This window comes from Bradyrhizobium sp. Ses1 (assembly GCF_059512365.1).
This window is the reverse complement of the sequence record NZ_JCAMOQ010000047.1, coordinates 1-56,305: the sequence shown is the minus strand read 5'-3', so window position 1 is coordinate 56,305 and position 56,305 is coordinate 1. Positions and strand designations below refer to the sequence as shown.

Genomic DNA, 56,305 nt, shown 5'->3' with positions numbered 1-56,305 from the left:
TCGCAATCCGTCTCTTGCAAGACATCGTTGCAGAAATGGAAGCGGACCTATGGAGTCCCGAGGAGTAGTTCAAATCGTCGGCAGCCATCGGGCGTGACTGGGCTTTTTCAAGGACGCCGTTTCCTACCGCGGCGCCGAGTGTTCGTGATCTAGCCTTAGGGCTGCTGGCATTTTGTGCGCAATGCTGGCGACCTCGCCAGAGCTCCAACAGCCCGGTCGTCAAAACCGGGCACACGGACACGGGCACACCAACGGAGCCCCGGGGCTAATCGACGGCGCAGGCCTTATCCTTGCCATCGGCTACGGCGTGTAGTGGCTGGTAAGGCGCCGCCGTAAGCCGACGGACGTTTGATAGTCATCCCTCTGGAAGAGAACACGCGGGTTGGGGCTTGCCAGCGCCGCGTGCTCGTCCGAGCCGCCAAGATTTTTCACAAGCCCAGATATTCACAAGCCCGAAAGATCGACTGGACGGGCCAAGCCGACTGTGCAGGCCGGCCTTAGATGCATGAGAGCGTCACCTAGGTGGGCTGACTGCCGCCCAAGTCCTCACGTGAGCCAATCGCCCTTGCTATTCAATTTCCTTTTCACGAGCTGCTCCAGCTCAAGCGCCTCGATAGCAAGCTCATCACCTAAACGCTTGAATAGCTCGCGTTGACTTGGATCTGTCGCCGACACACTCAAGATGGCAAAGTGCTTTGCATCAGCGCGGAGTCGGCGCCACTTTCCTGTGAGGTCCTTCATGGCTCACTTCCTTGGTTTGAGTGGGACGGAACTCCACCCAGCGTTCGGCCGGCGCCCAGGGACTGGCATGTGTGTGCCGCGTCAGATACCTTTTTTCGAAGAGCAAGCAGCTGAGCCCTCTCCTGTTCCAGCCGATCAACCACGATAATCACAACTTGAGAGTCCTTTTTAGGATCAGCCTCGATCGGAAAAGCCATCTCCGTCTCCCTCGGAAAAAATAGCATGACCCGCTACGAGCAGCCGTCCACCTAACTGGGTTAAGCGGAGGCGCGATTTCCAGGCTATGGCGGCAGACATTCCACAGCCTAGCGTACAAGAAAATTCGGATGGGTGCGACAGGTTGCAGAGGCGGAACGATTTCTTTTGTGCCAATTGATCAGCTCATAGCGTCGGGGATTCCTTGGCGTGGCGTTTCAGCGTAAGAAACCGGTGCCGATCGGCGTCAAGGCTGCCTACCCCCGCTTCATCGAGCCGGCACTAGTCACGTCCGCCGACGGGCAACATCGGGACGGTCCTGCTCGGCAGCAATCAGCGTCTTTTTTTGTGACTGAGCTTCTCGGCGTGGACGAAGTCCCACACCGTCCGGTCATCGACCTTCAGACCACGCTCGGCAAGCTCGGCCACCAGCCCGCGCAAGGTGAAATCCGCCGTCCGGCAGCGTTGCACCAGCCAATCACGATGCTTTCCCGAAATCTTCTTCGGCTTGTAGCCGCCGATCTGGTCCGGCTCGACGCTGCCGGTCTCGCGAAAGCGCTGCACCCAGAGAATGGCCGTGCTGATGCCTATACCAAATTGCGCCGCCGCCTGATGGCACGACAGGCCACCCTTGCAAACGGCGTCAACCACGCGCTCACGCAGGTCAGTCGAATACGCTCGCCCCATCCATGCTGGCCTCCTTCCCAGCCAGCATGTTGAATCAGAACCGAGCTGATTTGGGAATGCTCAATCGATTCAAGCTAATCCCACCCCGCTCTAGTCATCTGGAACGCAAGTTCGTCACATTATATGATGGCTCGAATCTCTGTAGAGGAGAGCGCTTGTGGCGAATGCAGGTGTTAGAGGCCGGCCAATCGAGCCGTTGGTGCTGAGTCCGCAAGAGCGAGCATATTTGGAGAGGCAGGTTCGTCGTTATCGTGTGGCCCGGTCGCTATCTGAGCGGTGCCGCGCGATCCTACGGTGCGCAGATGGCTTGCCAAGCAAATCTGTGGCTGCCGAACTTGGCATCCATGAACACACCGTTGGCAAGTGGCGCCGCCGACTCTTGAAGGATCGCTGTGATGGCCTGCTTGACGAAGCCCGCCCTGGCCGCCCTCGAACCATCAACGACGATCAGGTTGCTGAGGTAATCGAGCGGACATTGCGTACAACGCCGCCCGACGCGACGCACTGGTCGATCCGCTCGATGGCTGCGGAAACTGGCTTTTCTCACACTACGATCCGCCGAATGTGGACAGCGTTCGGCTTGCAGCCGCACCGCAGCCAGACATTTAAACTGTCGAGCGATCCGCTATTCGTCGACAAGGTGCGCGATATTGTCGGGCTTTACCTGTCCCCACCGAACCGAGCCGTTGTCCTCAGCGTTGATGAAAAGAGTCAAATACAAGCACTCGATCGCGAGCAACCGGTCTTGCCGATGATGCCTGGCGTACCGGAACGTCGCACGCACAGCTACGTGCGGCATGGCACGACCACGCTTTTTGCCGCGCTCGACGTCGCTTCCGGGTTTGTCATTGGCAAATGCTACAAGCGCCATCGGGCGGTCGAGTTCTTGAAGTTCCTCAAAGAGATCGACGCTCAAATCCCTGAGGGGCTCGCTGTCCATATCGTCATGGACAACTACGCCACCCACAAGACGCCCAAGATCAAAGCGTGGCTCGCTCGCCGGCCGCACTATCATGTTCACTTCACGCCGACTTCTGCGTCATGGATCAATCAGATCGAGCGCTGGTTCGCTGAGCTCACCAGAAAGCAAATCCAGCGAGGTGTTCACACCTCCGTCAGGCAGCTCGAGGCCGACATCCGTACCTTCATCGAACGGCACAACAACAACAACCCGAAGCCCTTCAAATGGACCAAGTCCGCAGACCAGATCTTGGCCTCTGTCAAACGCTTCTGTCACAAAGCTCAGCAGACATTATGTGGCGACCTTTAGATTCACGTGACTAGCGTGGAGCTCATTATTAGAACGAAACAGGAACATTCTTTCAAGTTACAAGTTGGGACCGGAGCCAGATTTTTTGGAGGTTCATCATGGCCGACAACACGGAAAAGGACCCGAATGAGTGGGTTTCAGGACATGATCCGATGACGGGCGCCCAAGCGTCATACCTCAAGACCCTTGCGGAGCAGGCGCACGAGCCCGTCCCAGGAGAGAAGGAACTCACGAAGGCAGAGGCGTCCGAGCTGATCGAGCAACTGCGGAAGAAGGCCGGGTTGGGGAAATAGCCTGCCCTCCCGTCAGCGGCCGCCGTTCCGCACCGATCTCGCGGTGGAAAAGCAACTGCTCCCGCGTTTGCGAATCCCTGCCCTGTGCTAGCTCGCCGGAACGCAAGTTGAGCTCGCGGATTCGTTTCGCGCACCAGGAGCCGTCCAAATACTGATGACCAGGGAACGGCGCGCGACGATCCGGACGCTGCGAGGATGGGCCATCTCCGTGCTGCAAGAAGTGGGCGCGATCCGCGAATGCGAAGAGCACGGGTGGATGCAGGACCGCACCGACCCGCATGTCCGCGATCGCGCCTTCGACATCGCCCGCGAGTACCCGCCGCTTGGCGTCTCGTCTCAGGCGGCCGCCGTCGCGATCGCCGAAGTGCTGGACTCAATCGGCGACACCTGCCCGGAGTGCCCTCCCGACGACGCGGCTTAAGGGCTGCGACGACTCGACCGCGGACCTCTATAATCCGCGCATGGTCCTACCCGATCCCGAGCAAGGCGCTTCGACCGCGTCCTATCGCAAGATCATCCACATCGACATGGATGCGTTCTATGCCTCCGTGGAACAGCGCGACAACCCGGACCTCCGCGGAAAGCCGGTCGCGGTGGGTGGCTCGGCGGAGCGAGGCGTCGTGGCTGCCGCGAGCTACGAAGCCAGGAAGTTCGGTGTGCGCTCCGCGATGCCGTCGATCACGGCGAAACGCCAGTGTCCCGATCTGATTTTCGTCAAGCCGCGCTTTGAGGTCTACAAGGCCATCAGCGGGCAAATTCGCGAGATTTTCGCGGAGCACACGCCGATCATCGAGCCCTTGTCACTCGACGAGGCCTATCTTGACGTGACCGAAAATCTTCAAGGCATCCCGCTTGGTAGGGACGTCGCTTCGCGCATCCGCGAAACGATCAAGGCCGCGACGGGCCTCAACGCTTCGGCCGGCATCTCCTACAACAAGTTTCTGGCGAAGCTCGCTTCCGATCATCGCAAGCCGAACGGCCAGTTCGTCATCTCGCCTGAGATGGGACCCGCCTTCGTGGAGGGGCTGCCCGTGGTGAAATTCCACGGGATAGGCCCGGCGACGAGCGCGAAGATGAATGCCCTGGGCATCTTCACGGGTCTCGACATGCGCAACCAGACGCTGGAGTTCATGAACGCAAACTTCGGCAAGTCCGGCGCCTACTACTACTGGATCTCGCGCGGCGTCGACGAACGGCCCGTTCGAGCCAACCGGATCCGAAAGTCTGTCGGCGCGGAAAACACGTTCGCGACCGATCTAACCGAATTCGACACCATGGAAGCAGAGCTCGACCCGCTGATCGAGAAGATCTGGCTACACTGCGAGTCGACGGGCACCCGGGGGCGGACGGTGACGCTCAAAGTGAAGTTCGCCGACTTCGAGATCATCACGCGCAGCCGGTCCGTCTCTTCGGCGGTCGCGAACCGCAACGATCTTGCACAACTGGCCACTAGCCTGCTGAAGGACAACATGCCCCTTCCGAAAGCGGTGCGCCTCCTGGGGGTCTCGCTATCTTCCCTGCAAGGCGGGGACGACGCGAAGCCGCAACTGGATTTCGGGATTTGAACCGACTGGGGCATCCACTCATCATACCGCTGTAGCTCAGTCGGTGCGGATGTCTGCTGTAGCCCTAAGAGGAGGCACTAAATCAGACCTCACAAGATGTCGGGGATGGGCCACTTCCGGACTCACGCATTGCAACAAGAAGCCTACGCGATCACCTCGTCTGCGGCGGCAAGCAGTGTTGGTGGAAAGGCAAGACCGAGCGTTCGGCTGCCTTGATAGTGGTGCGTACACATTCAATGCTGCAGAGATGCCAATCCGCAGGTGCCAGCGAGACGGGCTGACACCTTCCGTCAACATCCGAATTATTTACGCCGAGGCCTCGCCTCCAAGTTCCGGCCTCGTCGGTGCGGTGAGCGCCAGCACCGCCACGGCATCCGCGATCCTTGGCGTGTCTGCATAGGTCACCATATGACCGGCATTCTCGACCAGATCTAGCTCGGAATGGGGTAACGCCTGGTGCAGGCGGCGCGATTGGTCGGGCTCGATGAGCCGGTCATCCTTTCCATGCACGATCCTGACGGGACATCGGATGCCCTGATATTGAAGCGGCAACTGTGCGGCGGCTGGAAGAAGAAACGCGCTCTCTTCGGCTGCCGCCCTCAGTTGCTTGGGCCGGAGAGACAGTGAGATCGGAAATTCGTTCTTGAATTCCGGCGGAACGGCACGCGGCGCGAACAGCGTGCGAATAAGCTTCGGCATAAGGGGCCACGATGTGATCGGCGAGATGGTGTAGCGCATCAGATCGCCGAGCAGTGGCAGTGCCGGACCTGACATGAGCCAAAAGTCCATCCGAAAGGTCGGAAAGTAGTAGCCGGACGCGAGCACGAGCCCACTTACGGCATAGTCGCTTCGCAGCGCCAGCGCGATCGCCACCAGCGTTCCCCAGGAATGGCCGAGCACGACGGGATTGCGCACGCCAAGCTGGTCAAGAGCCTTTGCGAACAAGGTAGCTTGCGTTGTGGCCGTCCAGATGCGCATGCGGGGACGGTGGCTGTAGCCAAACCCTGGCCGGTCGAAGCAAACGACGCGGTAGTCGGGGGCTAGGCGGTCGACCAGACCGCTTAGGACGAGATCCTGAATCATGGTGCCATTCCCGTGGAACAGGACCACGCAAGGCGCGGCGGCATCGCCGCGTTCGACATAATGAAGGCGCACTCCGTCGCACTCGATGAAGGCGCCGATCGGCGGGTTCTTTCGCTCCGCTGCCACCTGAAACGCAATATTGCCGAGGATTAGAACGATAAGCCCGGCCAAGACTATCAGCAGGACGGTTTCAGTTGTGGACATCGGGTCAATCCTTAGATGGTCCGCGCTGGCGGGTTACTTCGAATGGGTGGAGCAACCGCGACCTTGGCCAGTGCGCGGCGACCACTAAGGGGTCGCGTGCCCCAAGAACGGATACGCAGCCATCTGCTTCGAATGCTTCCGGAAGGTGTCGATGCGCCTGCTTGTAAATTCTACAATGACGGCGAAAAATTCGAATGGCGACCTGATCGTCACAAGTCTCTGACCGAATTCAAAAGCAAGTTGCATGTCGGCTTGTGCCATTTCCAGAAAATTCGCTTGATAAGCCTGCAGGCTTGCCGTCACTAAAGAAAGATCAAATCCCTTTGTATTGTTGTCCCTCATCCTCTGACGGAAGCTATCTTGTAAGGCAGCCATCTGATTCTCAACGATGGGATTCTTTTGCTTTGACTGCTTTGACTCGTCATGACGCCTGCGCGATTCAGTCGAGCCTGCGGCAACAGAGCGCAGAGGGTTGTCTTTCGGGCTTCTAACAACAGCCTGCTTGTTCCGTCAGGCCGGTACCGCTTTTCTAGGGCCGCGGGCGCGTTTTGACGCTATCGCTCGTTTACGGTTACTCATCTGAGGCTCCAAAGAATGGGTAGCTCGACCACAACGGTCATTTCTAAAACATGCCTTGCGGTGTAGCGTTCCTAACGCGGGATTACCCGCGCGCTCGCCGCAACGCGGTCTCTAGGTGAGCCCTCTCCTTCTCCCAACGCGCTTCCTCAGCCTGCGCCTTTTCCTTGATAAGCTCGAGCTCAGCCTGAAGGTCGGCAGCGTTCTGTTCGTGCTTCCGGCGTGCAGCATCCAAGGCGTTTTGTGCGTTGTCGACGGCCTGTTGCCGTCGCTCGCGCTCCTTCTGCCGAGCAGCCTCTTCCCTCGCGCGTTCACGCTCGCGCCGCTTATGCTGCCTCTCGAAAGCGAGTGCGGCCTTTCGGTCGGCCGCCGCGTCTTCGGTTGGGTTTGTATGCTGCTGCGGCTTTCGGCTTGCCGACTTGCGGCCAGCCTTTTTCGATCTGCCGTCGCCAGCGAGATCGCTCGGCAGTTCCGCGTGCTCCTTGAATGCTCCGCTGGAGCCGACAGGGCGCTTCAGAACGACGCCCGGCGCCGCCATGGTCGCGGCGATGACGTCGGGATCCTCGCTTTGCTTCGCCGCTCCCTGGTGAAAGAGATTGCCTTCGGCGCCCCAGGCTTCCAGAGCCGCTTTCATCGAGGGCGCCGCCACCGCCAGATCGAAGAAGCCGAGCGAAGTCTGGTACGTCTTCAGCTTCCTCGCCATTTGCTCGTGCTCCTGCGCCCCTGCTAGACCACGAGGCGGTCGAAATCGGTCGCAACCCGGCTGTTCGGGAACGCCTTCGTCGCCTCGGCCAGGATTTCCTCATCGGTGTAGCGGCCCGAGATGTGGGTCAAGACGAGCAGCCTGACGTCGCTCTTGGCTGCGAGGGCGGCCGCCTCCGCCGCAGTGAGATGGCCGTAGTCCCGCGCGATGGCCGCATCGCGATCCAGAAAAGTGGCCTCGATCACGAGTACGTCGGCGCCGCGAACGTGCTCGGCCAAGCTCTCGGTAGTTTCGGCATCCCCCACGATGACGAGCTTCTTCTGCCCCTCCGGCGGCCCGAGGACGTCTTCCGGATCAATCGTCCTGCCGTCCGCCAGCGTCACTGGCCTTCCTTCCGCCAGCTCCTTCCGAACCGGGCCGTCCGGCACGCCGAGCGAGATGAGGCGGTCCGGCCGAAGATGACGGCGGGCCGGGCTTTCAAAGGAAAATCCGAAGCTATCGGTGTCGCGGTGGCGTACCGGAAAGCAGTCGATCGCGAATTCGCCGGCGTCGATGACCTGGCCCGCCGTCAACGGAACGAGCTGCAGCGGAATAGGCGCCCTTCCCTCACCCCATAGGCCTGCGAGCATGCGGACGACGACTTCGAGTGTGCCGGGACCACCCTGGATCGTCATGACTTCGGTGCTCTGCCGCAGTCGCAGGGTCGAAAAGAGACCAGGAATGCCGAGCACGTGGTCGAAATGGCCATGGGTCAATAGCAACCGGTCGAGCCTTCGAAAGTCAGCCCCGGCGCGCAGCAATTGGCGCTGCGTTCCCTCTCCGCAATCGATCAGGATGCGATGATTGCCCGCCTCGACGAGAAGCGCCGGATGATTACGTTCGGCCGACGGGACGCTTGCCGACGTCCCCAGGAAGGTGAGCGCGAACATTCGTCGCCTAGCGTCCCTCTTCTCGGTGTGGCTTGCCGAAAACGCTCACGCCCTCGCGCGACCAGATCATATCCGAGTCAGGCCGACTTTCGATGTTGCCTGCTCGTCGGCTTCTTCCCAGCCGTCTCCTTCGCCTGTTTCTTACCTTGGATTGGCATCAGCATTTCCTTCTGGCCGGCCGTCGCCTTTCGCGGCTTCTTGGCCGGCTTGGCAGCCTTCGCCGGCTCCGCTTCTTTGCCGACGCTGCGCCGCAGCGCCTCCATCAGATCGACAACGTTATCTCCGCGCGGTCGCTCCTTGGGGGTGATCGGCTTGCCGGCTCGCTTCTGGTTGATGAGATCGATCAAGGCCGTCTCGTACTGGTCCTCGAACTTGTCTGGCTCGAAACGGCCGCTCTTCTGGTTCACGATGTGCCTGGCCAGATCGAGCATGTCTTTCGTGACTTTAACGTCCTGGATCTCGTCGAAATACTCGTCCTCGGAGCGGACTTCGTACGGATAACGCAGCAGCGTCCCGACCAGACCCTTGTCCATCGGCTCGAGCGCGATGATGTGCTCGCGGTTCGTCAGCACCACCCGCCCAATCGCGACCTTGTTCATCTCGCGGATGGTCTCGCGGATTACCGCAAAGGCGTCGTGACCGACCTTGCCGTCCGGCCGCAAGTAGTAAGGACGGATCAGAAAGCGCGGGTCGATCTCCTCGCGATCGACGAACTCGTCGATGTCAATCGTGCGGGTGGATTCCAGCGCGATCTCCTCAAGCTCTTCCTTCGACACTTCGATGATGGTTTCCTTGTCGAGCATGTAGCCCTTGACGATGTCCTCGTTAGCGACCTCCTCGCCAGTATCGGCGTCGACTTTCAGGTACCTGATGCGGTGCCCGGTCTTTCGATTGAGCTGATTGAAGGAGATCTTCTCGCTCTCCGATGTGGCTGGGTACAGCGCGACCGGACAGGTGACGAGGGATAGACGCAGGAAGCCTTTCCAGTTGGCGCGGGGAGCCATTTTACGCAGAACTCCGGTTTTCCAAGGCGGTTGGATTCAAGACGATCCAGGAAGCGTTGTTCCGACACTCCACGCGTGGCCCTCAAATTATTCGCGAATCCTGCATCCGGTCCCGAGCAATTTGACGCTCACGCCGTCTTTTCATGAACGAAACGGAAACAATGCTCAGGGCTGCCACGACGCCGGAGTTAGGGTATGGCGTTGATGGCCGCCTATCGCCATGACCGCCTGAGCAAGCTCGTAATGTGCAACCTCTATTCGATCACCACCAATCAGGAAGCGATCCGCGCGTTGTTCCGCGTCGTCAACCGGTATATTGGCAACCTGCCACCGATGCCGGGCGTGTTTCCGGACTATCCGGCGCCCGTGGTCCGCGACACGGCCGATGGCCGCGAGCTGGTGCTGATGCGCTGGGGCATGCCGCCGCCACCGCAAAAACCCGGAGGACCAGTAACGAACATCCGCAATACCCCTTCGAAATACTGGCGCGCCTGGCTTAATCCGCAAAACCGTTGCCTGGTCCCCTTCAACAGCTTCGCCGAATACGCGCCGGAGCCAAATCCGGCCACGAAGAAGAAGGACGTGGTCTGGTTCGCGCTGAACGACGACCGGCCGCTTACGGCGTTTGCCGGGATCTGGACCGAGTTCAAGGGTGACCGGGGCACCAAGTCGAAGCCGATTCCCGGCCCTCACCTCGTCTATGGCTTCCTGACCACCGAGGCGAACACTGTCGTCAAACCGATCCATGACAAGGCCATGCCGGTCATCCTGACGACGGATGAGGAGCGCGACGTCTGGCTGCGCGCGCCGTGGGATGAGGCCAAGGCACTCCAGCGACCGCCGCTCGACGACGCCCTGAAGATCGTCATGCGCGGCCCGGACAAGGAAGATAAATTCGCAGCATGAACTACGCAGAGAACCGCCCCTACGCCGATCGTGAGAAAGCCGGCCGCCGGCTGATGGAGCTCGCACATACCGTCGAGCGCGTGCAAGATGGACGCATCCACATCGAAAAGATCAACTACCCATTCATGGATCACGAGAACGCCAAGCCGTCCGAATATGGCGCCGGGCTCAAGCTCGCGATCGAGCGCGGCTAGCTCAAGGCGTCTGAAAAGGCCCAGCTTCGCACCGCTGGGGCCGTTTCGCTTTGAGCGCGGTACGGCGCCCCAAAAACGAACCCGAACCAGGAAAGCTATGCAATTAATCTGACCCAATCAGGCGAGCTACGCCGCCCCTGGGGCAGCTTCTCCGGAGAGGTGCCGGGGCGTTTTCTTTTCCATCAAACTCTACGCTGCCTCGCGTCGCGAACGCTCAACGAGCTTGCTGACAGCTTCGAAGCTCTTTTCATAGTTGCTCGCCGCCTGATCAACATTCTCGGCAAACAGCCGCATCATCGACGCTTGGAACTCAACGAGTGGCTTTACAGCGTTGAAGCCGAGGGAGGCACTGGCAGCCGCGCGACTCTCTTGTTCTTTGACTATGCCGCGGACGTCTAATTTCTGATCGGCCATTTGATTCCCTCCTCTTGTTATTGCCCCAGCCACCTGACCCCAAACGTCAAAGCGAGATGCGAGTTTCAAAGGACGGAGACTAATGCGCTGAATAGGTCAGACAGTCAGGCTGACAACTTGTCTCTTCTTCGCGCCGAGCTTCGTGCGATTAAGGCGCTCGGCGATCTCAACAGCAACGGTGAGGCTGAGCGATGAGGACATAGCGGGGGTTCGCCGAATCTCGCAGGACAAGTCGACCGTGGCACAACAGATAAGGCGCATGAAGTGCATCGAAGACAGGCCCTACGTGGACCCGGAGAAAGCCGCGCGCCGGCTGCTGGAGCTGGCCAACGCCGTCGAGGCGGTACAGGACGGCCGTATCCACACCGAGAAGATCAATTACCCATTCATCGATCGGGAGAAGGCCACGCCCGGCCGAGTATAGCGCCGGCATCAAGTTCGCGATCGATCGCGGCTGGCTGTGGATGCACGAGAGCGGCACCTATGTGAAGATCACGCCGGCTGGCGCAGAGCTGTTCGCCTAGCGGGGGCGCCGACTGGGGCGTCCCTAGTTTTCGGTCCCGTTCTGTCGTTCGAGCGCTGCCAACTCTCCGCAAGGACCGTCAGATGGCTAGCTAGCCGGTCAAACATGTCGCGTTTGGCTTCGTCGGTTGCGAGGTCGCGTATCAGGGCGCATTCGGCTGCCTCTCTGCGGAGCTTCTCGATTTGTGCCAAATAGTCCTTCATCGCCGACGCCTACTTTGTGTTTGGCAAGTTTCGGCACGGGAACAAGCAAAGTCAATTCAGAAAATACCTGACCTTCTAGACCGCTTCTGGATAGCTCTGGATGGCACGACAGCGGCACTTATGTGAAGATCACGCCGGAAAAGGTGCACTATTCGCTTGAGACTGCCAATGGGGCCGCGGATTACTCCTGCCTGCTCAGCTCGGCCATCTTTCGCCCTCGTTCCCATAGCTCTATGTCGTGGCCGTCCATCATCTGCTTGGCGCGCTCTTTCGCCGCGTCATCGTTAGGAGCCAGGAATTCGTATCGGTCCATAATGTGTCCGTCCGGACCCAGAATGAAAATGCGATACTCCTGCATTGGCATCTTCCTCCAGAATCGTCCTCCCGGCCGAAGAACCTAGAACGCTTGCAAAAGTTCCAGAGTTGGGAACGCAGCCGAGAAACCAGCTCTGGAACGATGGCTCAACCCTTCGTGTTCTTGCAGAGCTGACGCAATTTCGAGATGGTGACTTCAATAATGACGGCGGCTGACGCGGAGGAGTGTCGAAAGCAGGCCGAGGAATGCCGACGATGGGCTGAGAAGATGATCAGCCCTCTCGATAAGGAAGCTTGGCTTCGGCTAGCAGACGAGTGGATGAGGATGGCCCGGCAAGCGGAAGAGCGCCGCAGCTAGCGGCCGGACGCGATGGTGGCTCACGTTACCGCGCAAGAGACGAGGCCCGGCGTGCCTAGGAGACCGGACCTCGTAACCTAAAGGGCCCAAGACAAGGGACCACTCGGCGTACCAACAACGTAGCTAGGTGAGCAGTTCGTCTTGATTTAGATCACCTTCGCGCGAGCGACTTTCAACCGGCCGGCCGATCCATTGGTAGCGTACCCCGTAGCGGTTGCCGTCCTAGTTAGGGCAGTTGCCACGCCAATTTAGGACACCGACAGGAACGAATCGAGCAGGACGGCTGTTGGCAAAGTGCGTCTGTTTGGACGCCTGGAAAGAGGGAGTGGCCCCGTCGTTCTCCACGAGGCGGGGTCCCCTCTGAAACCCGAAATGGCCCCCGGAGCTGGGGCGGCTCCGTTTGGGCCCCTACTTGTTTCCGTCGCCGGGGACTCGGACGGGGCCCTGTTAGAAAACGATATCGCGGCACCACGGTTGAGCTCCAGCTTTCGAGATCGGCGCCGCAAAGCTTGCATCTAAAGCTCTCGACCTCACGGCCGGCCGAGGCGACCTCCGTTCGATCGTAGACAGCCCGCATTGGCACTCCCGAATCGTCATGATCTGATCTCAATTCGCCCCTCGCCGCTGATGTGTTCCGTCCAAGGCATGCTCGACTTCAAAGCGCAAGGTAACCCGCAACACCGGCCCAGAGTCATCGCGCACTTCGATTCTCAAGTCGCGGACCAAAGAACCCGGGAGAACATCCCTGGCTAGGTCTGCCATCGCCGCCGACGCTACGGCCTTCACCTTCTCAAATGAGGTAATCTCAAGACCGATTTCGTCGGGGACGAAGTTCTCGTTGTCGCGGGTGTCGAAATAATAATGGGGCATGCGCCACAAGCGCATTGCAGCGCCATCTGTTCCTAGCGCCAAACCAATATCGTGCGGCGATTCCCAATCCCTCAGTGCGAGACCGGGCAAAGTGGCAATGGCCCTCGTCGAGGTCCGCTTGGCATGGCCGACAAGATTTGCTTACGCTGAGTTCTTCTGACTTTCCTCAAACGCACGTTCGGCACATCATTTGCTGAGCTCCGCCGAGATAACCAGGCAGTCTTTCCCATGCATCGAAACCAGATGCGCGGTCTGGCGTTGGGACCGATGGACGATGATGATTTGCAATCCCGCAGTGAACAAGCTCTCGTCGTAGTGACCCTCAGCACGGCAACGCTGATCGCGTGCGTCAGCCTTTTGGTATCTCAATTGTAAGGCCGCCGCAGTTGGCGCGTCTTTCGTTTGGAATGCCACTTCTGCCCCGAAAGGGCATAGCGGCACGCCGAAGCTAGAGGTCGGTTCTTAGAGGCAAAGCAGACTTCGTCACTCAGCCAGACCGCCCTGTGGCAAAAGAAAAGGCCGCCCGGAGGCGGCTAGTTCTTGGTCTTCCCTCTTGTGCTTATTTCTTGAGGGCGCCAGCGGCGTCCCGCGCTGCATCCTTCACATCTCCGGCGGCGTTGTGTGCGGATCCCTTCGCCTTGTCCATCTTGCCTTCGGTTTCCATCTCCTTGTCGCCAGTGAGCTTACCGGCACCTTCTTTGATGGCGCCTTTTGCCTTGTCGGCAGCGCCCTTCACATGTTCGCGATCCATGGTCGTGTTCCTTTTGCTGTGCGGAAGACCACACAACGAAAGGGTTACGCAGTGGTTCCTCGGCGCCCGGGTCGGCCCACACGAAGACTTCTGAATTTGCCCAAAGCTGAAGACCGCATTGGGGATCGTTATGTCGGCTTCGCCGCGGTAGACTGGACTTCAGCGCGACATCCTATTGCCGCTTCTGAGGCCGAGAGTCCTAATCAGTATTCTCGATTGATCCCCGGCTCCGCCGGCGCGCGATTGCGAACGAATCCGTCTCCGTGCCGCAGTTCGCGGATGTCCTGCTCTGCTCTGCACAGGCGCTCGTCGACCACCCGGATGTCGCCTCGCATGTCGGCTACTTTGCTGATCTGCTCTACAAAGGTCTTCACCGCGGATTGGATGCCCTCGACGCCAGTCTCCAGCTTTGTGATCCGATGGGAGCGCCAAAGTGTTAAAGGGAAGAAACTCTCGCCGTCGACTGTGTCGTACCGAGTGACGATGTCGCCGGCGTCGTCCGGTAAACAGCATGAAATACGAAGACAACTTCATGTTTGAATATGAACTACTCACAAAATGGGATTGGGTGCTGGTCGTGGCGGTCAGCACGCTCGTTGCGCTGCTGCTGGCCGCCGGTGTTTATTGGTTGGTCACTTAGCAAACGAACCTGAGGTTGGCAGCCGCTGTAATAAGATTGGACCCCCAACAAGGCAGGCCTTCAATCTCTGCGCCGATCGACGGAGCTGTTAGGAACGGTCGGCGGAGGGTCTCGTTTTGCGAACGGAAAGTCGTGGTTTGCTGTCAATGCCCCGTTTCTTCTTTCACATCAACGGAAAGTTCCCGTTTCAGGATGAAGTCGGAACCGAGCTTCGAGACGATCGCGCTGCCTGGAAGGAAGCTCTGTTGCTGACCCGAGACATTGAAACATGGCTCCAGCCGGGGGAGAGTTGGAGCCTCGATGTCATGGCGCGCGACGGCTGTTTGTACCGGATCAGCATCACGAGCGAAGAAGGATGAACAGAGCGGCGGATATGGGCGACACGCCCCAGATCTCTCTCTCTTCGAGGCAAAAAAGCCCGGTCGCTAAAACCGGGCTGAGAAGTTTGCAGTTGCACAACGCTCCATGGTGTTGAGCGTGCGGTGCGGGCATAAAAACTTCGCTACACCAAGCGCGGTTCCAGTAGCCCGGTAAAAGTTGCAATCGACTGTGCTCACGCCGCAACAACTCAGTGCCTTGGCAGGCTCGCGCGAGAGGCAGAACGGCCATAGCCGATTTGACCGACGGTTCCGTTCCGTGAAACAAATGTCCGCTTTAGCAGTTAGATGCATCACTCGCTGGCGGGGTAAAGTGATGAATTTTTCTTCAGCAACGACAGTCTCCAGCATCCAGGAACCAAGACGAAAGCCGTTGTAGATGCGGGGCTCAACCAGAGCTTACACATCAGATGCTAGCCTCGACGCGAGGGCTGACCATACGCATCTACCAATGCCAGTGCGGGGAGCGAAGCTGGACCGAGCATCGGGAGTAACCGCCCACAGCCGTGGACGTTAAGCAGGTGTTGCCTGCACGACAGCGGGATACGGGATTTTCTCTGCGCGCAAGCTCACCGCAGCGGTAGGCACATCGGTGTGTATTGGTGATCGTGGTGCGTGGACGCAGCACCGCGGCAAAGACAAGTTGGGGCAAGCTCCCATCGTCATCCCCCTCCGCCCTCCTTGCTCCTCAGTTCCGCTATCTTTCGCGCTCGCTCCCATAGCTCGATGTCGTGGCCATCCACCATCTGCTTGGCGCGCTCTTGCGCCGCGTTATCATCAGGAGCCAGGAATTCGTGTCGGTCCATAATGCGTCCGTCCCGACCTAGAACGAAAATGCGATACTCCTGCATGGCATCTCCCTCCGTTAGGTCCTGCCAAGGAGGTAAAACCCGGAACTGCCAAAAAAGGTTTCCAAGTTCCGTCGTCGGACAGCGCCGAAACACGTGGAACTCCGGACCGGAACGAATCAAGTTGCGGCACTTTGAATCGGCCTTCGTCGCGTGGAGTCATCCGAGTGGCGTTTCAGCGTAAGAAGCCGGCCGCGATCGGCACCAAGGCCCCCTACCCCGGCTTCATCGAGCCGGCGTTGGCGACCCAGGTCGATCGGGTGCCTTCCGGGACGCGCTGGGTTCACGAGATCAAGTTCGATGGCTATCGCGTCCAGCTTCACCTTGCGAACGACGACATCAAGGTATTCACGCGGCGCGGAAACGACTGGACCAAGCGCTTTAAGAAGATTGCCGCCGACGCTTACGTGATCAATGCGGCATCCGCGATCGTCGACGGCGAGGTTGTCGTCCCGACTCCGGACGGCACCACCGATTTTTCAGTCCTGCAGATGAGTTGAAGGGCAAGTCCACCAAGATCGTGATGGTGGCCTTCGATCTGCTCTATCTGAACGGCTACGATCTTCGGAAGCTGCCCCTGAACGAACGCAAGGCGCAACTCAGAAAGCTGATCGAGGAGACCCCCATCCAATTCAGCGAAAGCTTCAACCTCAACGGACGCGAGATGTACGAGCACGCCTGCAAGGTCGGACTTGAGGGCGTGGTTTCGAAAGTGCGCAGTAGCCGCTACGCATCAGGCCAAGCCGCCGAGTGGTTGAAGGTGACTTGCCGCCGGCGTGAGACGCTGACAATCGCTGGGTTCGCCTTGGACGAAGGCAAATGGGACGGCATCTATCTCGGCCGGCGCAAAGGCGACGAGTTGGTCTATGCCGGCAAGGTTGACCACGGCTTCGACAAGGCATCGGCCGCGGACTTGCAGAAGCGCCTGGCGCCGCTGATCCGGACGACGCAACCCTACTCAAAGCGCATCGCGCATAAGGGCATCTGGGTCGAACCGAAGCTGCTGGCCGAGATCGAGTATCGAGCGAAATCGGCCGAGGGCAAGGTGCGGCACCCATTCTTCAAGGGCCTACGGGAGGATATGTGATGGACCGACGAAAGCTCCTGATTGCAGCGAGTTCGGCAGCTATTGCCGCTACATCTGCCGAGAACGTTGGCAACCGCTTACGCCGGCCGGCGGGTCGATATCTATGACGGCCCCGAGTGGACCGAGATGGATATCGACGATCTCAAGGCCTCTCTCGAGCACGGCAGCACGATCGAGGAGGCAGCCGGCTTCCTATGCCGTTCCTGCAACGTCGACGATGTCGCCAGGAAGGCTGCTGAACTGTGGCTTCCCGTCAAATTGCGCAGATGATGCGGATCTATTGCGCGCGCAACTGCAACACAGCCGCCGAGCGCCGTGTCATCGATCGCGGTTGTGGGGCTGGAGAGATCGTCTGTCTCGAATGCGGAGGCGATGGCAACTGGGGCAAATTCGCTCCGGAAGAAGTCGGCCCGGATTGCCCATGCTCCGACTGCAAGGGCACGCGAGGCATTGCTGGTCAGCATCTTGATATCAACTACCTGGCGGCGCCCTTCAGCGAGGGCCACTTTTGGACCGGCCTGATTTCCGCGATCTGCTCGGCCGTCGTGACCCGGCCGACGAAGTTCTGCCTATCCGCCGGGCGATAGCGCGCGCTAATGCTTCTGCAGTTTGGAAGCGAGCTATCCTGCGCCGGTCGCAAGATCGCTCCGAGAATCTCAACACCGTCCTGCCGAGGCCCTGTGTCGGTAGCAGCACGTAGTCAAGAACGGATTTGTTGTATTCGGACAGTCTGATCCCAACGAGCCAGCCCGCAGGCACGCGGCGTAACCGTTCGACACGCCAATGCGGAGAATGTGTTTCCTTTTCCCCGGGTACCCATCGAGCAATTCGAAATGTAACGCTCGCCGCTCCCTCTAGACTGAGGGACGCGTTCGGCGTAGCGACATCTTGTCTGCCAATGGAATAGACGCGAGCGATGCGCCAACCCTCTCTAGAAATCTTGTCAGCGACACGGGAAGTAAGCTTTGCAATCAGATCGCCCCACACTTGCCGAGAATCGAGATAGTCAAAGTTGCGCTCTGACTTATAGCCGATCAGTCTATAGGCATTTCGAAGGCTCCCGAAATGCACCATGTAGGTGGCGGAGCATGGAAGACCTACTGTCCTATTGATGACCCACGGGCTGAGCCGCCCTTCTTTCAGAAGCGTCTTGCGCAGACGCGTTAACATCTCTGTTTCGGTCAGATCAACGCGACGCTCCTCAATAATCTTTTTGGCCTTGAGGAACACATCCAGCTCAATGATCGGCTCGATGCTCCCTTCGCTTCTGACCCACTGATCAAATGGGTTATTTACTTTCTTCTCTCCGAGCTTGGAGGACTGTCGATTGTAGACAATGTTACCGACATAATTCTCGTTTCTGAGCACCCGACCGATCATTTCTCGGTCCCAAGCGACACCAGCTTTGACGGGTATATCTTTTCGATTGAGTTCATTTGCGATTGCTGTTTCGGATCTCCTCTGAAGGAATCTCTGAAAAATCCACCTCACGACGGCTACTTTGTCCGCCGCGGCGGGCCGCAACCGAACATGGTCTGTGATGAGATATTTGCGATCTCCGTCTTTCAGGATTCCCTTTGACTGCAGCTTCTGGTCCACGAGCTCTCGCTCGAGCGCATAGCCAGGCCGACCACCTACCTTAAAGCCTAGCCGCGAAAACCGGCATGCTCCCGCATGAACTTTGACCGACAATTCGCGACTATATTCAGCCGCCATCACTCTCTTCAAATTCTTGACGATGCTCGAGAGCATACTTCCATCGTTGTCGAACTGCTCAGCGCAGTAGGCGACATTGATGCCCGCCTGTTTGCAGACAAACTCATAGTGGGCGCTCTCGTCGATATCCTGAAAGCGTCCCCATCGGCTGACATCATAGACCAGGAGGCGACCAAAGTCCGTCTCGCCAGAGCGAACATCCTCGATCAGTTGAATCAAGCCCGGTCTATTCTTAATCCGAAGTCCGCTTTCTCCCTCGTCGGCATAGGTCCGAACGATCGTAAGGTCGTGGGCATGTGCGTAGGCCGCGATGACAGCCGCCTGATTCTCGATGGAATAGCGCTGCTTGTCTGTCGACATCCGGACATACTGAGCGGCCCGCGCGCGCTTTTGGACGGTTGCCAATTGGGTATTCCGGCGAACGACGAGTGCATTGATCATCGATCAAGGCTCCCGACCTGGACAGCGGTGATGCTCCGGATCGCCAATCCCTAAACAACACATATCCAACTCCCGTCCACTCGATCGTGCAAGGGGATTGTGTTCAATGGCAGGAAGTAGCACTGGCCACCGGCAGCACTCCCGATCCTGCTCGCGGCGGAGAACCAAGGAGATGCAACGGTGCGCGCTTAACCCGCCGGGCCACAACGAAGGAATTAGGTGGGCTCCTTGTCGAAGCTCTTGCTCTCGCGCCTTGATTGCTGTTGGATGCCGCCCGCTGGGGAGATTTCGTTACTATGCGCGTTAAGTGGGGGCTCGCGCTATGCGCCGTCTCGGGCGGCTGCGCCGCTTCGAGGCAAGAGGTCGTTGCTCGACTTGGACAAGAATACATCGCCAAAACGTCGACACGCTGGTGCTACGCTTCGGACCACCGAGCAGCACATTCAAAATGAACAGCGGTCAGACCTCGTACATCTGGCAATTGACGGCCGTGACCGACATCGCGGTTGACCGCGGCTTCGGCCAGGGTTGCTCTCGTCAATGAAATCATCGAGGTTCCATTGCCCACGATCCGCCTCTTCAACGAAGGGCCTCATTAATTCCCCTGTGCCTACCGCAAATCAAATCCGGGCATATTGGTGGTGCGGTCCGCCCAGAATCGGGCGACAGAGAATGCATCCAACTGTCTCGGCGGCGCGTGAAATCGGCGCGTCTTTATGCAACGACAAATGGGTGCGCGTGCCGTTGTAATAGTTCATGTACGAGAGCAGCACGTGACGCAGATGGCGCTCTCCGAACACCACGACATGATCAATGCGTTCCCGGCGGATTGAACCGATCAGCCGTTCTGCACAAGCGTTTTGCCAAGGTGAGCGAGGAGACATCGGATGGTCTCGAATCCCGATGGATCGAACCCGCCGCAGGAATATCTCGCCGTAGGCGCCGTCGCGGTCCCGGATCAGGTAACGAGGGATTTGCTCCCAGCCACACGCCTCCGTCAACTGATTGGCGATCCATTCGGCCGTTGGGTGCGCGGTCACTCCAAGCCACAGGATCTGCCGCCGACCATGGCCGATGATCAGCAATCCATAAAGCAAACCGGAACGAGATCGTCGGCACCACGAAAAGATCCATCGCAGCGATCACGTCAGCATGGTTGCGAAGGAACATCTTCCATCCCTGCGAGGGAGATCCCCTCCTCCGTGCCATGTACTTGGCGACGCTGGTCTGGCCTACATCGATGCCGAGCTTGAGAAGCTCGCCATGAATTCTCGGTGCTCCCCACAATGGATTGACGATGCTCATCTCGCGGATCAGACGGCGCATCTCCAACGATACCGTTGGTCGACCGCAACAGTGGCGCGATTTTCTGCGCCAACCAACCTAAAACCGGCGCGGTGCCAGCGGATCACGGTATCGGGTCGGACAATTGCAAGTGTATCATACATCTTGGGAAACAGCCGGCAGATACCTCCCGATATCAGCCGGTCAATCGACGCAAATCGAAGTCTCTTGGGATTGCCGCGCCGCAGCACATTGATTTGCTGCCTCAGCACCAAAATCTCCGCCTCGAGCGTTGCGCGCGACCGCAGCAGATCGATCACTGTCCCAACGATCAGTTTGCACAAATCAAACATCGAGCAGCAGCATCGCCCGATTCTCGATCAACTGCCAGCGGATTGGATTTGCGGTAGGGACACGATGGCTTGGCCGGACCCCATGATCAATTTTGCTGAACTTGACGCACAGAACTTCTGACGGACCGCTAACAAGTCTTCTTGTCAGGCCAAAGCTGAAGCGGCAAGCCACTGACACCGCTCATTGGCGCGAGACAGTCAGTTGTCAGACTCAAACCCGACTTCTACCGCCGGACAGCCAAACGCAAGTCGCTTCGGAAAGATTGGGTCTAGCCATGTAGCGGACCCCCGCTATTTTTTTTGCGTTTTCCTACGCGAGCCTACGATCCTGCACGATTTTGCACTCTCTGATGCCAGCGATCCGAGGCCGCGGCAACTCGAGACGTGGAGCCGTGCTAGTTCGTCAAGAGCCGCCGTTCGTATGCAATCCCTTCGCCGGCGAGAAATGGTCCGCGGGTAGGTTCAAGTCCTGGACCTGCAACCATCTCAAATTGCTATTTGAGGCCGCGGCCTGAGCAGTCAGATCGGCCGATCCGTGGGCAATATGAAAATCGAAGCCCAGCAACGAGCAACGTTTGTGGATATAATCGGAGGTCGGGGTCGGCCTACGAACCCCGCGTCCCGAACGTAAGTAGCACACCAAAAGATCAACAAAAACAATGAAGTTCGGTAGCGATTGACTACCTTTATCGCTGTTTGTTCACGGAGTTTCGCTGGTCAACCGGTGGTCAGCAGAGCGTCTCGCGTCATGTTGGCAGATCGGTTGTTCAAAGCAGCACGTCTCGTGAATTCACCAGCATACGGGAAAGGACAGCGCAAGTGAAATTGCACCAGGCGACGGTTTCGCAGCTAGCGCCAGCTCGCGCCGAAGCATGTCCTCTAGGAGCGTAGCTTGTCCCCGTATCGGTGCTGCACCTCCTGCCCGACCAGAGCGTCTGATGTTGGATCGTAGCTTCGGCTCGATCGTCGAAGGAAAAGGCTGCATCCTTTCTGACTGAGGGTTCGATCAGCCACTCTTTGCTTCTTTCAGAGCCGCTTTGCTCCAGGAAGACGAACCATTTTAAGGTCCGATTTGCCGCCAAGGCGGACATCGCCCGGGTGGCGGGCTAAAGGCCCTTGCAAGGGATACCGTTTGCTCACGAGATTCAACCGACAAGAACTCGCTCTAGCAACCAATACGTGCCGATCGCCGCGGCGGCAATAGAGGCAAGGCGCGACGTCAGCTGCGCGGCCCGCCCTTGCGACATCAGCGTCAGCAACGGAAGCGCGATCACCACGAAGATAAGCTGGCCGATCTCGACACCTGCGTTGAATCCGACCAATCCGCGGAGCAACGCTGCGTCCTTCAGTTCCAGCTCGCCAAGGACAGAAGCAAACGCAAGTCCGTGCACGAGGCCGAATCCAAAGCTCCACATCGACCGCCGCCGATCCGGCGCTGCCGCGAGCAAGTTTTCCAGCGCAACCCAGATGATGGTCGCGGCTATAAGCGGCTCAATGATGCGTTCGGGGACCCTGACAAAGCCGAGCGCTGCCAGCGTGAGCGTCACGCTGTGGGCGAGCGTGAAGGCGGTTACGATCTTCACTACCGACCAGAAGCCGCGCGTGATAGCGAGTAGCGCGAGTAGAAACAGCAAATGGTCGTAGCCAGTGAGAATGTGCTCGACGCCGAGCTCCACAAGATCCAGCCAGCCCGTCGCGACGGGGCGATCAACGTCGATGCCCGACGTTCGTGATGTCTCACCGAAGACCACCTGCCGCTCGCCGTTGGCCGTGTGGATGTTGCCGAGGCTTTGATAGTGTTCGCCGAGTAAGTTGCTCCAGTCTTCGGTGATAGTGAGCCGGCCGTGGTCAGCGCCGCAGGAAAAGTCGATCTCGACCCTAGCGCGAGCCTCGTTCGCGCCGGCACCGCCGATGCGTACGCGGCCCGCGCGGCAGGGTGTGCCGGAGAGATCGATCGTGACGCTCCTGCGCGCAGCTTCGGCGACCGCCTCGGCCGCCGGGCGGTCGCCGCTGGCCGCGGCCCTCACAATGGACGCCGACGCCTGCGGTATTTCAGGTAGCGCAATAGAAAGTGAATACGAAAGGCGGTCGCCCGACTGCTCGATGCGCACCAGCCCTGTGGTGGTCACGTGCGCCGACGCATCGGTGCAGCACGCAAGTGCAAGCCAAAATGCCGTCCATTGTGCAAATGGCGCCCTCACGGCATTTTGCCCGCTCGCTCCCATGCCTCGCCGACGAAGCCGGGAAGCAGCGCAATCTGGTGGCTTCCCTCGCGCCTGGTATAGTGCGACAGGCCGATTGCGTTGGTCGCGCCGAATGCGATAGTAAACTGTGAAGCGTCACTGCCATTGACCACGACACGCAGCCGCGGAGGATCCAATCCGAACTGCGCGGGGTCGCTGCCTGCCATCTCGTCGGCATCCAACACGCGCGCGGGCCCTGAATTGCGAAGCAGCGTGAGCGCGCCGTCGAGCCGCGCCGCGAACCCAGCCGTGGTCCTGCCCACGGTAGCGTGCCAGCCGTTCTCTGCCCGGACAAAGTGCCAATGCCCCTCCCGCGTTTCCACATCGACCTCGCGAACGTCCTCGATCGGGATCGTCATCAGGCCCTTCGGCGTGAACGGTGCCAGCCCAGAACCATCGCGGCCGCCGGTCAATGCGAGCGCAACCAGAAAGCTGGCGGCGCCGAGGGCGGCTACGGTCCAGATGAGACGGGTCATCGCCGCAACCACCACATCGCGCCGCCGGCAAAGGCTATCAGTCCCGGCATCAGCAGAACCGTGACTATGAAGATGCCACGCATCTGCCGACCGGTAAGCGAAACCGTCGGCAACACCTCCACCGGCGGCTTCATGGTCGGCGCTCGCTCCTCGTGCGTCAGCCACGCGAGTGCGGCGAGCACGACATCGGAATTGGCCAGATACGGGAAGAACGAGTTGGAGATGAAATCGGCATCGCCCGCCACGATCATGCGGAACGGCGCGGTGGCCGCTTCACTTAGTGGGCCCTCGGCGGCAAGGGCAATAATCCTTGATGCGCGCGGCGATGAGGCCGCCGCCGCATCGCTCCCGAGGCGATCGGCCATGACATAAGTCTCGGAACTGCTGGCCGCCAGCGGTGTCACCTTGATGTTCGTTGTTGGCACTGCTTCGAGTGGGCGAGCGCCCGGATAGAACGACAGCGCCAGTCCGCGAGTGACCGGATGGACGCCATAATGCGATACCGCGATCATCTGCTCGTCAGTAAAATAGTGCTCCTTGGGATCGACGATCACGCCATTGCCAACCTTGACGCCGGCGGTAACGAGCAGCGCGGCAAGGCTGTCATCAAGCTCATAGTCGGGCTCGATCAGGAAGATCGCCGAGCCGCCCCGCTGCAGATAACGGCGCATCAGTTCGGTCTCGCCGGGAGAATAGCGGGTGCGCGGATTGGCTTCGACGACAGCGCCGCAATCGTCGGGGATCGGCTGGCCGGTCGCAAAAGAAATCTCGCGCACGGCAAGGCCGAGTTTCTCGATCGCGCGTCTTAGCCGGCCAATCCCGTGTTGTTCCATCTGCACGACGGCCAGCCCCGAGGCGTCGTGGCTATGGCTGTGAACGCCTTCGAAGTGCGTATGGAATTCGAAATTGTCGATATCGTACTCGCCGTTCCCGGCAGCAAAGCAGATTACAAGCTCGCGCTTGCGCAACAGACGCAGCACGCCGAGCGCGATCTCGCGATCGTCTGTCGTCACGACTTCGATGCGGCGATCGCCCGACCGCAACACGGCCGTATTGTAGGTGCGCACGCCGAAGCTGGAGGCGAGCGCGGGGTTCTGGTCGGCGTCGATCAGGCGGACACGGAACTTCCCGTTATCCCGTTCGAGCTGCCGCAGCATAGCGCCAAGGGCGACCGCGCCGGGGTTCTGCTTCTGATAGAAATAGGCAATGTCGATCGGTTCGGCGAGCCTGCGCACCACCTCACCGGCTTCGGCAGAGGGCGTGAAGGCCTTCTCGCGCGTGAAATCGAGATGCGCGTCGTGACGGAACAGCGCAACGTTGGCGAGGACCACGACGGCGACGGCTACGGCGACCACAAGGGCAGCGGAGACAGCACGGCTGGCATAGCCGAGCCGCACCGGCAGCTTCAGGCCCGCCACAAACAATAGCGCAAGCGCGGCAATCACGCCTAAAAACCAGACGATATTGATCGCCTCGGATGCCTGCATCATCGCTGTGCAAGCCTCCAGGTGGTCAAAAACAGCGCGAGCATGCTTGCGGTGATGAAATAGCCGATGTCCGAGACGAACACCGAGCCTGACACCATCGGCTTGAAATGTCCGATCAGGGACAGGTTGAGGGCGAGGCTGTCGAATGGCGGCGATAGCAGATAGGACACGGAATCGGCAAACCAGAGCATCAGGAAGATACCGATCGACAGCGCCGCCGCGACGACCTGGTTTTCGGTGATGCTTGACATCAGCAGGCCGACCGCAACCAGGAGCGAGGCATGCAACGCGAGCGCCAGATAGCCAGCATGGATTTGTCCCCAGTCGGGCTCGCCGTAACGATCGAGGATCACCGCATATACGAGCGAGAGCGTAAACATGCCGAGGACGAGTGTCAGCGTGGCGGCATATTTGGCCAGCACGATCGAAAGTTCCTGCACCGGCGCAGTCAATAGCAGCTCGAGCGTCTCCGACCGCCGCTCCTCGGCAAAGCTGCGCATGGTCAGCACCGGCACTAGCAGGATCGACAGCACATACATCTGGTGAAAGATGTATTGAAGGTTGGCGACCTTGGTCGCAAACAGGGTCAGGCTGAACGTATAGCCGAGCACGAGCAGGAAAACCGCGGTCACCGTGTAGCCGATCGGCGACGTCAGCGTCGCGTTGAGCTCCTTGGCAAAGAGAATGCGCAGCGTTCTCATGTGAGCGACAGGAACCAGGCTTCGAGATCGGGGGTATCTGCCATTGCGCGGACGCCCAGGAGGCGCCCATTGAGCAGCACCGCTACCCGGTCACAGGTCTTCTCGACTTCGCTGAGAATGTGGGAGCTTATCAGCACCGTGTGGCGCCCGGCCAGCGAGCGGATCATCTGCCGCATCTCAATGATCTGGCATGGATCAAGTCCATTGCTAGGCTCGTCGAGTATAAGGATGTCCGGATCGTGGACCAACGCCTGGGCGAGCGCAGTCCGCTGCCGATAGCCCCTGGACAAGGCCCGGGTCGGCTTGTCGGCGACAGCGGACAGCCCGAGCCGATCGATGATGCGTTCGACGGCGCCTTTGACTTTCCGCTCAGGCATGCCGCGCAGCCGTGCCATGAAGGCCAGGAATTCTCCCACCCGCATCTGCCGGTACAGCGGCGCTGCTTCCGGCACATAGCCGATGTGCCGCCGCGCCGCGAGTGAATCGCCGACGACATCGTGGCCTGCGACCATCAAGCAGCCTGAGGATGGCAGGAGATAGCCCGCAAGCAGCCGCATAAACGTTGTCTTGCCGGAGCCGTTCGGACCCAGCAAGCCAAACACTTCCCCGGCGTGAATGTCGAGCGTGATCCCCTCCACCGCCGATACCGGCCCGTACCGCTTGCTCACATTGGACGCGGAGATCGCTGGGGCGTGATCCGTCTGGACCAACGCATCACTTGGCGCCGCGTCGATTGCCGAGATGGTCATGCAGCGTCCCGAACAGGCGAGTCCGTTCGCGGGAAAAATGAATCTACAGCCCCGCTTCGGGGACTCGCCGGGAGGTCCGGCGCGGGCTCTCAAGAGAGCGCCCCGCACCGGCTTAAGACTCAATCATAGAACTCTGGCGCGTGCTTGGTGGCCTTGAAAACCTCCGGATCGTGCCCGTAGAAGATCTGGGCATTGTTGGCGTCGCGAACCAGCCGAACTCGCTGGTAGCTGCGATAGGCATCGCTCGGATTGAACGTGCCGGGAATTGGCGGGATCAGGTTCTTGTCGAGGTTCTCTTTCAGATAGACCACGTCGCTGGTCAGAATAACGGTGCCCGTCTTAGGCAATTTGACGGTCACGAACTGACTGCCGGGGGTATGGCCGGGAGCCCGCATCACGCGTACCGAACCGTCATCGAACAGATCGAGGTCACCCTCGAGGCGGATAATGTTCATCTTCTTGGTGTCAGCGAAGTCGCCCGGAACATAATAGAGCGAGTAGCCGACATCCGGCCACCAGGCGGCCTTTAGTTCGTCGTTCTGGGCAACGAGGGTCGCATTCGGAAACTGACTGACATTCCCGCCATGGTCGAGATGCAGGTGGCCGACCACGACATATTTGATGTCGTCAGTCTTCAGTCCGATCTTCTCAAGCTGTGCGGGAATGGCATCGTCCTTCGTCATCTTGAGACCGAACCCCTTGGCAAGAGGTCCCCACCAGCCATCGGGATCGGTAATCGTCTTATCGTTGTTTCCGGTATCGATGATGACATTGCCCTTGGGATGCTTGAGCACATAGAAGCTCACGGGCGCCCAATCGATATTGCCTTGACCACCCATCTGCAGGGCTGCCTTCGGGAAGCCTCCCAGCGAACCCGACGTAAAGACGTATAGCTTGGGGCCTTCCTGCGCGGCGGCAGCGCTCGCAAGGCCGAGCGCGATAGCCAGACTCAATGCAATCTGCTTGATCGTCATGGCAATTCCTCCTGAGCCTTCGTTTTACGGGCTGTCTTCGTTTTACGAGCTATCCTTGTTTTACGGGCTGTCTTTGCAGCCATGGCTGCCTCGCCTGGCGCGGCCGAGACGGGTAGCCAGTGAGAATAGTTTGGCCCCTTGCAAAAGCAAGTTGGCATACCCGGCCCAAACGGGAATGTTTTTCCCCACGGGGCCAGAGTTGAAAGAACGATACGGCCGTTCGCAAAAACGACCCGGCAAAGGGCGGACTCATGTTTTTGCTGGCCAGCGTCGGCATAAACACGCTGCGCTGCACTCGTGGCATCCCGGATGGCGGTAGAAGTCAGTCCACGTTCTTTCCGCCGTTGTTTTTCCCGTCCAGAGCTACGGCCCGGCCGCGATAGCCCAGCGCAAAGGCACCGGCACGGCGGCGCGTTCAAGCATAGGAACCACGGCCCTTCAGACCTTGCCCGTCCGCCGCACCAGTTTCGCACCAGAACGACCGCATCAAATCGCAGCGGATGCGCTTGATCCCGGACGAAGATGTAGCAAATTCAACGAACGCGTCCTTTATCCTCCCGCTCATAACGGTCTGGTTGCAGGTTCGAGTCCTGCCGGGCCCACCAGTGATTACAGGCGCTTACGAGCCGCCTGTTGCCCGAGGATTCGGTACCGCCACAGTTACCGCCACAGAAACGATTGCCGCTTCGTTCGCGGAATGGTCTCAAGAAGACAGGTTTGATCCAGGCCAGAGCTGCTGGCATGAGCACGCCAGGCGCGCGTCTCCGTTCCACGTCGAAGATATGCATGAGGTTGGCCGCCCTCCCCGTCGCTCCAAGGCGGCCGTGTTGGAGGGAGTCCTTAGGCACGGTCCAGTTGTCCCAACTCACCGCGAGCGACTCATCGAATTTGGTCGGAAGCGAGCGAAGCGAGGCGCGGGGCCGGCCACACTCAAGATCGATTAAGCATAAGGTACCTTTTAAGCTCAAAGGTGTCTTTGAAGAGATGGCGCCTTGAGATCATCCCAAAACGCACCTCCGCGCGTGCGATCCCATCGGGAAGCTCCCTGGCCGCGACCGAGCACCCGACCGACGGCGGCTGATGTCGACGTCCCTGCGTCCGGTACGTTGATGGCCTAAATGAGAGCCATATTGCAAGTCTTTTGGGCGCTAATGACCGTTTGATCCCAGGTCAAACCGACGATCTGAATCATCGATACTCAGAATAACGCTGTGGTCTTAGATTCGGCTAGAACTGTGAGGCGCCATCGCGGATTCGGCGGCCCTAGAGTAAGAAAACGCGCTGTTGGCGAGGCCGCCGGAAGTGGCGCCCGATTGATCGGCTTACATTTCCAAAGGGGGCGCACCACTTTCGAGGAACCCTGCCCTCCGAAGGCAAAGGTCACACGTTCGAATCGTGTCGGGTGCGCCAATTTCTCTCTTTTTTCAACGTGGTATGTGTACCCGAACTAAACTCCAGCTCTGCCTCATCCGGGCGAGTAAGCAGTCTAGAGAAGATCACCTCTGAATGAGGTATCTCGGCAATTGAAGATCTCGATTTCCGTTGGCGCGCTGAAGTTGGTACTGGCGGCGCCGACAAGGGAAACAAAACGTAGGCGGCACAGCCCGGCTGCACAGGCGGACAAGCCGTAGGCCGGTCGTCGAGTCGGAACGTGCTCGACTCGATCGGAGTGCACCCGTCCCCACTGCCCGACCGAGTAGGCAACAGAACCATGCCGCCAACGACGGCCTCACTCCGCTTGCGGTGCTCAGGATTGCTGAGGCGCCTCGTAGCGAACAGCAACGAAACCGTCTCGTTTTCACGGGTTGACCGCGGTAGTCGGGGCCTAATTATTTCGTTGCGCGGTCCAATATCCCGAACAGCGCCCACCCGCTGCGTGGCCGCTCCAGGTCCCCCGGCCAGCGTCTTGCGTCAGCCTTCCCGAACCAGATGCGTATTTGTCGTGGACCGTCACCGACGCGCGAACCGAGCCCGATCTTCCAACATACCCGCTAAACTTCACCAAATTGGGATGCGTCACAACGCCGCCATTGATGTTCACGGAGAAACTGTAGGTCGGATCGCAGCTTCCACGTTGCGTAACGAAGGTGAGATTCCAGGGACCGTCGTAAGAGGTTCGGGCTTCGGCCGCCGTCGCCAGGGTAAGGCAGGCACAGCAAATGACATTCGCGATCAGTCGCTTGTTCATGATCTTCTCTCCAGAGGAATTGGTTGATGTTGAGTAGACAGTCGTAGATGTTGAGCTTTGTTGGCTTCTCATGGTCTATCGCAGCTGTTCGTCGGCCGCCTTCTTTCACCGTGCGTTTCGAGAGCCGGTGTCATTTCGGCGGGCCTTAGGCGGCCGTCCAGCCGCCGCCGTCGATCGAGAAGTTGGCGCCGGTGATTTGCACAGCGTCCTCGCTGCACAGGAACAACGCCAGTGAAGCGACCTGCTCGACCGTGACGAATTCCTTCGTCGGCTGAGCGGCGAGCAGGACGTCGTTGATCACCTGATCCCGATCCATGTTGCGCGCCTTCATCGTGTTCGGGATCTGCTTTTCCACCAGCGGCGTCCAGACGTAGCCGGGGCTGATGCAGTTACAGGTGATCTTCGACCGGGCGAGTTCCAGCGCCACCGTCTTCGTGAGTCCCACGATGCCATGCTTCGCGGCGACGTAAGCCGACTTGAAGGGAGACGCGACCAGCGAATGCGCCGAGGCCGTGGTGATGATTCGGCCCCAGCCTCGTTGCTTCATGCCGGGAGTAACGGCACGGATCGCATGGAATGCGGCGGAGAGGTTGATTGCGATCACCGCGTCCCACTTTTCGACCGGAAAATCCTCGATCGGAGAGACATGCTGGATGCCGGCATTGTTGACGAGCACGTCCACGCGCTCAAACGTCCTCTCGGCGAACGAGATCATGTTGGCGATTTCCGTCGGCTCACCCATATCGGCGGGCGAATAGATAGCCTTCACTCCGAAATCTTTCTCGATTGCAGTCCGCGTTTTTTCGACATCGGCCGGTGCCCCAATCCCGTTGAGCGCGATGTTGGCGCCCCCGCTTGCGAATGCCCGCGCGCACCCAAGGCCTATTCCGCTTGTCGAACCGGTCACAACGGCCGTCTTGCCCTTCAGAACACTCAATTCACTCTCCTTCTGTTGTATGCCTTCATGTTCAGCCGACCAGATCGGTCTCGCGGACTTCGAGGAGACGTCGGCTTGGCCGTTGGAGGTAGTCATGCACGACCTTGCCCAGCCCGAGCGTCAGATCGGCCAGTATGTGAACCGCGGACACCACCTCGAGAACTGGCAGATCAGCTACGGGTGCCAATGCATGAGGCGTCAGATGGAGCGCCGCCGGCCCGGTCCACGCGCCCTTTATCGTGACATCCTCAAGATGATATTCGACCAGTTCACAGATGCGGGGCGTGCCGTCGACGTGTGGAATGATCTTGAGAAGGAAGTTCGGCTCCCTGAGAGCGGCTTTGACTTGCGTTAGGTCGGCCGCGCGGTGCTTGTATCCCGTCGTGCCGGTTGCTACCCGCAGCGGACCGTAATCCAGAGTGCCGATGAGCGTATCGACTTCCGTCCGCAGCGTCGGCTGAGCCAGTTTCTTCGGAAAGCCCCAGAGCTCGCGGCCGCCGGCGATCGGCCCCTCATCGTTCAGGAACATGCAATGGGTGTAGCCGCCCCTGCGACCGCGGAACGACACCGGGATGACTTGGCCACTCTCGGTGTAGTCGCCAAAACCACTGGAATCGGGCATGCGGATGAATTCGTACTTGACCAGCGCCTCGCGTTCGTCAAATTCGAGCGGAGCCGGAACAACCGAGCGTAGCTTCGCCGGATCGGTGCGGTAGGTGATGATCAGGTATTCGCGGTTCACAAACCGATACGGCCCCGGCGGATAGGCCGGATTGGTGAGCGGCATCGCGAACGCCCGCCTCACGACTTCATTTTCACGCATTCAATTTCTCCTGTGACTGGGAATGACCGGCCGGCCTATTCACGACCATCCTGCTCAAGATCGAACGTGGAGACGCCGTCCGCGCTAGTCGGGCGGGCCAGCACCTCGGGATGACGAAGGGTGCGTAACGCATCGTGATAACCGGCGCGCCAATGATCCTGCATCGAGAGGCGGGAAAACTCGTAGTCCTTGGAGTGGCCTTCGTAGTCCCGCGCGCGATAGATCAGGTGGACGAGGCTGTGCGCGTTGTGAGAGGCAGCGGCCCTGAGAAGCCTGACGTCCTCTTGCTCGCGCAGATCTTCAGGCAGCCTGTTCAAGAGAGCCGCCAAGTCTCGCTGCAGTCGGTGCAGGCTTTTGAACTGGTCCGTGCTTGCTCGCGTGCGGCTCGAGTATTGGATCTCCTTTTGACGCGTAATGACGTCGGCCATATTGCGTGGAATCTGGCCGCGCGCGCTCCAGAGATCGACCTGAAACACAAGCGTATCCTGACGGGCTCCGCACTCGATCACCCACTGCAACGGCGTGTTGGATACGAGGCCGCCGTCCCAATATTGTTCGCCATCGATTTCGACCGCCGGAAAGCCCGGCGGCAGCGCCCCACTCGCCAGGATATGCTCGGGCCGGATCGTATGCGTGGCAGTGTCGAAATAGACCAGATTGCCGGTCCTCACATTGACAGCACCCGCGCTGAACCGGGTCATACCAGCGTTGATACGATCGAAATCGACGAGGCGCTCCAGTGTCGTCTTCAACGCGCTCGTGTCGTAGATACTCGTGACAGCAAGCGTTCCACCGGCTTGTAGCCATGGCGCCATTGGCCGCGCAGAAAAAAATCCGTTCGCGCCAAACACGGCCGCAAAGCTCGCATTTACCTGATTGAGAAAATTGCGGGTGTGATCGCTGTTCATCAAAGCGGTGAACGGTGCGTCCAACGTCACCTGCGTCCAAAACTCCCGAAGCCGGTCAACTCGGGAATTGGGCGGATTGCCCGCGATAATTGCAGCGTTGATCGCTCCAATCGAAATGCCGGCAATCCAATCGGGATGGATGTTGGCTTCAGCCAAGGCCTCGTAGACGCCTCCCTGATAAGCCCCCAGAGCGCCGCCGCCCTGTAAGAGCAACGCTATGCAATCGAACGGCAGACGCCGGTCGGCGGTCGTGAGGTGTGGTCGGGGCTGAAAGTTCATGGTTCTGTGCTCTTGGTTTGCGATTGCTCAGGCCTGCGTTCTGTCCGGGACAGGTCACTGCGGCTTCACGAGCCGAGCCTTAATATACTATACCGTATAGTTTATTATTTGCCCTGTCAAGCGAGGCCATTCACAAACTCGTGCTGCAACTGATTGAGGGCCCACCCTCGTCGTTGGATTTTGGCCGGCCTCGCACTCGGAAGTGAATGCGAAGGCTCAAAGCTGTTGCGTGTCGTTCCCAACCGGCACGCTGACGCAGCGCCAAAGTGTGCCGACGTCACGCAGCCGCGGTGAACGAACTGGTCTCGGTCAGCAGCACCAGCGAAGCCAACGCACTTACAATGTTCACCGCAGAGTTCGTAGGGTGGGATCCTTCCCGCCCGCTAGTTGCATACCCGAACGCGTCTGTGGCTCCTGTAGGCGTAGTAGCAGTCGCTATCGGAATAGTTGCCATCGTTCGAGCTTCCATAAGCATAGCCGGCATAGGCTCCGGCGGCGTAGGCTGCACCATAACCGAATCGTCGCCCGCCGTAGCTATTGCCGAAGCCTCCAGAGCGGCCGTAGCTGACTGATGCAGAGCGAGCTTGGACCGCGCGTGCAACCGCGGGTCCGTCACGACCGCCGGCGCGAACGCCGCCAGGCGCTCTTAGATCGCCACTAGAACCAGCGCCGGCGCCAAGGCGATGAGCCGGACCGCCGAGGCCGGCATGGGCCGCGCCACCAAGCCCCATGGGAGGTGGACTTGCGAATGCGGGAGGACCTCCGGCCGCGATCGGAGGAGGACCGCCCGGCCCCATGGGAGGAGGACCGGGGAATTGCGCAAACATCGCAGTCGGCGCCAACGAAATCGTTGCGAGCGTTACGCTGACGAACAGCGTCAAGAGTGTCTTCCTGGACATGATAGTCTCCGTCAGATTTGCGTTTCAAGGACCGGCACCGGCGCGGCCGGCGCGAGAGTGGAGTTCGACGAATGGCTGTCGTGCGCCGGGTCGACCGTCCGAGACATTGGCCGGCCATCGTCGTGGACAGGGTAGATCCGGAACCACGCCACATAGAGCGCCGGCAAGAACAAGAGCGTCAGCAGCGTGCCGACGATGATGCCGCCCATCATCGCGTAGGCCATCGGGCCCCAGAAAATCTCGCGCGCAATCGGAATCAGCGCGAGACTTGCGGCGGCCGCGGTCAGCAGGATCGGCCGCATGCGATGCTCGGTTGCTTCCACAACGGCGTCCCAGGCCGGACGCCCCTCCTTCCTCAGATCTTCGATCTGCACGATCAGAATCACCGAGTTTCTTACCAGGATGCCGATCAGCGCGAGCACGCCGAGGATGGCGACGAACCCGAGCGGCGCGCCGCTCGGGAGCAGGGCCATGACGACGCCGATCACGGCGAGCGGGGCGACCGCGAACACCAGGAACAGGCGGTGGAAGCTCTGCAACTGTATCATCAGGACGGTAGCCATGACGAAGAGCATAAGCGGAACGACGGCAACGATCGGCGACTGGCTCTTGGCGCTTTCCTCCACGGAGCCGCCGATCGCCACCGAATAACCCGCCGGCAGTGCCTTGCTAAACTCCGCCACCTTCGGCGCCAACTCGTCCATGATCGTCTTCGGCTGGACGCTGGTGACGATGCCGGCCTTTAGCGTGATCGTGGGAATCCGGGCGCGGCGCCAGATCGTCGGCTGCTCGATCTCATAGCGCAGATTGGCCACGGCCCCGAGCGGCACCGACTGCCCGCCCTGCCCGCTCAACTGCAGATCCCGGAGCGTATCTATCGAGCCGCGATCGACCGCGGTGGCGCGTCCCGTGACGTTGACGAGATAGATGCTGTCGCGAACCTGTGTGATCGGCGTGCCCTCAAGCACCGAATTCACGGCCGTGGCGATGTCTTCCGACGTGACGCCAAGCTGGCGCGCTTTGTCCTGGAGGACGTCGACCTTGACGACGCGCGCGGGCTCCATCCAGTCGAACACCACGCTGCCGAGATCGGGGTTGCTCCGCACAATGCCGGCGAGTCCCTGCGAGAGATCCCTGACCTTCGCGATATCAGGCCCGCTCACGCGGTATTGCACGGGACGTCCCACCGGCGGACCGACCTCGAGCAACTTGACGTAGGTGTCGGTACCGGGAAACGTGTTCTTCAAATAGGTCTCGAACTGTGCCTTGACGCGGTCGCGGGCCTTGATACCGCCCTTGGTCACGACCACCATTTCGCCGAACCATGTATTCGCGGTCTGCACGTCGAACGACAGCACAAACCGCGGCGCGCCGGTGCCGACATAAGTCGACCAATGCTCCACGGAGCCATTGCCCTGCAGCTGTTCACGCTCGAAGCGCGCCATCTGCGCATTGGTATCTGCAATCGAGGCATTTTGCGGCAAGTTCCAGTCGATCACCAGTTCGTCACGGTCCGACGAGGGAAAGAACTGTTGCTGCACGAATGTCATGCCGAACAACGCGACAAAAAAGGCTGCAACCGTCACGCCGACCGTGATCCAACGGTGATGCATGCAGACGAGCAGCAGGCGGGCGAACATCTGCGCCAGCCGGCCCTTCTCCTCATGATGGCCCTTCATCTTTGCCGGCAGAATGGTGACGCCGAGCAGCGGGGTGAACAGCACCGCGACGATCCACGACACGATCAGGGAGACCGCAATCACCACGAACAGGGTGAAGGTAAATTCGCCGGCGTTGCTGCTGTTCAGCCCGATCGGGATGAAGCCCGCGACGGTGACCAGCGTGCCCGTCAGCATGGGAAAAGCGGTCGACGTATAGACGTGGGTCGCTGCCTTTTCCAGAGGATCTCCGACCTCCAGCCGGGCCACCATCATTTCGACGGCAATCATCGCGTCATCGACAAGCAGGCCCAGCGCGATGATCAATGCACCCAGCGAAATTCTTTGCAATGAAATGCCGGCATAGGCCATCACCACGAAGGTAATGGCGAGAACCAGCGGGATTGCGATTGCGACGACGAGCCCGGCGCGCATACCCAAGCTGAGAAAGCTGATGGCAAGAACGATCACCACGGCCTCAAACAGCGCTTCGGTGAAGCCCGACACGGCATGCTCGACGACGACAGGCTGATCGGCGACCAGATGAACGCCGACGCCAATCGGCAGGTCGGCAATGACCTTCGACATTTGCTCCTTCAGCGCCTCGCCGAAGTGAAGCAGGTTTGCGCCGGACTTCATGCCGATGGCAAGCCCGATCGCGGGCTGGCCGTTGTACCTGAACAAGGTCTGGGGCGGATCGGCATAACCGCGCGTGATAGTCGCGACGTCGGTCAGCGGAAAGAAGCGGTCGTTGATCCGGAGATTGACCGCCTTCAGGCTTGCCTCCGACGTGAATTGGCCGCTCACGCGCACGCTGATGCGCTCGGGGCCCTCCTGGAAGACGCCGGACGGTGCGACCGCGTTTTGTCCCTGCAGGGAGGCCATGATCGAGCGGACATCGAGGCCGAGGGCCGCGATCTTCCGGGTGGAAAATTCGAGAAAGATCACCTCGTCCTGCGCGCCCAAAATGTCGACCTTACCCACATCCGGTACGGTCAAGACCTTGGCGCGGATGTTTTCGACCTGATCGCGCAGCTGACGCTGGGTCGGGCCGTCGCTGGTGAAGGCATAGATATTGCCGAACACGTCGCCGAAGCGATCGTTGAAGCCCGGTCCGATCACTCCTTGCGGAAAATCACCCTTGATATCCGCGATCATGTTACGGACGCGGACCCAGGTCGGCTTGACGTCAGCCGCCTTTGTCGTGTCTCGCAAATAGACGAATACGGTGGTCTGGCCCGCGACCGTCACGCTCTTGGTGTAGTCGAGCGATTCCAGCTCCTCGAGCTTCTTTTCGATCCTGTCGGTGACCTGGCGCGTCATCTCTTCAGGCGATGCGCCCGGCCACTGCGCCTGGATCACCATGGTCTTGATGGTGAAGTCGGGATCTTCCTGACGGCCAAGCTGAAGGTAGGCAAAGAGGCCTGCCGCCATGAAGGCGATCATGAAATACCAGACGAGCGAACGATGGCGGAGCGCCCAGTCGGAAAGGTTGAACGACTTCATGGCTTCTGATCCTGCTCGATACGGACTTGCTGTCCTGGCTTGAGGCTGTGGATTCCGGCGGTCACGACGCGCGCACCGGGGGCAAGCCCATCGGTGACGCGGACACCTGCGGGGTCCCCGGCGAGATCGACCTTGTGCAGCGATACGGTGCTCGCAGGCTGATCGACGACCCAGAGGAAATTCGCGCCATCCTTGGCGAGCACCGCCGAGGCGGGGACGCGCAATGTCGGACTTTGCGTAGTGCCAAGCTTCGCCGTAACCGTCGTGCCTAAGCGGAAACTTTCAGGGGGATTGTCGAGGGCGATGCGGACACGCCGCAGGCGCGTCACGGGGTCTGCCTGCGGGGCGATCTCGCGAACCTTGCCTTCCACCTGAACGGCGGGGAGAAGCTGCAAGCCGACTGTGAATGGTAGGCCAATTTCAAGCGGCACCGGGAAATCCTCCCCGATATCGACAACCGCCTCCCTGATGTCGGGCCTCGCGACCGTTACGACGCTTTGGCCCGGCGAGACCACCTGTCCGACCTCCGCCCCCACTGCGGTGACGACCCCTGCGAAATCCGCCTTGAGCTGTGCATAGCCGCGCTGCTCAATTGCCTTGATCAAGTTTGCCTGCGCGTGCGCCACCGACGCGTCGGCACCCGCCCGCGCCTGCTCGGCATTGTCCAGCGTCTGCTTTGTGGTGGCATCACTTGTGATGAGGGTTCGCTGCCGCTCCTCCGTCGCCGTTGCCGTCGCCAGCTGCGCCTGGGCCTTCGCAAGCTCAGCCTTGGCCGCGCGTACGGCGAGCTCAAGGGCCGTGGGGTCGATCGTGCCGACCGTCTGTCCTTCGCTGACGAGGTCACCGACGTATACGGGACGCGCGGTCAGACGTCCCAGCACGCGGAACGCAAGATTGGTCTTGTACCGGGGCTCAACAACACCCACGGCGACTGTGCTGTCCGCGCTACTCGGCTCAAGGACCATCGACAGCACAGGCCGAACGGGCTCGGGCGCTTTCGTGTCCTGCTGACATCCGGCCAGCACCAGCGCGGATATAAACGTGCCGGTTGCAATCATGGCGCGCCTGTTCATGACGGGTCTCCCTCATATGTCACGGCCTGGCCAACGCTCAGCAGCTTGCCGCCATCGATCACGACGCGCTCGCCCGGCTTGAGGCCCGCCTTGATCAGCACTTCGCGGGCTTCATAACCGGCAATCGTCACTGGCTTGAGCGCAGCCGTTTTGGTCGCCGGATCGACAGTCCAAACCGCGGGCTTCGATCCTGCCGCCGCCAATGCACTCCAGGGCAATGCGATCTGCTGCTGGGCTTTCGCTTTGACGGTTCCTGCAACGGCGCTTCCAAGCGTCATCGCTGCCGGCGGATCCTGGATGGCAACCTTGACGCGGATGGTCGCACTCTTCGCGTCAATCGCGGGCGAGACTTCCCTGACACGCCCGTTCGCCGTCGCGCCTGCGTCGGAGACAAGCGCCAGCGACACGCGGCTGTCTTCGAGGTCGCCAAAGAAGATGGATTCGTAGACGTCGAAGACGGCATCCCGCTCGCCGTCCTGCGCCAGCGAGAACACGGGCTGCGCGGCCTGTACGACCTGGCCGACTTCCAGATTGCGCGCGGTGATGACGCCTGCCGCTTCTGCGCGCAGCGCGGTATAGCCAAGGGCGTCTTTCGACGTTCCGAGCGCAGCTTTTGCGGCTTCAAGCGCACCTTCTGCGGTTCGCAATCCTTCCTGCGCCTGATCGTAGACCGTGCGCGTGGTGAAACCGCTTGCGATCAGCGTCTTCTGCCGTTCGAAGGTCGCCACGGCCACGCGCAACTGAGATTGCGCGGCTGTGACCGCCGCGGCTGCGGCATCGACGTCGGCCTGCTGCTCGGCGGGATCGAGCACAGCCAGGATCTCACCAGCCTCGACGTGAGCGCCGACATCGACATAGCGCGCGAGCACACGTCCGCTGACGCGGAATGACAGATCCGCGCGAAACCGGGCCTGGATTTCGCCGGTCAGGGTGACGGAGGCTTGTCGGTCGCGCGGCTGCACGATCTCTGTTCGCACCATCGCGGCACGCGTGATGGGAGCGGCGGCATGATCGTTGCAGCCGCTCAGCGCGATCGCGACAAGCGCGGCCGCCAGAACGCTGGGACCCCTCAGCTTGCGTTTGCGGACAGTTTCAACGACTTCAGCTTGGTTCGTAGTACGTTTCATGACACGTCCATGCGGTGACCAGGTGACAACAACTCGCCCAGCACATCCGCCGCCGCATGGGCAGAGAGCTGTTGGACTCCCCGAGGCGCACCTGGATCTGGTCGAATTGCAGTGGGGCGGCTGTCCTGATCCGGGGAGCTTGCTCTCGTGCAAAGCGCCGAGGTACCGGATGGGCTGACGTCTGATCGGCGAGACGGCCGCGGGATGCGACGCTCCGCGATCGCACAGTTCGCCTGCCACTCACGCTCTCTCAGAGGAAATGAAAGGACGACGGATGTGAATTCATCGCCGGAGCCGTGCTCGACCCGGCCGGCGAGACCCTTGGCAAGGTCATTGCTGATCCGAAGTCCGCTCCCCGCAGCACCCCGTGCCGACCGCGACCCATTGTCCAGGACGACGCAATTCACCACCGCGCCGATTCGCGACAACTTGATTCGGATTTCTCCGGTCCGCGCGTCGAAGCACGCATGTTTCGCGGCCTCGGTTACGAGCCCGTGGACGATCATTCCGAGCCGCCGGCATCGCTCTGGTTGGAGTGGAAGATATTCGGTGGCGACTACCAGCCGGATATTCATTCGATCTAGCAACGAACGTCGCATGGCGCTGCCCATCATGCGGATGTAGGTCGCGGCGTCGATCAGTGCCTTGCCCTTGGGCATTGCGAGCGCCTGCTGCACATCGGCATGACCATGCAACAGTTCGACCACGTCGCTTAAGGCGCGCTTGGCCTCCGCTCCCTCAACCCGGACCGCCGCGGCCGAGACCAGGTTGATCGCCGAGGCGAGCCCATTATTGATCCGGTGATTCAATTCGCGCAGCAGAATGCCCTGCTCCACGATTGGCGAGTCCGGGCTGCACACAGTCACGACGATCTCCTCGGGTTGTCCGGATAAGCGGCGGCCAAACGCGCATGTGGCGGCCGGCCGGTCGTCCGGATGGTTCGCGGGCCCGCAATCAGCGCCGGCCGTCGATCGGTATAAACAAACTATACCGTATATTTTCTTTTCATTGCATTTCCTTCCCGGGCATGTCAAGTGGGATCTAGGCGGGCACAAGCTCGTGATCAGGAGACGGTGATGGCGAAGAACAAAAGCCCGAAACGCGGCAGGCCGCCCAAGGACCTTGCCGGAGACGTCCAGGCGCGGATTCTCGATGCAGCCCAGCAGCTCTTTCTCGAGAAAGGCTTTCGGAGTGCCAGCATCGACGATATCTCCGAGTTGGCCCCTGCGAGCAAACCGACCATCTATGCTCATTTCCCCGGCAAGGAGGCGCTGTTCGTGGCGGTGGTGGCCCGGACCATCAACGGACTAACGGATTTCGAAGGGTTCACGCCGGCAGGCCGCACCATCCAGGAAAAGCTCACCAATCTCGGCATCGAGATCGTGGAGAGATTCGTCGAGGATACGTTGGACCTCACGCGCGCGACAATCGCCGAGGCGCGGCGATTTCCCGAGTTGAGCCGAAATGTTCACGACGCGGCGCGCGACCGCGCGGCTGGAGCGGTATCGCAACTCTTGAACGAGGCAACGCAGAGGGTCGCGCGCTCACCTAAAGGACCTTTCAGCGCAAAGCGGAGCGTAGCGACCGCGCAGATGTTCATGGATCTCATCCTGCTTCCGATGCTTATGAGATCTCTGATGGGTGAGGAACTGAAGGATCTCAGAAAAGAGCTGCCGACGTTCCTGCACGAACGGGTCAATTTCTTTCTTGCGGCTTGCGAGGTGGACTGGAGGCCGTGAATCAGCCACACCCCACCCCGCCCGCTATCCTTGCGGCACGGCTTCGGGACGTAAGTCGGCGCCGAGGTCGATCGACTGCTCCCACGGTACGTGATGCAGGGCGGCCGCGCAGAAATCCATCACCTCGTCAAACGCGGGCCGAACGGTAGCCGGCTTGATCCGCGACGGATTGAGATATCCGTCCATTGCTTCAAGCAAGCAACAAGTCATCACCATCGGACTTCCCGGTCGCAGTTCGCCGCTCGCCTGTCCGCCAGCAATGATCGTGCGCACGAGCCCCCGGATCCGGTCTGCGTAAGACAGCGCGACTGGCCAGCTCTCGCTTACCGCCGCAGCGACCAATTCGTGTAATTTGCTGTCGTTCTCCAGCCGGTGTTCGTGCAGTTGCGAGATTGCGCTCAAAGCGGCCGTTAGACGCTCCAGAGCCGAGCCGCTCAAGAGAGCCGCAAGCGTTGCGGCCGCGGAGACCTGTTCGAACAAATCAACCACGACCGCCTCTTCGATCGCCTGCTTTGAAGCGAAGAAGCGGTAGACGTTGGCGGGCGACATCGACGTTCCGCGAGCGATATCGGCGACGGTGGTCTTCCTGAACCCGATTTTGCGGTGCAATCGGATCGCGGCTTGGACGATCCGCTGACGAATGCACGGCGATCCGGCCGGAGGTATGCGTTCCTGCATCGCTCGGGACCTCAGTGAGATGGGATCGAATGCAGTTCACGTCGGCAAGCTTCGCCGAAGCCACGCAAAGGGTCCATTTCCTCCATGAACTCAGGAAGATCGCCAAATTCGCGGTTTGGTGACAGGTAGGTTTCGACAATCAGGCGACCTGCCCGCTCCGCGGCTTGAACCACTTGATCGCTGGACAGAATCCTCATCCGCCCTATGAGTGCATACAGATTGACCAATTGCGGAATCTCGGATTTGTCGCTGACGAGCGCGTCGGCGTAGACTCGGGAGGCTTCCTCGATGAAGCTTCGATAGAGCCGCTCGCGCTTGGAAATCGATCGGGCAGAGTGACGCTCGCGAAGCTTGCGGCGCCGGCTTACCCATCCAGTCACGATCGTGGAGATCGCTCCGAAGGCCGAGCCACCGAATGCGGCGAAAGCGGGAGCATAAATCGTGTTCATGCGATCATTCCTCATCTCTCGCGCCGCGGTCGCGGGTCGATCCCACGGTCCTGACCGAAGCAGCTTTCGCTGCGTGATCGAAAACAGCCCTGCAAGCATCGCTCAGGACTGATTTTCTTTGCCTGAGACAGGCCTCCACATTGGTGGCGTCGGGGATGTAGCTAAGGCATAGCCGGAAGGCGTCAGGCGCGCATGCGGCCCTCTGCTCGGAAGTGCCACGGTTCTCCTGCGCAAAGGCAGTCCCATTGCCGAACAAAGCCACCAGCATGACGACTAATGTGTACTTGAACATACAAAATCCTTTCTTCTGCCAGGCATCGCGCTTTCGAACGGGGAACGCAGCGTCATGCTCCGATTCCCCCGCCCGTCGAACTGCCTCAACACGAGCTTGTGAGTCTTCGCTCTTGACACACCCCGCGGTCTCGGATGTATACGAACTATACGGTTTAGTGTATTTATGGAGATGAGAATGTCAATCCTTTTGTGGCCCCTAAAGGAAAATCCGTGCCCGGGGCTTGCGCTCGCATCCCTGAACCTGGTCGTGGCTCTTTCTCTCGTTGGCCTGAGCCTGCTGCTGGGCGTAACGATATCCTTGCTTGCTGGGCTGCACGCGTTCGTCGGCGGGCGCTCCTGGATCGCGCCGAGGGGACTTCGGAACGGGAGCCGGGCGCGGTGAGCAGAGCATCCGCATTGTCGATGCGTACGCGCAGCTCGGTCGAGACCCGAGCATCCTTGCGGGGTTACTTTCTGTGGGTCGGCGGCGCATTGCTCGTGCTGCTCTTTGCAGCCAATTCCCTGCTGCCCGCGCCCGTGCCAAGCCAGCTCGTCGAATCGCATTCGACGTTTCCGCCGATCCGCATCGCCTCCGACCTGAAGGGACCGGAAGCAGTTGTCATCGATACCAGCCAGCCCGGTTTCCCGCCTGTGCTCCCGGATCGGGAGACCGAAGTCCCCTCGCCGCTCAGCTCTGCTGTGGCCGATGCTGTACAGCCGCCCGCATCAATGTCCAAGCAAGCCGATGCGAGTGACGGCAGCTCCGCAATCCCGACCCATGTCCGTGAAACGTTGGCGCAGTTGGATCCGGGAGTTTCCGATCAAGCCGGCTCACGCACGAGGCCAGTCGGGCTTGCCTCGGAACCACAGCGCAATTTCGTTCAGACTCGGTCCGAGAAGCGGCGGCCACCTACCCGGCATTCGAGTTTCGATAACGCTCTCGAATGGTGCGATTCACGAAGCCGCGGCCAAAGTTCGTGTCCATACGTGCTCATGCACCCTAGCACACGCCAATAAGGCCACCGGTCAACTTTCACGGACAGCCACTGGATTTACCTCATGTCGAAGAAGCGATTGATTGCGATTATCGTTTGGTCCGCCACGCTTGCTGCTACGGGCGCGAGAGCCGATGTCACCCACACATCTTTGGACGCCACAAATAGAAGCGTAGCCGCGCAAGGCGATGCCGATGAAGCGGTGATTCGTCGGCTGCTCGAGCAATTTCGCACCATAAAAATTCCACTCAGTCAGGCGGTAGCGATCGCCGAGCATCTACATGACGGTTCAAAAACTGCGGATGTTAGTTTTGAGATTTCCGGTCCGGCCATTTATCGGGTGCGGACGGTAGGCAATGAACGACTTTGGGAAAATGTCATAGATGCTAACACCGGAAGAGTGACAGAAAGGGAAGTTTCGTCATCGCTGAAGGAGCTCGACCGAGAGAATCTGGGCAAAATCATTGCCCTGAAGTCGGTTGAGCAAGAGCTGTCGGACGCCGTACGCATCGCCGAGAAAGCTGCAGAGGGAAGCGCTCTCGCCGGAGGCCTAACGAAGCAGGATGGCAAACTCAACTTCGTGGTCGTCGTCGCCAGTGGTGACCGCTTGAAAGAGATCATGCTCGAACCGCCCAGAGTCGGTAGGGAAAAGTCAGCTCGCCATTAGGCGCCGCCGACAGCCGCTATATGGCACATGGACGCGCCGCGTCGCCAGATCAGTGCCTGAGTCGATCGCCTCTCTGAACCACGCCCGCGTCTGGAAGCGCCTATCAAAATTCGGATTCATGTTGCTGAGCACACAAACCTACGCTGACCGGCTCCTCGAGCACAAGGAAGGCAAAGTGTCCGCTTCGCGCGCAACTAGCTGTCGTTCCTTCCATGCGGTTGACGATTATGCAGCCAAGCGGCGCTCCTCCTCGCCCCCCGCTTGATCACTACCTGAAGCCCTCTTCAGGAAGCGAGCCAGAGCCGCCTTGCGCGAATCGCGGTCCAGCGCGTAGGCGGTTTGCTTGAACTCAATGCCGTCCAGGAGCCCTTGAATGTAGCCAGAGATCGTGTCCGCAGCCATGATGAGCGCCGTGTCAAGCGTATGAATGTATTTGCTTGTCACCGAGCCCTTGGCATGGCCGACCAAGGCCGCGATGGTTACCTCGGTAAAACCGAGATCATTGGCGATGCTCGCGAAGCTATGACGTAGGACGTGCGGGGTCACATCCGAGAGCGGCGAGCCCTCGAAGACGAGCTTCCAATGATTCGGGAAGCTGCCAAACGTGTTGTCCTCACCCTGTCCTGGGAAAACGAATGTCCCGAATTTGAGGGTGCGCTGCCGTTCGAGATATTCGACAACAGGCAGCCCAATGGGACGAATGGATTCACCCTCCTTACTGTCTTCCAACCGCAAACAGCTGGCCTCGGTGTCCACCTCCTTCCATTTCAAGCCGATCATCTCGCTGCGCCGGCAGCCGGTCAGCGCAAGCTGACGAACGACGTCTACGACCGTGGTGTATTTCTCCTGCTTGGAGGCATCGCGCAGCATCCGACCCAGTATTCGATACTCCGCCTCCGAGAGCCGGCGCTTCCGCACGTTGTCCTTTGGCCTGCGGATGCCATGAGCTGGATTGCTCTCGATGATACCTGCTTCGACGGCGTAGGTAAGGATGCCACCAAGAAGGCCGACGGTGCGCGTGGCCGTTCCAGCGCCGCCTACTCTCGAGAGCAGACATACGAGTAGCCGGCGCCTAGGCCTGTTAAGGGGCCAACGGACTAAACCGCGGTAACGTCATGCTCTCGCCGAGCCTGCTCTCCCGCGGTTTTCCTCCCTTGGAGGTTTGCGGACGCCGGCCCCGTGCCCGCGGCTCCACCTTCATGGGGCCGGCATCCGAAAACCTTCACAAAACCGGAAGTCTTACCTGCTCTGGCCTCACGTCTGCCTTACCCTGAAGGCGGACGTCGCCAGCTCCGCTAGCCGCTGACAGGATGCACGCTCAGCAGTCCGCCTAGCCGACCGCTCAGCTCTGGCATTGTGCCTTATCGCGTAGGAATCCCTCAATGGCGCTCGCCACGGCATCCGGCAGTTCTTCGTGGATCGCAAGCTTGCCTGCGGCCAGCTTCGTGACCTGAACATGAGCGTTGGGAACCTCGGCAAGTGATTCCATTTCGGCGCGAGACTTTGGGGGCGTCTCTTTACCGTAAATGACGAGGATTGGCACGGCTGCTTGCCGAGCAAGATCGAGGAAAGCGGAACGACTATCCACGCGATCAAGTGCACCAGTCACGAAGCGCACCGAGCCGTGCCGAGCGCCGGGTGTGCGCGTGACGGCGAGCTTGTCGGCAAGACGCTCTCCGGTTAGCCAGTCGGGATCGCTGTAGACGTGCTGGCGCGCCATCTTCTGGATGACGAAGCGACTGACATTGAGCCGGTAGAGCAATGGACCGACGAGCGGGTGATCGACGGCCGCGCGCACGCAGGTGAACCACGAACGATTGCTGCCCATCATGGTAGGCAGCGGACCGCGCCAGGTCGGCGCAATCAGCACGAGACGATCGATCGTGCCCGGCTGGTAAACCGCCTGATAGAGCGCATAAGTAGCGGCATGGCCGGCTGCCACGACGCTATGCGGGCGCGGGACGATCTCGTTCAGGAACCAGTTGAGGAACGCCGACAGGATCTCCGGCGACCAATCATCACGCGGACGTGGCCGATTGCCGAAGCCCGGCCAGTCGACTGCCGAGACATGGAACTGCGACGAGAGCCGGTCGAGCAGGGAATGCATTTCCCGACGCGTCGAGATCGAGCTCAAGGCCGGCAGCAACACAACGGATGGCCCGGTACCAGCCTCGTCCATGCCGAGCGCGATCTCCCCGTGCTCCCACTTGCAAATGATCGTCCGCTCCATTGCTCGATCCGAACCGCTTATAGCGCCTTGGGTTGCGGCTCGACTTCCGCCGCAGGAATCGTCTTCTCTGGCGCCGGCAGCAGGCGCGCCGCGTTGAGGATAAAGACCAACTCAGAGACGACATGGATCGCCGCAGCGAGCAGCGGATTGAGGAAGCCGAAGGCGGCGAGCACAATGCCGAGCGCATCGATCCCAATCGTTCCGGCAAAGTTCTGCCAGATGATGCCGCGTGTCTGCTTCGCAACCGCCAGCGTCTCGACGAAGCGCTCGAGGTCGTTGCCGAGCAGCACCACGTCGGCGCTCTCCCGCGCCACGTCGGTGCCGGATCCCATGGCCACGCCGACATTGGCGTCGGCCAGCGCTGGAGCATCGTTGACGCCGTCGCCCACCATGGCGACTACGCGCTTGGCCGCCACGAGCGCCCGGATGCGCGAGAGCTTGTCTTCCGGCAGGAGTTCGGCCTCGATTGTTTCGATTCCAAGCGCCGCGCCAACGGAGTTTGCCACCTGCCTGGTATCGCCGGTGAGCAGGACCGTGTGAAGACCCATGTCGCGGAGCGCCTCTATCGCCCGCTTGGCCTCAGGACGGATCGTGTCGGCCACGACAATTGCGCCTAAAAGCCGGCCGTTGCGGGCGACCAGAACCTCCGAACCAGACTCGTCCGCCAATCCGGCGGCCGGCACGTCAATGCAGTTGTCGGCCATCCACGTACGATTGCCGACCAGGATGGTGCCCTCGCTGACTTGCGTCGCGATGCCTCGTCCTGGCGTATAGGCGAAGCTTGACGGCTCGACGACCTCGCGACCCAGCCGGCGCGCATAGGCGACGATCGCTTTGCCGAGCGGATGCTCGGAGCGCAGCTCGGCCGTTGCCGCCGCATCGAGAAGCTCCTTGTCCCCAGCCTGGGCGACCGGCATGACCCGTTGCACCTCCGGCCGGCCGAAGGTCAGCGTGCCGGTCTTGTCGAGCACAACGGTGTCCACCTGCCCGAGCGTCTCCAGATGGACGCCGCCCTTAACGATGGCGCCGAGCCGGGCCGAGCGGCCAATGCCGCCGAGGATCGCGAGCGGCGTGCCGGCGGCAATGCCGCAGGCGCCGGCGACGATGATAACCGAGATCGTGGAGTAGATGTTACGCGTGATCAGGAAGGTGAGTACCGCGGCGCCAAGCGCGAAGTAGACGAGATAGCCCGCCATGCGATCAGCCAAGCGCTGCACCGGCGCGCGCGACTTTTCGGCGCGCTCGACCGCTTCAATGATCTTGCCATAACTCGTATCGCGGCCGATCCGCTCGGCTGCGACTTCGAGCGCGCCAGACTGGTTGATTGAGCCGGCGAAGACATGCGCGCCAGCCACCTTCTCGACCGGCATCGACTCGCCGGTGATGCGAGATTCATCGACAAATGAGTGGCCGGACCGCACCGCGCCGTCGACCGGTATCCGTCCGCCAGGCTCGACCAGGATGGCGTCTCCGACCGATAATTCCTCCGCCGAGACCGATCGGATCGTGCCCGCCCTGCGCACCGAGACCTCGCGCGGCAGGAATTCGAGCAGGTCGCGGATAGCCTTGCGGCCGCGCCCGACCGTTAGGCCCTCCAGCACCTCCGCAACCAGGACGAAGAGCGTGATGACGAGCGCCGTGAAGAACTCGCCAATCGCCGCCGCCGCAACGATGGCGATGGTCATCGATAGCTCCATCGTCATGCGCCGCTCGGCAATGTTCTCGAACGCTTCCTTCAGGATCGGCCAGCCGCCGATCAGGAGGCCGATGATCCCGATGACGCTGACCGCCGAGAACGGCTCCCAAACACGAAACCAGACCGCTGCCGCCGCGATCGCCACGAGACCTATTCGAACAGTCTCCGGCCACTCGAATGTATGCTCGTGATCGTGCTCAGGGTCGTGATCGTCGCGATCATGGTGGTGATACGCACGAGGATGCGGCTCTGCCGCCGGCGCTTTTACGCGTGCTTCGGCCTCATTTGCCAGCTGGTGGTGCGCTGTATCGTGAACGACCATAAGGGCGAACTCCGATTCTACTTGAGATAGGCGCGAACGACATCGATCAGTTCGCCGGCGCCTTCATTGCGTTGCTTCTGGTCGAGGACCTGATCGACCAGGTGAAGTCGGATGTGGTCCTCGATTACTTCCGCCATCAGACCGTTGACGGCGCCGCGTACGCCCGCGATGAGCTGCAGCACATCGGCGCAGCCCTTTTCTTCCTCCAGCGCGCGCTCGACGGCCTCTATCTGGCCACGAATGCGGCGCGCGCGGTTGAGCAGCTTCTGTTTCTCACGGGTCGTGTGCGACATCCGGTGCTCCGTTGTTTAGTATAGTATACCCCCCTATGATATAATCCAGGGTGAAATAGTTTGCTTGCCGCTCAGAGGCGAGTTGCGCTTGGAGCGCTTGCAGCCCTGCGAGGCGCTGCTCGGCCGGCTAGGTCGGCGCGCCTTCGACGCCCTACGACGCGAAGCGGCGAGATGGCCGACCAAAGCAAAGCGGGCAAGCGACGATACAGAGAGGTCTTAGGGGCATTCGCGGCGCGCCGACATCACCGACCTGCCATGACCCGGACCGACTGCATGGAAAGCGAAGCGCCGCACACAAACGAAATGCCAAACAGGCCCTACACCGCGGACACCCTGCTCGCCCGGATGAGGCCCGACAGCGAGCGGTAGAAGGCTGCCTGCTCGGCGAACATCCAGCCCATGAAGTTAGAGGCCGGCGCAGCGGCGGCGGGATGAGGAGCGCCAAATGGCGCGCCCTTGGCCGACGCGATATCGGTGGCACTGGGCGCAACGATCGCCATTAGCACAGCCAAGACGAGAACGCGCGACCTGGTCACGGGCACTTTACCAGGATCTTGTTAGCAAAGGTCTCGCCATAGGTGCTGGAAGGGTCGAGCGGGACGACATCGAGCTGGCTGAGCCGTGCCTGTTCGGCCGGTGTCGGCTGGCGCGGCAAATCGTAGGTGAGCACGCAATGCGGCGCGCCAGTCAGGGACACCGGCTTGTCCTTGGCGAACTCGAAATCCACGAAGATGGAGGGATCATAGATCTCGATTTGCGTTGCCTTCGCTGGGGCCGCCGCCTTCAACGGCAAGGTGAAATGCAGTGTGAGAGCAGCATTCTTGTAGTCGAGCCAGTAGTCGACCGGATCCGAAAACTTCAGCTTCTTGCCGTCGGCGCGCGCGTAGGTGAAGTAGGCATACTCCTTCAGCGAATCGACGTTGGTCTGCGCGAGCGAGGCCAGCTCTTTGCGCGTGTACTGGCCTTTCTCGGCGTGTGCGATGCCCTGAAGCGCATAGGCGGAAAACATATCGTCGAAGGTCCAGGCGTGGCGAATGCCCGTCATGGTGCCATCCGCCGCATAAAGCACTTCGCTGTGGAAGGAGACCCAGACGTGAGGATGCGCCTGCGCGCGGTGGATGGATAGCGCGAGCAGGAGCATCGCGCAGAAGGAAGGACAGAGTCGTTTCATCATGGCTATTTTGCCCGGTCGGAAAGCCGGTGGTGAACGCCGCAAGCGCCGAGTTCCGTGAGGAGATGCCGGATGCGGCCATGTTCCGTCATCCGGCCGCTTCTTCTCGATGGAGCGGGCCCTTTCCGCACTTTTGCCTCCCTTCTGTAGCGCGAGCGTCCCGCCCCTCGCCGGCCGCATCGGCGGGCGGGAATATGCTGTCGTAGATCGCGCGGGCCTTCCGGATCAGACGCGCCCGCTCGAGTTCGGATTTAGAAACAAATCCTACGATCTCGCCCATCTGCATTCCCTTTAGGCGCAGCAAGCCTCAAAGCCTTGCCTTAGCAGGTCCTTCGGCAGATCACGCCCGATGAAAACAAGCCGTGTCTGGCGCGTCTCCTGTTCCTTCCACGGACGTCGACTTCCGCCTTCAATGAGCATGTGGACGCTTTGGACGACGAACTGCCGATCGTCATCCTCTATTGATGCGATGCCCTTCATGCGCAGGATGTCCGTCCCGTAACGCTGGGTGACATCCTGAATCCATGGCACGAACCGATTGGGCTTCATCGGTCGATCCGCGACCAGGGACAGGCTGCCGATCCTTTCGTCGTGTTCGTGCTCGTGTTCTTCAATGAGGAACCGCGGCTCGACTTCGAGGATGCGATCGAGATTGAAGGCATCTCGTCCCAATACTTGGGCGAGATCGATACCACAGCGCTCCGTTCTGTGAATTCTTGCGTGTGGGTTGATGTTTCGGATGCGACGTTCGACCTTTGCGAGGCCGCCCGCATCGACAAGGTCGACCTTGTTGACGAGAACGATGTCAGCGAACGCGAGTTGTTCCTGCGCTTCCGGCGCGCGATCGATCTGTTCGAGGAGATGCCTGGCATCCGCGACGGTAATGATGGCGTCGAGCTTTGTCTTGCGGCGGACGTCCTCGTCGACAAAGAACGTCTGCGCCACCGGCGCGGGATCTGCGAGCCCCGTAGTCTCGACGACAATGCCGTCGAAGCCGCGGCTGCGCCGCATCAACCCCGCGATGATGCGAATGAGGTCGCCGCGGACCGTGCAGCAGATGCAGCCGTTGTTCATCTCGAAAATCTCCTCGTCCGCGTCGACGATGAGATCGTTGTCGATGCCGACCTCTCCGAATTCGTTCACGATCACCGCAAACCGCTTGCCGTGCGTCTCGGAGAGAATGCGGTTCAGCAGCGTGGTCTTCCCGGAGCCGAGATAGCCGGTCAGAACCGTGACGGGGATCCGGGGTGCAGCATCGGCCATGGTGTTCTTTTCTCCTCGTGCCTCGTGGGCGGCGCTTTTCGCCATATCGTCGGGATCGCTCATCTGCGCACGGTTGGCTTCGGGTCGGGATCGAGCGGAACGACGCCTTAGCAACCTGATGGGAAATGCCACCCCGAGTCGTTGCCACCCGGGTGTGTAATGTTATAACGTTACATGTGGTCGGGAGAAGACGCAAGGGATGTCAGTCAAGCGATTCGGAGAGGCCCTTTTGTTCCGGCAGTGTCGCGACACCCCAGTACTTGCCGACGCGTGCAAAAATGCTTCGAAACGGGAGAATTGATCCGGTGCGGTTAAGGTCCGTCCTTCTGATCTGCGGCCTGTTCATTTTCGCCATCGCTTTATTGGCGTCGCAGTCTTTTGCCGCGCGGCAATCATCGGATGTTCCGGCTTGGCTGAGAGCCCATGTCGGTGAAGGCGAAGGTCAAATCGCAGAAGTGGTCTTGCAGAGGGCGCGCGCGCTTTACCAGCAAAAAGTCAGCCAAGGCGCGGTTAAAAATCCCTGCTACTTCGCCATGGACGCTACGCGTCCCAACAATTTAAGCAATGGCAAATTGGGGGGCCGATTCTACGTCATCTGCGAAGATGACGGTCGGCCTCGTCGGCAACAATCTCCTCAACGAGAACATCCGCAATTCCGTGCCCTACGCCAAGGACCAGGTCCTGCTGCCGGGCCTCGGCGTGCGGGCGTTTGCGAATTTGAAGTTTTGAGCCGAAAGGAGAACTACCTCTTACAGCCGGAGGAGGCCTCAGGATGAATCGACGAGGTGAGGCAGTAACGGCTGCCGGCTCGCACGTTATTGGCGCCGACACCCGCCCCCGGAATGCTACAGAGCTCGCGAGCTGCGGCTGGCTCGTCGAAGTTAACTTAATTTCGGAACGCGAGCCTGATCTGAGGATCTTCGTAGTTGGAACACAGGAGGCCAGTGAGGCGGAAGAGGCAATCCTGCGCTATCCCGGTCTCGTTCGCGAAGACAAGAGGACCGCGCGGCGAAGCCTTTCCGAACATGAGATCGCGCGTCTCGGACTGAGAGCGGGTGGGGTGAGGCCGTATATTATAGGGCCTGCCGAAAGGGATGATCGCTAGGCAAGTTCTGGATCGATATTGCCAAAACTAGCTCCGAGGTAGGAGCATCGATGTCCGCTGCGCGTCTTCGCCGTGTAAAACCAGTGTCACGGGAGGTCGGTTCTGAGAGCCAGGAGCTGCCGGTCTCTCAGGCGGCGATCGCAGCGATCAGCGACTTGATGCCGATAATGTTAATAATCCAACGAGAGTCGCATTTCGCGCGATCCGCGCTTGGCGAGCGATGAATGAAGGGTGAGAGACATGGCAGGCGCAGCATGCGGGCGCGAGAACCGGATTTCGGCAAGTTTCGCAACCGCAATCCGGGCCTCCAGCAGAAATCCCAGACGCTCTCAGCGACTCGCGCATCTCACATCTGGTCGCCTCAGGTTGAGTGATGAGTTTGGCGTAACAGCTACGCCGCCAAACGGCGCTCCTCCTCGATCTCCTCCGGGTCACTACACGAAGCCCTCTTCAGGAATCGGGCGAGAGCAGCTTTCCGTGAATCACGGTCCAAGGCGTAGGCGGTTTGCTTGAACTCAATGCCGTCAAGGAGCCCTTGAATGTAGCCTGAGATCGTGTCCGCGGCCATGATGAGCGCCGTGTCAAGCGTATGGATGTATTTGCTCGTCACCGAACCCTTTGCATGGCCTACCAGCGCCGCGATGGTCACCTCGGTAAAACCAAGATCGTTGGCGATGCTCGCGAAGCTATGACGCAGGACGTGGGGAGTTATGTCGGATAGCGGGGAGTCCTCGAAGAGATGCTTCCAATGGTTCGGGAAGCTGCCGAACGCGTTGTCCTCACCCAGCCCTGGGAAGACGTATGTGCCTACACCGTCGGTGTGCTGCCGCTCGAGATATTCGACGACTGGGAGCCCAATGGGACGGATGGATTCACCCTCCTTGCTGTCCTCCAATCGCAAGCAACTCGACTCGATGTCCGCTTCCGTCCATTTCAAGCCGATCATCTCGCTGCGTCGGCAGCCGGTCAGCGCAAGCTGGCGAATGATGTCCGCGATCGTGGCGTATTTCTCCTGCTTGGCGGCGTCGCGGAGCATCCGACCGAGTATTCGGTACTCCGCCTCCGATAGCCGACGCTTACGCACCTTGTCCTTTGGCTTGCGGACGCCATGGGCCGGGTTGCTTTCGATAATGCCTGCTTCGACCGCATAGGTAAGAATGCCGCCAAGAAGACCAACTGTGCGGGTGGCCGTTCCAGCGCCGCCGCGAACGATGGCCTTTCCGCGCAGCTTCTTAGTCTTGACCGAAACCCGCGTCTTTCCTGCCATGATGTCCTTGAGGACCTTGTTGATGTCGGTCTTGGTGAGATCCTTGACCCGGCGGGTCCCTATGAGCGGAATGATGTGACGCTCAATGCGGCCGGTGTCGGTGACAATCGTTGAGGCCTTCTTCGGTCGCCCGCCTTTTCCGAGGATAAGCCCGGCCTGGAGATCAGCGAGATAGCGGGTGCACAGCTCCTTCACAGTGATCGCCTTGTGATCAAGCTGTCGATCTTCGACCGGATCCTCACCCCCAGCGACGCGACCGAGTTGCACCTTCGCCTCTCGACGCGCCGTCTCTGGCGCCCAGGCGCCGTGAAGTCCAATTGTGTAGCGACGCGAGCGACCTCCTATGCGATACTGGATGACGTAGCTGCGCTTGCCGGTACTAAAGACCCGGAGTCCGAAGCCCGGCAGTTCGTCATCCCAGATGACGTAGTCCTTCTCTTTGGCTTCTGCCGCCTCGACAACCCTCTTTGTGATCTTGACCATGACATTCCTTCGTTCCGGGCACGATCTCTCGCGTAAGCAGGACGTAAGCACGCGGGAGAAAATCGATGCGTGTTTTCGGATAGGAACGTCGCTTGTTGAGTTGATAATATCCAGTTACTTCAGCTGGATAGCGTAGCACAGCGTGCCCTATCGCATTTTTTGGATGGGCACGTTATCTTGCTCCGAAGGCAAAGGTCACACGTTCGAATCGTGTCGGGTGCGCCATTCTGGAATGGCCTGAAAAGAAGGCGTTTCTAGCAATTAAGGCCCTCCTGTCCCAGCGCCCGAAAAGCTCGCTGTCACAACCGTGTCACAGCGAGAAAAAACATGGCCACGATCAGGCAACGAGGCAAAAAATGGCAGGTTCAGGTTAGGCGGACATGCTCCGGGGCCGTGTCCAAGTCCTTCCTTAGAAGGAAGGACGCGGACGCTTGGGCGAGGCAAATGGAGATTCGGGCGGACCGCTCCGATTTGCCTCCCGATGGCGGCGCTCTCAAGTCCATCCGACTAGCCGACCTCATCCACCGTTATCGGAATGAAGTAACTCCCAAAAAGCGCGGGGCGAGGATGGAAGACTCTGTGCTTGCACAAATGCTCTGCGACCGATCTGCAAATTGCCGCTTTCCCAACTGGGGACCGCTGACTTCGCCCGTTATCGCGAGCGCCGATTGGCTTGCATCGCTCCTACGACGCTCAAACGACAACTCAACCCGGTCCAACACATGTTCGAAGTCGCAAAGCGCGATTGGGGGATTCCGATTAGAGAGAATCCCGTCAAAGCGCTTTGCTTCTCTGCGGCGACGCGCATGAGGACTCGTCGGCTACGCCCTGGAGAGTTGAACAGGTTGTTGAAGGTTGCGCGCGCGCCGTAGCGCCATTATTGCGCAGATCATCCAATTTGCGCTCGCTACCGGTATGAGGCGGGGCGAAATCGCCAACATGCGGTGGAAAGACCTCGACCTCAAAAGGCGCTTTCTAACTATACCGGTCACCAAAAACGGTCATGCGAGAACGATCCCGCTTTCAATCGACGCGATCAGGTCGTTACCCCGCCGCTCTCCAATAGACGGCCGCGTCTTTCCGATGACCGGGAACGCCATACATCTGGCTTGGGATCGCATTACCAAGCGGGCTGGAGTTGATGACCTACGGTTCCATGACCTACGTCATGAAGCGATCAGCCGGTTCTTCGAACTAGGACTGACTATTCCAGAGATAGCAACCATCAGCGGTCACCGCGACGCTACAATGTTGCTCAGGTACGCTCACGCATCGTCGAGTGCGGTGTTCAAGAAGCTCAATCGCATGGCTGCTTGAAGTGTAGTCTTTAGAGCTTCCGATAGGTAACGTGCGCCGTGGCGAACGGAATCCCCGCTCGCCCGGCGCTACCACGAACGATGCACGCCCGCTCATCAATCGCATAAAACCAATCGTCGAAGTTCAGCTTGAACGACTTGCCATCGCCGTCCGGTGTGTCGCGCGTGTACTTCCAATGGAGGGCACACCCCGCTTGCTCGCCGGTAGCTCCGCCTTCCAGCCGATTTATTGGGCCTTCGCCCCTCTTGTGGATAGTCACGCTATGACGGTCACTCGAAAAGACTATGGCTCGGCTTCTGCATCTAGCGCGCCCTGCCGACACAGCTTAGCGCAGAATAAATTCCAAGCGATTAGGACGATCAGTCGAGCATCTTCGCTCTTTTTAACGATCTAGGTCGAAAGCAGGACCGACGTGCAGCGGAAAGCCACAAGATCGAAAAAGCCAAGCGCTCGGGCGCGGCGCAACCTGCTGCAATCACGCTTTGCCTTCCAACCGTCGTTCCGCATCGAATACCTCCACTATCCAGCTGACCATGACGCTTGGCGCTTCTGGATGCTGATGGATAGAGTGGATCAAATGGGTTGCTCCCAGTCGCGAGCGAAGGGTAACTATCTTGGCCCGATTTGCATCTGGTGCCGACTCGAATGACGCATCACATCGAGCCGCGCCGAAGGCTAGTTCGCGACCGAAAACCGGCCGAATTAGAGAAGGCAAAAATAGGCACCCAACTGCTATGAGTACGATCACAGACTGAATGACGTGCGCAATTCCCAATTCTTTAGAAAGCATGAGAGTCACTGAAAGAAGAAGGAAAATAACCATCGTGCTCGGCCTATATACAAATTCATACACGAATCTAAGCAGGCGGTTAGCAATTGCTCCTGCAGCTAAGCTTAACGCAGCTTCATCATCGACACCTCTTAGAACTAGCAAATGGTTATCTATTAACTTGGCATCCCAGCTGGTCGCTTCCACCAGACGACGTGGCCTTAGTTGCCAAGATGTCGGATGCTGCAGATTGAGCGGATTAATCAGCAACGAATGAAGTTTGTTTCCGAGGTACCAGCTCACTACACCAAAGGCGAGAACGAAAACGGATTGAGTCTTCAGATGCCAGTCAAGAACGCCAATGTAGTTGTAGAAATCGATTAGGTCCCGCATACTTTCATTCAGCGATTCCAAAGCGTTCAAGGTAGCGTCGGACTCAGCAGCATCGATCTTACGAACGTACGTTTTTCGGACTCTGTAGAACTGAAGGATGGATCCCCACACTAAACTATCGGCCCATGATAGCGTCATAAACACAAAGAAACGCAGCGTACCTAACGAAAACCTGTACTCACGATTGGTCTCGAAAAGCTCGAGAAAAGGCGTTGCAAGCGTGGCAACGAAAACGTTTGATCGATCTTCTAACTTCGAGACCGCCTGCATAGCTACGTTACCCCCATGACTGTGGGCGATTATTAGAATCGCACAATCCGGGGAAGAATGGGCTTCTACATAGAATTTGAGTTCGCAGGCAGCTTTCGCCCGCTCTAATACCGAGTTCGATCCGCTCCAGTTAAAAACTGAAACTTCGATGGAAAGATTTGGAAGCTTGTTGCGGCATTCGGATATCAGCGAACTGACAAAGCCCGATTGTCGGTGGCACCATGCTGCCGAGGGTACCTTTCGGAAAATGCCTCGACCCCAGGTACCATGAACTAGAATAACACGCAGTTTTAGGGTCTGTACCTAATTAGCGCACTCTGATTCCCTTGGACCGAACTGATTCGGCACGGGGGACTTCGATGCGCAA

The 56,305-nt window shown here is 59.8% G+C and carries 53 protein-coding genes, 1 tRNA gene and 5 pseudogenes (1 of these 59 cut by a window edge); 18 read left to right on the top strand and 41 right to left on the bottom strand.

The window, feature by feature from the left end; genetic code table 11:
- Positions 1-68, top strand: partial view of a hypothetical protein gene (locus AC5ZG5_RS35530; RefSeq protein ID WP_456646844.1) — the final stretch only. It extends 82 nt beyond the left edge of the window; the window shows 68 of its 150 coding nt (coding positions 83-150); the start codon falls outside the window, past its left edge; the stop codon is at positions 66-68.
- Between the two features lie 478 nt (positions 69-546).
- Here the strand turns inward: AC5ZG5_RS35530 and AC5ZG5_RS35525 are convergent, their stop codons facing one another.
- On the bottom strand, positions 547-741 hold the full coding sequence (locus AC5ZG5_RS35525) for a hypothetical protein (RefSeq protein WP_456646843.1): 195 nt from the start codon (positions 739-741) through the stop codon (positions 547-549).
- A gap of 487 nt (positions 742-1,228) precedes the next feature.
- Positions 1,229-1,623: pseudogene (locus AC5ZG5_RS35520) on the bottom strand (helix-turn-helix domain-containing protein); the annotation flags it as partial.
- A 157-nt stretch (positions 1,624-1,780) separates the two neighbouring features.
- Between AC5ZG5_RS35520 and AC5ZG5_RS35515 the strand changes: the two are divergent.
- From AC5ZG5_RS35515 to dinB, 4 genes are all read left to right on the top strand, one after another.
- Positions 1,781-2,893, top strand: a complete 1,113-nt coding sequence (locus AC5ZG5_RS35515) for an IS630 family transposase (protein WP_496165494.1) — start codon at positions 1,781-1,783, stop codon at positions 2,891-2,893.
- 98 nt (positions 2,894-2,991) lie between these two features.
- Positions 2,992-3,186 carry a DUF3072 domain-containing protein gene (locus AC5ZG5_RS35510; protein ID WP_496165492.1) on the top strand — a complete coding sequence of 65 codons (195 nt, stop codon included), beginning with the start codon at positions 2,992-2,994 and terminating at the stop codon, positions 3,184-3,186.
- 148 nt (positions 3,187-3,334) lie between these two features.
- Complete coding sequence (locus AC5ZG5_RS35505) at positions 3,335-3,607, top strand: hypothetical protein (protein ID WP_456647230.1); 273 nt, start codon at positions 3,335-3,337, stop codon at positions 3,605-3,607.
- Positions 3,608-3,647: 40 nt separating this feature from the next.
- On the top strand, positions 3,648-4,751 hold the full coding sequence (gene dinB, locus AC5ZG5_RS35500; protein ID WP_456647228.1) for a DNA polymerase IV: 1,104 nt from the start codon (positions 3,648-3,650) through the stop codon (positions 4,749-4,751).
- A 306-nt stretch (positions 4,752-5,057) separates the two neighbouring features.
- On the opposite strand, the gene AC5ZG5_RS35495 is transcribed toward dinB, so the two are convergent.
- The 5 genes from AC5ZG5_RS35495 to ku form a co-directional block, all read right to left on the bottom strand.
- The gene (locus tag AC5ZG5_RS35495; RefSeq protein WP_456647240.1) at positions 5,058-6,038 is read right to left on the bottom strand and encodes an alpha/beta fold hydrolase; all 981 of its coding nucleotides are present in this window, start codon (positions 6,036-6,038) and stop codon (positions 5,058-5,060) included.
- An 84-nt stretch (positions 6,039-6,122) separates the two neighbouring features.
- The gene (locus AC5ZG5_RS35490; RefSeq protein ID WP_456647239.1) at positions 6,123-6,413 is read right to left on the bottom strand and encodes a phasin family protein; all 291 of its coding nucleotides are present in this window, start codon (positions 6,411-6,413) and stop codon (positions 6,123-6,125) included.
- Positions 6,414-6,699: 286 nt separating this feature from the next.
- Complete coding sequence (locus AC5ZG5_RS35485; RefSeq protein WP_456647048.1) at positions 6,700-7,317, bottom strand: cell envelope biogenesis protein TolA; 618 nt, start codon at positions 7,315-7,317, stop codon at positions 6,700-6,702.
- 23 nt (positions 7,318-7,340) lie between these two features.
- Positions 7,341-8,246: a ribonuclease Z gene (gene rnz / locus AC5ZG5_RS35480; RefSeq protein WP_456647047.1), complete on the bottom strand. Its 906-nt coding sequence runs from the start codon at positions 8,244-8,246 to the stop codon at positions 7,341-7,343.
- A 77-nt stretch (positions 8,247-8,323) separates the two neighbouring features.
- A complete protein-coding gene (gene ku / locus AC5ZG5_RS35475) occupies positions 8,324-9,250 on the bottom strand; it encodes a non-homologous end joining protein Ku (RefSeq protein WP_456647046.1) in 927 nt (308 codons plus the stop codon).
- A 243-nt stretch (positions 9,251-9,493) separates the two neighbouring features.
- On the opposite strand from ku, the gene AC5ZG5_RS35470 reads away from it, so the two are divergent.
- Entirely contained in the window at positions 9,494-10,156 is a 663-nt protein-coding gene (locus AC5ZG5_RS35470; RefSeq protein WP_456647049.1) for an SOS response-associated peptidase, read from the top strand.
- Positions 10,153-10,350: a hypothetical protein gene (locus AC5ZG5_RS35465; protein ID WP_456647045.1), complete on the top strand. Its 198-nt coding sequence runs from the start codon at positions 10,153-10,155 to the stop codon at positions 10,348-10,350. The genes AC5ZG5_RS35470 and AC5ZG5_RS35465 overlap by 4 nt, the downstream gene beginning before the upstream one ends.
- 189 nt (positions 10,351-10,539) lie before the next feature.
- Here AC5ZG5_RS35465 and AC5ZG5_RS35460 read toward each other — a convergent pair whose 3' ends face one another.
- Positions 10,540-10,764: a hypothetical protein gene (locus AC5ZG5_RS35460; RefSeq protein ID WP_028168928.1), complete on the bottom strand. Its 225-nt coding sequence runs from the start codon at positions 10,762-10,764 to the stop codon at positions 10,540-10,542.
- Positions 10,765-11,023: 259 nt separating this feature from the next.
- Here AC5ZG5_RS35460 and AC5ZG5_RS35455 point away from each other — a divergent pair, with 259 nt between their 5' ends.
- Entirely contained in the window at positions 11,024-11,188 is a 165-nt protein-coding gene (locus AC5ZG5_RS35455) for a hypothetical protein (RefSeq protein WP_456647044.1), read from the top strand.
- A gap of 483 nt (positions 11,189-11,671) precedes the next feature.
- Here AC5ZG5_RS35455 and AC5ZG5_RS35450 read toward each other — a convergent pair whose 3' ends face one another.
- The 3 genes from AC5ZG5_RS35450 to AC5ZG5_RS35440 all read right to left on the bottom strand — a co-directional run bounded on the left by AC5ZG5_RS35450 (position 11,672) and on the right by AC5ZG5_RS35440 (position 13,784).
- Positions 11,672-11,848 carry a hypothetical protein gene (locus tag AC5ZG5_RS35450; protein WP_456647043.1) on the bottom strand — a complete coding sequence of 59 codons (177 nt, stop codon included), beginning with the start codon at positions 11,846-11,848 and terminating at the stop codon, positions 11,672-11,674.
- 921 nt (positions 11,849-12,769) lie between these two features.
- On the bottom strand, positions 12,770-13,033 hold the full coding sequence (locus tag AC5ZG5_RS35445) for a DUF6894 family protein (RefSeq protein ID WP_456647042.1): 264 nt from the start codon (positions 13,031-13,033) through the stop codon (positions 12,770-12,772).
- A gap of 559 nt (positions 13,034-13,592) precedes the next feature.
- Positions 13,593-13,784: a CsbD family protein gene (locus tag AC5ZG5_RS35440; protein WP_456647041.1), complete on the bottom strand. Its 192-nt coding sequence runs from the start codon at positions 13,782-13,784 to the stop codon at positions 13,593-13,595.
- Between the two features lie 511 nt (positions 13,785-14,295).
- On the opposite strand from AC5ZG5_RS35440, the gene AC5ZG5_RS35435 reads away from it, so the two are divergent.
- The 4 genes and pseudogenes from AC5ZG5_RS35435 to AC5ZG5_RS35420 all read left to right on the top strand — a co-directional run bounded on the left by AC5ZG5_RS35435 (position 14,296) and on the right by AC5ZG5_RS35420 (position 17,006).
- Positions 14,296-14,424: a hypothetical protein gene (locus AC5ZG5_RS35435; RefSeq protein ID WP_456647040.1), complete on the top strand. Its 129-nt coding sequence runs from the start codon at positions 14,296-14,298 to the stop codon at positions 14,422-14,424.
- Positions 14,425-14,570: 146 nt separating this feature from the next.
- Entirely contained in the window at positions 14,571-14,783 is a 213-nt protein-coding gene (locus tag AC5ZG5_RS35430; RefSeq protein WP_456647039.1) for a DUF6894 family protein, read from the top strand.
- 1,033 nt (positions 14,784-15,816) lie between these two features.
- A pseudogene (ligD, locus tag AC5ZG5_RS35425) lies at positions 15,817-16,736 on the top strand (non-homologous end-joining DNA ligase).
- A 21-nt stretch (positions 16,737-16,757) separates the two neighbouring features.
- Entirely contained in the window at positions 16,758-17,006 is a 249-nt protein-coding gene (locus AC5ZG5_RS35420; RefSeq protein WP_456646370.1) for a hypothetical protein, read from the top strand.
- Between the two features lie 222 nt (positions 17,007-17,228).
- Here the strand turns inward: AC5ZG5_RS35420 and AC5ZG5_RS35415 are convergent, their stop codons facing one another.
- From AC5ZG5_RS35415 to AC5ZG5_RS35375, 9 genes are all read right to left on the bottom strand, one after another.
- Entirely contained in the window at positions 17,229-18,893 is a 1,665-nt protein-coding gene (locus tag AC5ZG5_RS35415) for a recombinase family protein (RefSeq protein WP_456646371.1), read from the bottom strand.
- A gap of 620 nt (positions 18,894-19,513) precedes the next feature.
- Complete coding sequence (locus AC5ZG5_RS35410) at positions 19,514-19,978, bottom strand: integrase core domain-containing protein (RefSeq protein WP_456646372.1); 465 nt, start codon at positions 19,976-19,978, stop codon at positions 19,514-19,516.
- Positions 19,979-20,206: 228 nt separating this feature from the next.
- Positions 20,207-20,497, bottom strand: a complete 291-nt coding sequence (locus AC5ZG5_RS35405; RefSeq protein ID WP_456646373.1) for a hypothetical protein — start codon at positions 20,495-20,497, stop codon at positions 20,207-20,209.
- A 1,178-nt stretch (positions 20,498-21,675) separates the two neighbouring features.
- Entirely contained in the window at positions 21,676-22,641 is a 966-nt protein-coding gene (locus AC5ZG5_RS35400; protein ID WP_456646374.1) for a HupE/UreJ family protein, read from the bottom strand.
- 86 nt (positions 22,642-22,727) lie between these two features.
- Positions 22,728-23,249, bottom strand: a complete 522-nt coding sequence (locus AC5ZG5_RS35395) for a hypothetical protein (RefSeq protein WP_456646375.1) — start codon at positions 23,247-23,249, stop codon at positions 22,728-22,730.
- Positions 23,246-24,739, bottom strand: coding sequence for a GldG family protein (locus AC5ZG5_RS35390; protein WP_456646376.1), 1,494 nt, complete (start codon positions 24,737-24,739; stop codon positions 23,246-23,248). Before AC5ZG5_RS35390 ends, AC5ZG5_RS35395 begins: the two co-directional genes overlap by 4 nt.
- Positions 24,736-25,437: an ABC transporter permease gene (locus tag AC5ZG5_RS35385; protein WP_456646377.1), complete on the bottom strand. Its 702-nt coding sequence runs from the start codon at positions 25,435-25,437 to the stop codon at positions 24,736-24,738. Before AC5ZG5_RS35385 ends, AC5ZG5_RS35390 begins: the two co-directional genes overlap by 4 nt.
- Entirely contained in the window at positions 25,434-26,186 is a 753-nt protein-coding gene (locus tag AC5ZG5_RS35380) for an ABC transporter ATP-binding protein (RefSeq protein ID WP_456646378.1), read from the bottom strand. Before AC5ZG5_RS35380 ends, AC5ZG5_RS35385 begins: the two co-directional genes overlap by 4 nt.
- Before the next feature lie 119 nt (positions 26,187-26,305).
- Positions 26,306-27,160, bottom strand: a complete 855-nt coding sequence (locus AC5ZG5_RS35375; RefSeq protein WP_456646379.1) for an N-acyl homoserine lactonase family protein — start codon at positions 27,158-27,160, stop codon at positions 26,306-26,308.
- 1,305 nt (positions 27,161-28,465) lie between these two features.
- On the opposite strand from AC5ZG5_RS35375, the gene AC5ZG5_RS35370 reads away from it, so the two are divergent.
- Positions 28,466-28,570 (top strand) — tRNA-Arg (locus AC5ZG5_RS35370).
- Positions 28,571-29,493: 923 nt separating this feature from the next.
- Here the strand turns inward: AC5ZG5_RS35370 and AC5ZG5_RS35365 are convergent.
- From AC5ZG5_RS35365 to AC5ZG5_RS35335, 7 genes are all read right to left on the bottom strand, one after another.
- Positions 29,494-30,285 (bottom strand): 3-hydroxybutyrate dehydrogenase, encoded by a 792-nt coding sequence (locus tag AC5ZG5_RS35365; RefSeq protein WP_456646380.1) that lies wholly within the window; start codon positions 30,283-30,285, stop codon positions 29,494-29,496.
- A 31-nt stretch (positions 30,286-30,316) separates the two neighbouring features.
- A complete protein-coding gene (locus tag AC5ZG5_RS35360; protein WP_456646381.1) occupies positions 30,317-31,108 on the bottom strand; it encodes an acetoacetate decarboxylase in 792 nt (263 codons plus the stop codon).
- A gap of 35 nt (positions 31,109-31,143) precedes the next feature.
- Positions 31,144-32,295, bottom strand: a complete 1,152-nt coding sequence (locus AC5ZG5_RS35355) for a DUF3734 domain-containing protein (protein ID WP_456646382.1) — start codon at positions 32,293-32,295, stop codon at positions 31,144-31,146.
- A 910-nt stretch (positions 32,296-33,205) separates the two neighbouring features.
- Complete coding sequence (locus tag AC5ZG5_RS35350; protein ID WP_456646383.1) at positions 33,206-36,358, bottom strand: efflux RND transporter permease subunit; 3,153 nt, start codon at positions 36,356-36,358, stop codon at positions 33,206-33,208.
- Positions 36,355-37,431, bottom strand: coding sequence for an efflux RND transporter periplasmic adaptor subunit (locus AC5ZG5_RS35345; RefSeq protein ID WP_456646384.1), 1,077 nt, complete (start codon positions 37,429-37,431; stop codon positions 36,355-36,357). The genes AC5ZG5_RS35350 and AC5ZG5_RS35345 overlap by 4 nt, the downstream gene beginning before the upstream one ends.
- The gene (locus tag AC5ZG5_RS35340) at positions 37,428-38,558 is read right to left on the bottom strand and encodes an efflux RND transporter periplasmic adaptor subunit (protein ID WP_456646385.1); all 1,131 of its coding nucleotides are present in this window, start codon (positions 38,556-38,558) and stop codon (positions 37,428-37,430) included. The genes AC5ZG5_RS35345 and AC5ZG5_RS35340 overlap by 4 nt, the downstream gene beginning before the upstream one ends.
- Positions 38,555-39,424, bottom strand: coding sequence for a histidine kinase dimerization/phosphoacceptor domain -containing protein (locus AC5ZG5_RS35335; RefSeq protein WP_456646386.1), 870 nt, complete (start codon positions 39,422-39,424; stop codon positions 38,555-38,557). The genes AC5ZG5_RS35340 and AC5ZG5_RS35335 overlap by 4 nt, the downstream gene beginning before the upstream one ends.
- A 210-nt stretch (positions 39,425-39,634) precedes the next feature.
- Between AC5ZG5_RS35335 and AC5ZG5_RS35330 the strand changes: the two genes are divergently transcribed.
- A complete protein-coding gene (locus tag AC5ZG5_RS35330) occupies positions 39,635-40,297 on the top strand; it encodes a TetR/AcrR family transcriptional regulator (protein ID WP_456646387.1) in 663 nt (220 codons plus the stop codon).
- Positions 40,298-40,321: 24 nt separating this feature from the next.
- On the opposite strand, the gene AC5ZG5_RS35325 is transcribed toward AC5ZG5_RS35330, so the two are convergent.
- Genes AC5ZG5_RS35325 through AC5ZG5_RS35315 form a run of 3 tightly spaced genes read right to left on the bottom strand, consistent with a single transcriptional unit; the run spans position 40,322 to position 41,716 of the window.
- On the bottom strand, positions 40,322-40,975 hold the full coding sequence (locus AC5ZG5_RS35325; protein WP_456646388.1) for a TetR/AcrR family transcriptional regulator: 654 nt from the start codon (positions 40,973-40,975) through the stop codon (positions 40,322-40,324).
- Positions 40,976-40,986: 11 nt separating this feature from the next.
- Complete coding sequence (locus AC5ZG5_RS35320) at positions 40,987-41,424, bottom strand: hypothetical protein (RefSeq protein WP_456646389.1); 438 nt, start codon at positions 41,422-41,424, stop codon at positions 40,987-40,989.
- 4 nt (positions 41,425-41,428) lie between these two features.
- Positions 41,429-41,716, bottom strand: coding sequence for a hypothetical protein (locus tag AC5ZG5_RS35315; protein ID WP_456646390.1), 288 nt, complete (start codon positions 41,714-41,716; stop codon positions 41,429-41,431).
- Between the two features lie 1,040 nt (positions 41,717-42,756).
- Here AC5ZG5_RS35315 and AC5ZG5_RS35310 point away from each other — a divergent pair.
- A complete protein-coding gene (locus AC5ZG5_RS35310; RefSeq protein WP_456646391.1) occupies positions 42,757-43,359 on the top strand; it encodes a PepSY domain-containing protein in 603 nt (200 codons plus the stop codon).
- A gap of 225 nt (positions 43,360-43,584) precedes the next feature.
- Here the strand turns inward: AC5ZG5_RS35310 and AC5ZG5_RS35305 are convergent.
- The 8 genes and pseudogenes from AC5ZG5_RS35305 to AC5ZG5_RS35270 all read right to left on the bottom strand — a co-directional run.
- Positions 43,585-44,397 (bottom strand): annotated as a pseudogene (locus tag AC5ZG5_RS35305) (tyrosine-type recombinase/integrase); the annotation flags it as partial.
- A 304-nt stretch (positions 44,398-44,701) separates the two neighbouring features.
- The gene (locus AC5ZG5_RS35300; RefSeq protein WP_456646392.1) at positions 44,702-45,589 is read right to left on the bottom strand and encodes an alpha/beta fold hydrolase; all 888 of its coding nucleotides are present in this window, start codon (positions 45,587-45,589) and stop codon (positions 44,702-44,704) included.
- Positions 45,590-45,606: 17 nt separating this feature from the next.
- Positions 45,607-47,607: a heavy metal translocating P-type ATPase gene (locus AC5ZG5_RS35295; RefSeq protein ID WP_456646393.1), complete on the bottom strand. Its 2,001-nt coding sequence runs from the start codon at positions 47,605-47,607 to the stop codon at positions 45,607-45,609.
- A 17-nt stretch (positions 47,608-47,624) separates the two neighbouring features.
- On the bottom strand, positions 47,625-47,900 hold the full coding sequence (locus AC5ZG5_RS35290) for a metal/formaldehyde-sensitive transcriptional repressor (protein WP_456646394.1): 276 nt from the start codon (positions 47,898-47,900) through the stop codon (positions 47,625-47,627).
- Positions 47,901-48,217: 317 nt separating this feature from the next.
- Positions 48,218-48,436 carry a hypothetical protein gene (locus AC5ZG5_RS35285; RefSeq protein ID WP_456646395.1) on the bottom strand — a complete coding sequence of 73 codons (219 nt, stop codon included), beginning with the start codon at positions 48,434-48,436 and terminating at the stop codon, positions 48,218-48,220.
- The gene (locus AC5ZG5_RS35280; RefSeq protein ID WP_456646396.1) at positions 48,433-49,074 is read right to left on the bottom strand and encodes a DUF1007 family protein; all 642 of its coding nucleotides are present in this window, start codon (positions 49,072-49,074) and stop codon (positions 48,433-48,435) included. The genes AC5ZG5_RS35285 and AC5ZG5_RS35280 overlap by 4 nt, the downstream gene beginning before the upstream one ends.
- 85 nt (positions 49,075-49,159) lie before the next feature.
- A complete protein-coding gene (locus tag AC5ZG5_RS35275) occupies positions 49,160-49,351 on the bottom strand; it encodes a hypothetical protein (RefSeq protein ID WP_456646397.1) in 192 nt (63 codons plus the stop codon).
- Positions 49,352-49,362: 11 nt separating this feature from the next.
- Positions 49,363-50,334: a CobW family GTP-binding protein gene (locus AC5ZG5_RS35270; protein ID WP_496138724.1), complete on the bottom strand. Its 972-nt coding sequence runs from the start codon at positions 50,332-50,334 to the stop codon at positions 49,363-49,365.
- A gap of 305 nt (positions 50,335-50,639) precedes the next feature.
- On the opposite strand from AC5ZG5_RS35270, the pseudogene AC5ZG5_RS35265 reads away from it, so the two are divergent.
- A pseudogene (locus tag AC5ZG5_RS35265) lies at positions 50,640-50,936 on the top strand (hypothetical protein); the annotation flags it as partial.
- A complete protein-coding gene (locus tag AC5ZG5_RS35260) occupies positions 50,899-51,063 on the top strand; it encodes a hypothetical protein (protein ID WP_456646403.1) in 165 nt (54 codons plus the stop codon). The pseudogene AC5ZG5_RS35265 and the gene AC5ZG5_RS35260, both read left to right, overlap by 38 nt.
- Before the next feature lie 767 nt (positions 51,064-51,830).
- On the opposite strand, the gene AC5ZG5_RS35255 is transcribed toward AC5ZG5_RS35260, so the two are convergent.
- The gene (locus AC5ZG5_RS35255) at positions 51,831-53,189 is read right to left on the bottom strand and encodes a tyrosine-type recombinase/integrase (protein ID WP_456646398.1); all 1,359 of its coding nucleotides are present in this window, start codon (positions 53,187-53,189) and stop codon (positions 51,831-51,833) included.
- Positions 53,190-54,044: 855 nt separating this feature from the next.
- On the opposite strand from AC5ZG5_RS35255, the gene AC5ZG5_RS35250 reads away from it, so the two are divergent.
- A complete protein-coding gene (locus AC5ZG5_RS35250) occupies positions 54,045-54,506 on the top strand; it encodes a site-specific integrase (RefSeq protein WP_456646399.1) in 462 nt (153 codons plus the stop codon).
- 10 nt (positions 54,507-54,516) lie between these two features.
- Here AC5ZG5_RS35250 and AC5ZG5_RS35245 read toward each other — a convergent pair.
- Both AC5ZG5_RS35245 and AC5ZG5_RS35240 read right to left on the bottom strand, forming a co-directional pair.
- Positions 54,517-54,762, bottom strand: a pseudogene (locus tag AC5ZG5_RS35245) (DUF3833 family protein); the annotation flags it as partial.
- Between the two features lie 219 nt (positions 54,763-54,981).
- The gene (locus AC5ZG5_RS35240; protein WP_456646400.1) at positions 54,982-55,938 is read right to left on the bottom strand and encodes a hypothetical protein; all 957 of its coding nucleotides are present in this window, start codon (positions 55,936-55,938) and stop codon (positions 54,982-54,984) included.
- Between the last annotated feature and the right edge of the window lie 367 nt (positions 55,939-56,305).

Bases quoted from the DNA above. Each gene is read 5' to 3' on its own strand.
- AC5ZG5_RS35525 (WP_456646843.1), bottom strand. From the start codon at position 741: ATGAAGGACCTCACAGGAAAGTGGCGCCGACTCCGCGCTGATGCAAAG.
- AC5ZG5_RS35510 (WP_496165492.1), top strand. From the start codon at position 2,992: ATGGCCGACAACACGGAAAAGGACCCGAATGAGTGGGTTTCAGGACAT.
- dinB (WP_456647228.1), top strand. From the start codon at position 3,648: ATGGTCCTACCCGATCCCGAGCAAGGCGCTTCGACCGCGTCCTATCGC.
- AC5ZG5_RS35495 (WP_456647240.1), bottom strand. From the start codon at position 6,038: ATGTCCACAACTGAAACCGTCCTGCTGATAGTCTTGGCCGGGCTTATC.
- AC5ZG5_RS35490 (WP_456647239.1), bottom strand. From the start codon at position 6,413: ATGGCTGCCTTACAAGATAGCTTCCGTCAGAGGATGAGGGACAACAAT.
- AC5ZG5_RS35485 (WP_456647048.1), bottom strand. From the start codon at position 7,317: ATGGCGAGGAAGCTGAAGACGTACCAGACTTCGCTCGGCTTCTTCGAT.
- rnz (WP_456647047.1), bottom strand. From the start codon at position 8,246: ATGTTCGCGCTCACCTTCCTGGGGACGTCGGCAAGCGTCCCGTCGGCC.
- ku (WP_456647046.1), bottom strand. From the start codon at position 9,250: ATGGCTCCCCGCGCCAACTGGAAAGGCTTCCTGCGTCTATCCCTCGTC.
- AC5ZG5_RS35470 (WP_456647049.1), top strand. From the start codon at position 9,494: ATGTGCAACCTCTATTCGATCACCACCAATCAGGAAGCGATCCGCGCG.
- AC5ZG5_RS35465 (WP_456647045.1), top strand. From the start codon at position 10,153: ATGAACTACGCAGAGAACCGCCCCTACGCCGATCGTGAGAAAGCCGGC.
- AC5ZG5_RS35460 (WP_028168928.1), bottom strand. From the start codon at position 10,764: ATGGCCGATCAGAAATTAGACGTCCGCGGCATAGTCAAAGAACAAGAG.
- AC5ZG5_RS35455 (WP_456647044.1), top strand. From the start codon at position 11,024: ATGAAGTGCATCGAAGACAGGCCCTACGTGGACCCGGAGAAAGCCGCG.
- AC5ZG5_RS35450 (WP_456647043.1), bottom strand. From the start codon at position 11,848: ATGCAGGAGTATCGCATTTTCATTCTGGGTCCGGACGGACACATTATG.
- AC5ZG5_RS35445 (WP_456647042.1), bottom strand. From the start codon at position 13,033: ATGCCCCATTATTATTTCGACACCCGCGACAACGAGAACTTCGTCCCC.
- AC5ZG5_RS35440 (WP_456647041.1), bottom strand. From the start codon at position 13,784: ATGGATCGCGAACATGTGAAGGGCGCTGCCGACAAGGCAAAAGGCGCC.
- AC5ZG5_RS35435 (WP_456647040.1), top strand. From the start codon at position 14,296: ATGAAATACGAAGACAACTTCATGTTTGAATATGAACTACTCACAAAA.
- AC5ZG5_RS35430 (WP_456647039.1), top strand. From the start codon at position 14,571: ATGCCCCGTTTCTTCTTTCACATCAACGGAAAGTTCCCGTTTCAGGAT.
- AC5ZG5_RS35415 (WP_456646371.1), bottom strand. From the start codon at position 18,893: ATGATCAATGCACTCGTCGTTCGCCGGAATACCCAATTGGCAACCGTC.
- AC5ZG5_RS35395 (WP_456646375.1), bottom strand. From the start codon at position 23,249: ATGACCCGTCTCATCTGGACCGTAGCCGCCCTCGGCGCCGCCAGCTTT.
- AC5ZG5_RS35390 (WP_456646376.1), bottom strand. From the start codon at position 24,739: ATGATGCAGGCATCCGAGGCGATCAATATCGTCTGGTTTTTAGGCGTG.
- AC5ZG5_RS35385 (WP_456646377.1), bottom strand. From the start codon at position 25,437: ATGAGAACGCTGCGCATTCTCTTTGCCAAGGAGCTCAACGCGACGCTG.
- AC5ZG5_RS35380 (WP_456646378.1), bottom strand. From the start codon at position 26,186: ATGACCATCTCGGCAATCGACGCGGCGCCAAGTGATGCGTTGGTCCAG.
- AC5ZG5_RS35375 (WP_456646379.1), bottom strand. From the start codon at position 27,160: ATGACGATCAAGCAGATTGCATTGAGTCTGGCTATCGCGCTCGGCCTT.
- AC5ZG5_RS35360 (WP_456646381.1), bottom strand. From the start codon at position 31,108: ATGCGTGAAAATGAAGTCGTGAGGCGGGCGTTCGCGATGCCGCTCACC.
- AC5ZG5_RS35355 (WP_456646382.1), bottom strand. From the start codon at position 32,295: ATGAACTTTCAGCCCCGACCACACCTCACGACCGCCGACCGGCGTCTG.
- AC5ZG5_RS35350 (WP_456646383.1), bottom strand. From the start codon at position 36,358: ATGAAGTCGTTCAACCTTTCCGACTGGGCGCTCCGCCATCGTTCGCTC.
- AC5ZG5_RS35345 (WP_456646384.1), bottom strand. From the start codon at position 37,431: ATGAACAGGCGCGCCATGATTGCAACCGGCACGTTTATATCCGCGCTG.
- AC5ZG5_RS35340 (WP_456646385.1), bottom strand. From the start codon at position 38,558: ATGAAACGTACTACGAACCAAGCTGAAGTCGTTGAAACTGTCCGCAAA.
- AC5ZG5_RS35330 (WP_456646387.1), top strand. From the start codon at position 39,635: ATGGCGAAGAACAAAAGCCCGAAACGCGGCAGGCCGCCCAAGGACCTT.
- AC5ZG5_RS35325 (WP_456646388.1), bottom strand. From the start codon at position 40,975: ATGCAGGAACGCATACCTCCGGCCGGATCGCCGTGCATTCGTCAGCGG.
- AC5ZG5_RS35320 (WP_456646389.1), bottom strand. From the start codon at position 41,424: ATGAACACGATTTATGCTCCCGCTTTCGCCGCATTCGGTGGCTCGGCC.
- AC5ZG5_RS35315 (WP_456646390.1), bottom strand. From the start codon at position 41,716: ATGTTCAAGTACACATTAGTCGTCATGCTGGTGGCTTTGTTCGGCAAT.
- AC5ZG5_RS35310 (WP_456646391.1), top strand. From the start codon at position 42,757: ATGTCGAAGAAGCGATTGATTGCGATTATCGTTTGGTCCGCCACGCTT.
- AC5ZG5_RS35300 (WP_456646392.1), bottom strand. From the start codon at position 45,589: ATGGAGCGGACGATCATTTGCAAGTGGGAGCACGGGGAGATCGCGCTC.
- AC5ZG5_RS35295 (WP_456646393.1), bottom strand. From the start codon at position 47,607: ATGGTCGTTCACGATACAGCGCACCACCAGCTGGCAAATGAGGCCGAA.
- AC5ZG5_RS35290 (WP_456646394.1), bottom strand. From the start codon at position 47,900: ATGTCGCACACGACCCGTGAGAAACAGAAGCTGCTCAACCGCGCGCGC.
- AC5ZG5_RS35280 (WP_456646396.1), bottom strand. From the start codon at position 49,074: ATGATGAAACGACTCTGTCCTTCCTTCTGCGCGATGCTCCTGCTCGCG.
- AC5ZG5_RS35275 (WP_456646397.1), bottom strand. From the start codon at position 49,351: ATGGGCGAGATCGTAGGATTTGTTTCTAAATCCGAACTCGAGCGGGCG.
- AC5ZG5_RS35270 (WP_496138724.1), bottom strand. From the start codon at position 50,334: ATGGCCGATGCTGCACCCCGGATCCCCGTCACGGTTCTGACCGGCTAT.
- AC5ZG5_RS35260 (WP_456646403.1), top strand. From the start codon at position 50,899: ATGGCAAATTGGGGGGCCGATTCTACGTCATCTGCGAAGATGACGGTC.
- AC5ZG5_RS35255 (WP_456646398.1), bottom strand. From the start codon at position 53,189: ATGGTCAAGATCACAAAGAGGGTTGTCGAGGCGGCAGAAGCCAAAGAG.
- AC5ZG5_RS35240 (WP_456646400.1), bottom strand. From the start codon at position 55,938: ATGCAGGCGGTCTCGAAGTTAGAAGATCGATCAAACGTTTTCGTTGCC.